The organism is Pseudomonas sp. B14-6 (genome assembly GCF_013260315.1).
In the GTDB taxonomy this organism is placed as follows: Bacteria; Pseudomonadota; Gammaproteobacteria; order Pseudomonadales; family Pseudomonadaceae; genus Aquipseudomonas; species Aquipseudomonas mandelii.
Window position 1 is genome coordinate 1,268,774 of sequence record NZ_CP053929.1, and the last position, 56,943, is coordinate 1,325,716.

The following is a 56,943-nucleotide window of genomic DNA, read 5'->3' on the forward strand; positions in this document are numbered from 1 at the left end:
GAGGCGGGTCAGGAGATTCATTACCACGCTGGCGAGAAGGTGGTGGTTGAGGGTGGGATGGAACTGACGGCCAAGGCTGGCGGGAGTTTCGTCAAGGTGGATGCGGGGGGTGTGACGATTAGTGGGGCTGAGGTGAAGGTGAATACCGGGGGCTCGCCTGGGGTGGGGACAGGGATTCAGATTTTGCCGCCCGTCATCCCGTGGGCCGCCGCTCAGGACAAAGCCGGCGCCCTGCTCGTCCCGGCCGCCGTACAAATGGCCATGGCCAAAGCCGCCCGTGCGGCGGGCGACATACGCTGCCCGATTTGCGAAGCCTGCCGTGAAGGCAAGTGCGATCTGGGGACTGCAGCATGAGCGACGCACTGAACAACTGGCTCGGCGAACAGGCAAAACTCAATCGCGTGCTGATCCTGGCCCTGGACAGCCTCGCTGAGCCGAACCCGGTCACTTCGCTCTACAGCGCCGGATTGATGAAGCGCTCGGTGCAGCTCTATCGACGCACCCAATATGCCGACTTCGCCGCCATCAGCCCGTGGCTGACCGAATTGCACGAACCCAACGCCGATGCCTTCCGCAAACTGCTGGACGACCCGCAGCGCAACTGGGGCTGGATCGGCAGCATGGAAAAAGCCGACCTCGACGGCCTGACCCAACACTGGCAAGCGCGGATGGTCATTGAGGAAGACGGCGAACGATCGTTATTCCGTTTTCAGGACAATCGGGTGATTGCTCGATGCCTCGCTAACTTGAGCGAAACCGAATGGCCGTTGCTGTTAGGCCCGATCAGCAGCGTGCTGTATTGGGACGAGGAGCAATGGAAAAGTGCGGACAACCCCAAGCCCGGAATATACCCGGTGCCCAACCCCGCGCCGTGGTTGCGAATTCCAAACGCGCCGGAGCGTACCCGCAGCATCTTGCGCGAAAACCTGAAACGTTGGCTGCTGGTGTACCACGTCGAGGCCGCCGCCAAACTCTCCGAAACCCGCAATGTCCGCGAATGGCTGGAAGAACAGATGGACCTGCTTGAAACCTGGCAATGGAACACGCCAGAACAACGCGAATTCATGCTCAGCCTGAGACTTGATCCCAAATGCGCAGAAGACGTGGCTTGGCAGCCATTGCCGAGTGAAACCCCAGAGCAGCATTTTGCGCGGTGTCAGCGGGTGTTTGACGCGAGTTTGGGCAAACCAGAGCGTGAGTAAGTTTGTGGCGGCTGGCGAAACAGCGTTTACGGCTGAACACTTTTCTGGTCGTTTGCCTTTGTTCCTCGCTGCGGCCGGCGTGATGGTGGCTTCTGGCTGTTCGGCCATCAAGCCTGCCGATAGTTTTACGTTGCTGACGGAACTGCCACCTGGGTTCAGCATTAAAGGTGAAGCGTCTTATGTGCCGCGTACGGGGGAAAGCTGCACAGTCCCGGCTCGCGAAGGAAGAAACCAACCGGGCAAAAAATTTTTCAAACAAGATCTTAAAATCGAAGCGCAAACAGCACGATTTGAAATCCCCCTTATAAGCAACGAAGGAGGCTGCCCTTTAGTGCTTAAACGTTTTGATTATGAAGTAGACGCAAAATATGGCCGAACCCGGCTAAACATAGGGAGAGACTACGCTGGGATTTCTTTTGTAGATAAAGCGATCAGTACCTCACCAATAACGCACCAAAACACACTTCAAAGAAACTGCCAATGGTTATTTCGCACAGCCGGACCAAAAAACAATATCAGCAAGATACTTAGTTGCAAGGCAGTCGCCGCCCCTACTACTCCCGAAGCCATACAACGTGACGAGCTTTTGGGAAAGTCTTTAACTGCTATATTTTCACTGGCACATGAAGAGCTTCCTTATATGGGAGACACCTGGATCAAATTTCCCGAAGGCTGGAAGCGGTGCCTGGGGAAAAGCATCGAGGACCCCTACGGGTTTTGTAACGGAAATACGACTAACTTCAAACCATTCAAGATGCCGGATGGACGTGACTGCACTGTCTACCCCAACTGCACCGAACAAGGACTATAAAATGCTTTATCGCGACTTTTACACTGGACTTGTTCGAGCAGCGGCTATCGGTTTGGGAGCGTTTGGGGCTACAGGTTGCTCCGTCGCACAACAGGATAGCTTTACGCTGATCACTGAACTGCCACCCGGATTCAGCATTAAAGGCGAAGCGTCTTATGTGCCTAGAACGGGAGAGAATTGTACGATCCCGCCTCGCAATGGGCGTAATTACCCTGGCAAAAAATTTTTTGAGCAAGAACTTAATAACGAAGCGCAGACGGCACATTTCGAAGTCCCACTGGTAAGCAATGAAGGAGGCTGCCCTTTAGTACTTAAAAGTTTCGGATATGAGGTCGACGCAAAATACGGAGCTGCCCGCCTCAATTTAGGCAGGGATTACACAGGGATTTCGTTTCAGGATGGAATTGCGGACAATCTCAGCCCTCCTTCACCTACGACACTACAGAAACAGTGCGAATGGTTGTTTCGTACGGTAGGTCCCAATCGTTACATAGCTAAAATTCTAAAATGTAAATCTGTGGCAACGCCTGAACAGGAAAGTGGCGCAGTTGCAAAAGGTCCGCTGCAACGTGCTCAATTGGTAGGAAAGACGGTTAAAGTAGTTTTTGCTATTTCAAGCGAAGAAAGACCGGCCGTAGGTGATAACTGGGTAAAATTCCCGTCTGGCTGGAAGCGTTGCATGGGTGACAGCCTTGAGGATCCTTATGCGTTCTGCGGAGACAATAAAACTGACTTTAAACCCTTCAAAATGCCCGATGGACGTGACTGCACCGTCTATCCGGCTTGCACCGAATAAGGAAATTCACACATGCCAGCAAAGAAGCCAGTACAACCGCTAATGACTGACACTAAACAAGCTTGCCCACTCAGAGGCACGTGGGTTAGTTTTCAACTAGTGGATGAGTCAGGGAATGGTAAACCTTATGCCGGTTTAGCCTACAAACTTGTTGATAGTACCGAGCAATCCCATGAAGGGATTTTAGATTCTGAAGGTTTCGCCAAGGTTTGCGACTATTACGAAGGCCCTGTCATTCTCACAGTTGATAGCGGCTACAAAGGAGACGATAAGCTCTATAAATCTCTAATGACACGACCGAGTTACCCTCTAAAAATTACCGAATTACAGGTGCGAGCCGAAACAACCCGCTTTATTCGCAAGGATGGCCTACGGGTTGAAAATAATCCTGCAAAAGCGAAAGCTGACCAATTTTTTCACGTCGAAGTTCAACACCTAGTTAAAATACATGCCCATCTTCCTCCTGAGTCAAAAAGCAAATACCCACCGAATCACAATCTTCTAAACTTAATGGGTGACCTAGGATTCGGTCAAGAAAAACCGGGCCTATGGGGAGTTGTGTTGCTTCCAGAAAAGCACACAGCTCTTGAAGTTCGTCCATTACGCTCTTTTCGGCCCATGCTTTCAAAAGACAATAAATTCAGCGCGTTGAATTTGTATCAGCTTTCTTTGTTTGCCAGTCTTAGCTACTGTGATTTTGGTCAAGAACCGGCCGAACAGCCAACAGACACTGTCAAATTCCCTCTTGATCCGAGCGTCGGATACTTGTTTGGGAATGGACTGGCTAGTTTCAAAGAAGCTTGGAAAATCAATTCAGCCCAGACGACCCCTTACTACCCGCTTTATGAAGATGTGCCGTACTCGAAGCGTTTCGAAGTCCTACCATTTGATCCGACACTCTACGAAAAAAACAAACCTGAATTAGGCGAAGAGCAGGAATGTCCTGCAAAATGGCATTTCTTTGATGATGGGAAAGTAAAAGGTGGTAGTGATACTCAGGCTTTCATAACCCACCATGACGAAGTCATTCTGATTTCCGTCCGTGGAACGAAAGAACTCGTGGACTTTGTGCGAGACACCGATGCAGAGCAAGTTCCATTTGAAGAAGGTGTAGGTAAAACGCACCAAGGTTTCTACAAGGCCTATAAGGCGATGAGTAAATTTGTTCAGGTTTACCTCGACCAGTTCCACACGGGGCAAAAGATCATTATTTGCGGACATAGCCTAGGCGGGGCAATCGCGACGTTGCTCGCAGAAGCATTACGACGCAGTCCAAATGCGTACGACATATTGCTTTATACCTACGGCTCGCCACGAGCCGGCGACGCCGACTTCGTCAACGGCGCGGCAGACTTGGCCCATCACCGCATGGTCAACAGCAACGACCCTATTCCAAGTGTTCCCGCGCCCTGGATGAACACTCGCAAAAGTATCTGGATGCCCGGCGTGGTCCTCAGTTTTGTCACCGCCCTTTAGGCGCACTTATTTTCGCTATAGGCCTGTCGCGAACTGGCGGTGCTCCATACGAACACCAGGGTAATCTGCACCATTTCATGCCCGTTCATTTTAAAGGGCGCGAGCAATCCGCGGTTCTCTGGGACCCAGGTTGCGACTCTATCGAAGAGGCGGCTTGCACCAAGGCATTGAAAAAGTTCGGCGATATGCCCGACCGTGATGCTTTTGTGATGCAACTGTTCCAGATGAGCGATCACTACATGGTGCCCTCCTACATTCCGTACGCTTGGGCAACATTGCGCCGCTGGCAGCAAACCCAGGAAAGCGGGACTACCGTGGTTACCAAAACAGAGTACGACCAGGTTTACTACCAATTGCAAGAGATGCAGGAGCGGCTGAAGGCGAAAGAAGCTGAACTGAGGTTCGCTTACCAATCTGACCGTCGGCAGTACCAGCAAGAGGCAAATGTGTTGAGAGCAGAAATTGGACGGCTTGATACATCAAGACAACGGATTCACACCCTTAGCTTCCTCAAACTAGTGCCTGAGGACATCTACGGCTCCGCCACTCAAGCACCGGAACATAAAATTAACGTAGATCGCTGGATGGCAAAAAAAGAAAACAGTGTCGAGGTCCAGCTCGCGATGATTCCTGATGCAAGCAGCAGTGACCTGAGGACAGCGTAGTTTTCAGGAATACTTTAACTCGGTACGCGTGTAAACAAGCCAGTGTCCGCAGGAGACTGGCTTGTTATGTACCGCAGTGGCGTCAGACCGGTGCCTTCCACCCCATCATCCGCTGTTGGGCAACCTGCAATAGGTCGCAGCCGTCCTGAGTCAGAAGGTAAACCGCATGGGTAATGTGCGGGATATCCTGAACATCGCCGTGCTTGAAGCATTGGCAGTGGAGCGTTTCAAGCAGCTGACTGGAGGCCCGGACCCGCTGTAGAGCGGCTTCGAGGATGTCTTGAGGATTGGCTTCGGTGTCGATCACCAAAGGACTTGAGTCGGTAACGCTGCTGTTGATTGAGCGATAGCGATCGGGAAACGGGTTTAACGTTGGCATAGTAATTACTCGATGAGCAGTTAGTAATCGCCAGCACCGTGACCAAACGATGGGAGGCGGCTGTGTACAGGCTTGGTCAACCGACGCCATCAAATCGGCTCGCCCGAAGGCGTCCAGCACACAGCCGCCATTGCAACGCACTACGAGGACTGAGAAGTCCGAAGCGCGAATGATGGCACACAAATGTGATGGAATCAGGTGACCAAACCTGTCCGCTGATTTTGCAGCGAGCCCAAACAGTAGTCGCTTCACCCCATCCGGCGAAAGTCGACAAGGCGTCTGTCTTTGTAGGACCAAGCCGAAGACTTCGTAGACGCTTTCCTAACGAATCATCCGACAGAAAAAACCTCACGACAGGCGGCATTCAACCGGGTTAACCATCGCTTAACTCCGCGGTCCAAGACTTTACTGGACCGCACGCCCTCAGGTTCCTCTGACGCCCAGTGCGGCAGGTTCGACGCTTTATCCGTCGAACTGACTCAACGTCCGCACTGGAGATCGTCCCATGAACATCCGTATGCTGCTGATGACTCCCGCCCTCGCCTGCACCGCGTTTACTGGTCTTGCGCAGGCCAATGACACGTCGCCCTCGCAAGCCACCCCCTATCACTACGGCATGCCGCTGAACATCGGCAAAGTGGTCGCGCTGACTGAGCCGAACACGCTGGAATGCAAAGTGATCACGGCTGACATGAAGTACATCGATACGTCAGGCAAGCCTGAAGAAATCAGCTACCGGAAGCTTTCTGACGCTTGCAGTTATCAGAACTGACTGAAAGGTCTGATTTTGCACTTTGCGGTACTCCTGTGAGGGATCAGGCGCTATGCTTTGGCGCCTCCCTCACTGCCGCAAGGATCCGCCATGCAGTTATCGTTTCGTATCGTGTCGACCTTCACTTCCCTCCTCTGTTTTCTGCTGGCCCTGGTCTGGGGTTTGATGCCGGATGGGTTGCTGGCAATCTGGAGTATTGAGTATTCGTCTGTGGCAGGGTTTGTCGCGCGACGCAGTGCAGTGCTGTTCGCGGCGTTGGGCGTGATGTTTTATCTGGTTCGGAACGAGGCGCCGTCGGTCACCCGCAATGCGCTGAGCACCGGGTTTACCGTGGGTTGTTTCGGCTTGGCGATACTGGGTTTTGGCGAATGGCTCAATGGCCATGCCGGGCCGGGCATATTGCTGGCGGTGATGGTCGAATCGGCGCTGGGACTGGGGTTTATCCAGACCCGGCGCGTATCAGCAGAACTCGAAACAGCGGGTTAAAGCGCTTTCCTGTCGGGATGCAGTGTCTGACTCGCTTCCTGATGCTGCATCTCTGAGCGCAGGCCTACAATCAGGTCGTTGATTTCACGGCAACCATTCAGTTTTTTGGCATTGATTCCGGTCACCATCAGATCTAGGTGATCGGTTTCACGATCGGAATACACCTTGACAGTCATCGATAGGTCCGGCGACAGCGTGCACTGACAGCGTTTCGGCAGAAAACTGCTTTCAACGATATTGCGAAGTTCCAAGGCAGAAAGAAACATGGCGACCCTCTCCTGATTGTGAGACTGCCAGAAAAATTCAACGTCGGTCCGTGGTGAAGTCTCCCGCCGTTTCTTCCGTCGACGGAGTTTCTACGTTTCACACAGCAGACCGTCCTTGTGGTTAGAGCTGACTCAATACTGTCCTGGTCAACTTAAGATCTGCTTGAGCATAAAACATGCCGCAAATTTCGCCGTGCAGCTCATCGGTAAATCAATGATTTAACGGACATGCCTGAAAATGGCCTCATGCAATCTGCAAGAAAGGGCAGTTTGAACCCTGCAATTTGCATACATTCCCGACCGGGTTTGCATTGGTGGCGGTCGGCAGTAAGAATGCGCCTGCCAATCCAGTATCCGCTGACCCTACTCACACGCAAGGAGGCATCATGGGTTCTTTGACCTGTATCAATACCGTCGGGCTGATTGTTGCCAGCCTTTCGAGCGTGGCCTGTGCAGCAAAGCTCGAAACCGTCGCGCCGTTCCCTAAACCGGAAAGCGGTTTTACCCGCCAGGTCATTCATGTAGCGCCGCAGCCACAGGAAGAAAACTTCCAGGTTGAGGTGCTGGCGGGCAAGACGCTGACGGTGGACTGCAATCGCCAACGTCTGGGCGGTATCCTTGAGGAAAAAAACCTTGAAGGCTGGGGCTACCCCTTTTACCGTCTGGAAAAAGTCATCGGCCCGATGAGCACGATGATGGCCTGCCCCGACGGCAAGAGTAAAAAGGCGTTTGTGCCGGTGGTCGGTGACGGCTTCATGCTTCGTTACAACAGCAAGTTGCCGATCGTGCTCTACGTGCCCAAGGACGTCGAAGTCCGCTATCGGATTTGGTCGGCGTCGGACAAGGTCGAGAAAGCCGTTCAAGAGTAACCGCAGCGCCCCTCCTCACGCTGAGGCGTCGCTCAACGCGGCGCGCTCGGCGACATGCCGCAGGCTGTCAAAATTGATATTGGCGCCCGAGTCGATCGCGATCAGGGTTTGACCACACGCACCGGTTTGAGCGACGTACTTCTTGATGCCGGCCACCGCCAAGGCACCGGAGGGCTCGGTGATCGAGCGGGTATCGTCGTAGATATTCTTGATGGCGGCGCACAGTTCGTCGTTGCTGACGGTCAGCACTTCATCGACGCAAAACCGGCAGACTTCAAATCCATAGGCGCCAATCTGCGCGACGGCCACGCCATCGGCGAACGTGCCCACGGTGGGCAGGACGATCCGCTCGCCAGCTTGTAACGCCGCGTACAGACACGCGGAATGTTCTGATTCGACGCCGATGATGCGGACTTCCGGGCGCAGGTATTTGACATACGCCGCGATGCCGGCGATCAGACCTCCGCCACCCACCGGGACGAAGATCGCATCCAGGGGGCCTTGTTGCTGGCGCAGGATCTCCATGGCCACGGTGCCCTGCCCGGCGATTACGTCCGGGTCGTCGAAAGGTGAGACGAAGGTGCAACCGGTTTGCTCGGCGAGGCTCAGGGCGTATTCGAGGGCGAACGGAAAGCTCTCGCCGTGCAGCACGGCCTCTGCCCCCGACTGCGCACCCCGTGCACCTTCAATGCTGGTGTTGTGCAAGGCATGACAATCGTCGCAGCGATCCCCAATTCACGCGCCGCCAACGCTACGCCTTGGGCGTGATTGCCCGCTGAAGCGGTGATCACGCCCCGAGCCTTTTGCTCATCGCTCAGTTGCACCAATTTGTTGTAAGCGCCACGGATCTTGAAGGAAAAGGTCGGTTGCAAGTCCTCACGCTTGAGCAGGATCTGATTACCCAAGGCCTCGGACAGCGCTGGCGCGGGTTGCAACGGTGTGCGCACGGCCAGCTCATACACCGGCGCGGCGAGGATCTTTTTCACATAGTGCTCAAGCAAGGCCTGCTGGGCGGGGGTGCTGCTCATGGTCGTCTCCTGACATTGATCGGGGCCCAGGAGACAGAAAGTAAAAACCCGCCTCTAGGGCGGGTTGGGTGCTGCAGTCGTGAGCTAGCCCGCCAAATAAGGAATGGCGGTAATAATGCTTGGCTGGCAGCGCAATACGGTGGAAGTCATGGCTGGAAATTAGCCGGGCGTTGCGGGCAAGTCAATGGTCAATTTTCCTCGGTCTCTGTAGGCTGGCGGACATCGCTCATTGTCCCAAGGAAGGAAACCATGAAGTCTGTCGCCCTGCCCCTCATTGCCTTGATCGCCTTTGCTGGCTACACCGTTTCCGTGATGCTTCAGGCGGAGCAGTCGTTGATCGACTTCGGCATCGGTTTGATGTCACGCCCGGATACTGCGCAGGTGGTGATTGATCTTTATCTGTTGGCGACACTTGCAGGCGTCTGGATGTACCAGGATACGCGCAAGCGTGGGCAGTCGGGGTTATCGGTGATTCCGTATCTGCTGATTACGGCGGTTTTCGTGTCCGTCGGGCCGCTGTTGTACCTCGTGGTTCGGGGGCTCAAGAATCGCAGGAATTGCGTCGATGCACGCCAGCGAGTTTGATCCACAGTAGTGTTGTGTTGCGGATAGAGCCTTCGCGGGCAAGCCTCGCTCCCACATTGGAGCGTATCCCCCTGTAGGAGCGAGGCTTGCCCGCGAAGACGGCCTGACAGTCGACATCGTCATTTCGCCAGCCGCCTGAGCCCAAGCACCATCGCCCCCGCCCCAATCATCATCGCCGTCAGAAACAACGGATACGACACCCACCACGGCGTGTCCCCGGTCATCATGCTGAACTCGGACATGCCGCCAATACTCGCAATCAGGTTCAGCGGCAAAAACACCACGTTGATTAACGTCAGTTTGCGCAGCAGGTTGTTCATGCTGTTGTTCATCAGGTTGCCCCGGGCGTCGATCAGCCCGGAAAACACCGTGGAGTAAATTTCCGCCTGCTTATAGCACTGGTTGTTTTCGATGATCAGGTCGTCGATCAGCCCGATGGCCTCGGCGCTGAAATGTTCCTTGGCGGCATGATTGCGCAACCGCGTCAGCACTGCGCCGTTGCTGTGAATCGCGTTGATGTAATAGATCAGGCTTTCGCTCAGGTTGAACATCTGGATCAGGTGCTGGTTCTGCATCGAGGCGTTGAATTTCTGCTGCAACTCACGGGCAACCAGCTTGATTACCTTCAGGTGGCCCAGATAGTGATGGATGTTGTTGAACAGCAGATCGAGCAGCACATCCAGCGGCGTGTTCAGCCGCTGTCGGGTGCCGAGCCCGTGCAGCGGCGCATCGTCGGTGGCGATCACCAGCAAGCGCTGCGCAGAAAACAACAGGCCACAGGACGACACTTCAAAGGCCAGGCTGCCGGCACCGGAGTAATTTTCCGGGCGCTTCCAGATCAGGAACAGGTTGTCGGGGTGGAACTCGATGCGCGACACCTCGTCAGGGTCCAGGGCCGAGGCCAACGCGTGCTCATCAAGCTTGAAATGGCTGTGCAACAGGTCCCGTTCGGCGGCATCGGGGTTGCTGAACAGCATTACCTCGGCATCCAGTCGTTCGACGGCATGCAAGGCGCCGCCGTCCAGTTGAAAGCTTTTGATCATCGGCCGATCACCAGGCCTGGCCGCGACGTTTCAGTTCCAGGCGACGAACGAACTCTTCCAGTACCAGCGAATACAAATCGTCCTGCAAGTACGCATCTTCGATGCCGGCGTCCATGTTCGGGTTATCGTTGACTTCGATCACCACCACTTTGTCGCCGGACTGCTTGAGGTCCACGCCGTAGAGGCCGTCGCCGATCAGATTGGCGGTTTTCACGGCCAGGTCCACCACGGCGCGCGGCGCTTCGTGGACCGCCAGGGTGCGGCATTCGCCGTTGATGTCCTGGCCCTTGGCCTTGTGGTTGTAGATTTGCCAATGGCCCTTGGACATGAAGTATTGGCAGGCGAAGATCGGTTTGCGGTTGAGCACGCCGATACGCCAATCGTATTCGGTGTAGAAGAATTCCTGGGCCAGCAACAGCACCGAGTGTTCGAACAGTTCGGCGGTCGCTTCGAGCAAGGCTTGCTGGCTTTCGACCTTGATCACGCCCCGGGAGAAACAGCCGTCGGGGATCTTCAGCACCAAGGGAAAGCCCAGGCGCTCGCCGACCCGTTCGAAATCTTCCGGTCGTTCCTTATAAAGGATTTCGGTGGCGGGCATGCCGAGTTGATGGCTCTTGAGCAGGTCGGTCAGGTAGACCTTATTGGTGCAGCGCAGGATCGACGCCGGATCGTCCATCACCACCAACCCTTCGCTCTCGGCTTTTTTGGCAAAGCGATAGGTGTGGTTGTCAACGCTGGTGGTCTCGCGAATCAGCAGGCCGTCGTATTCGGCAATGCGTGCGTAGTCCTTGCGCTCGATCAGCTCGACATCAATGCCCAAGGTCTTACCGACGCGCACGAAATTATCCAGCGCCTTCGCATTGGAAGGAGGCAAGGCTTCCTGCGGATCATGCAGGATGGCCAGGTCATAACGGGCCAGCCGTCGTGAGCGTGGCACACGCCAGATCTTGCGACTGAAACTGTCCAGAGAGTTGGCAAATTGATCTTCCTGGTCTTCACGTAACTTATGCAACGCCCCGGACTTTATACCTTCGATGTGCCAGCCATTCGTTCGGCGAAAATCAACTAACAATATCGGACAGGGGAACACTTCAAACAATTGCCGTGCCAGATCCTGCAAGGGTTCTATATTGGTTTTGCCGAAGTACAACGTCAGGGTAAAGCCTTCAGTGTCGCTGTAAAGATGGTTGCTGAGGGCTTTTTCCAGGGGTTTATCCAGGTCATCAAGGGCCAGACCGTACAACGACTTCTTGGTCAGCTCACTGATGGTGCGCACCGACGGAATGACCTTGTGTCCCCGCGCTTCGGCCAGCAACGAGCAGTAATAGCCGTGCCCCAGATACTTGTAGCTGCGGCACAGGTTGATCACCTGGACCCGTTTGCCCTGTTCGTTGTCCCGCGTCTGCTCGAGGTATTCCTGGGCGCTGACAATATCCTCGCTAGGGAAATACGAGGCCCAGTCTTCCTTGCGTTCGACGATGATTATCAACTGACTTGAAGTTCTGCCTGCGTCATTTAAATAAGTTGCTGCCGGCAAAGTTTGCTCGGATACTTCGCGCCAATGACCTTGTACCGCTGACATAGTGATTGATCCGTTGGAGAACAAGACCTTTCCTATTAAGCACGAACTTTTTCGAAAGTCCCGTTTCGTTACGTAACTTTTACGGCGGTCATATGAACACTGTCTTTCGCTTGGCGGTAGTTGAAGACTTACCCGCGCTGCTGGAACTCGAACAGCAATGTTTCACCACGGACCGGCTCAACAGTCGCAGCTTTCTGTGGATGATCACTCGAGCGCACGGGCAGTTGTTGGTGGCCCAGCATGGCGAGCAATTGGTCGGCTATGCGGTGGTGCTGTTTCACCGAGGCACCTCGCTGGCGCGGCTTTACTCGATCGCGATCGCGACCGAGGCCCGCGGCAGCGGACTGGGAAAGCAATTGCTCGAACGCATCGAATCCTGCGCCCTTGAACATGATTGCGCCTACTTGCGCCTTGAGGTGCGGATCGACAACCCCGCGGCGATTGCCTTGTATGAGCGCAATGGTTACCGGCGTTTCGCGCTGATCCATGATTATTACCAGGACCATGCCGATGCGCTGCGCCTGGAAAAACGCATTCTTGAGCACTGCGATTCGCGCAACATCCAGGTCCCGTGGTACCGGCAGACCACCGATTTCACTTGCGGCCCGGCCTGCCTGTTAATGGCCATGGCAGCGCTGCAAGGCAATCGATGGCTGGAGCGTCGCGAAGAACTGCAAATCTGGCGTGAGGCGACGACGGTGTTCATGACCGCAGGCCATGGCGGCTGCAGCCCTCAAGGCCTGGCGCTGGCGGCATGGCGCCGTGGATTTCGGGTGCGTCTGCAACTGAGCATGGAAGGGCCGCTGTTTCTCGATGGCGTGCGCGATGAGCATAAAAAAGACGTAATGCGTCTGGTGCACGAGGAGTTCACCACGCAGCTACTCGAGACGGATGTGGAGCGAGTGATCGGCGGCCCGCTGAACCTCCCTCGGCTACTGGACGATGGCGGACAACCGCTGGTGCTGATCAGCAGCTATCGGCTGACCCGCTCCAAGGCGCCGCATTGGGTGATCGTCACCGATTGCGATGACGAATTTGTCTACCTGCACGACCCGGATGTGGACCACAGCCAACATCGCCAACCGATGGACTGCCAGCATTTGCCGGTCAGCCACGGCGAGTTCGACAAGATGTGCAGTTTTGGCCGGGGCAAGCTTCGGGCGGCGGTGATTATCTACTGCCGAAAATAGACCTGTGGCGAGGGAGCTTGCTCCCGCTGGGTGCGAAGAGCCCCATTCAAGCGACTGCTCCGCAGTCCGACGGGAGCAAGCTCCCTCGCCACAAAACCCCCAGAGAATTCGAATCGGGTTACTTCAGGCCTACCTTGTACAGCCCGCCGTCGTCCTCATCGGTCAGCACATACAAGTAACCGTCCGGCCCCTGTCGCACATCGCGGATGCGCTTGTTGAGTTCGCCGAGCAAGCGCTCTTCGTGAACCACTTTGTCGCCATCGACCTGCAAGCGGATCAGCTCCTGGCTCACCAGCGCACCGATGAACACGTTGTGCTGCCACGCCTTGAAGAGATCAGCGTCGTAGAACGCCATGCCACTGAGGCCGGGGGATTTTTCCCAGACATGGTGCGGCGCCACGGCGCCTTCTGCGGTCTTGCCCTCGGCTTCCGGGATTGGTTGTCCGGAATAGTTGATGCCGTGGGTCGCCAGCGGCCAGCCGTAATTCTTGCCGCGTTCGATGATGTTGATTTCATCACCGCCGCGTGGGCCATGCTCGTTTTCCCAGAGCACGCCAGTCCATGGATTGAGCGCTGCGCCTTGCGGATTGCGTTGGCCATAGGACCAGATTTCCGGGCGTACGCCCGACTGCCCGACAAAGGGGTTGTCGTCCGGCACTTTGCCGTCCGGGTAGATTCGCACGACCTTGCCTTGCAGCTTGTCGAGGTCCTGAGCGGTCGGCCGATCGTTGTTTTCGCCCAAGGTGATGAACAGGTAGCCGTCGCGATCAAACACCAATCGTGAGCCGAAGTGGTTGCCGACCGACAGCTTCGGCTCCTGGCGGAAAATCACTTTGAAGTCCTTGAGGGTTTTCAGGTCCTCGGACAACTGGCCTCGCCCGACCGCCGTACCGGCCTTGTCGCCCGCACCACCGCCCTCGGCGTAAGACAGATAAACCGTCCGGTCCTGCTTGAAGTCGGGCGACAGCACCACGTCCAGCAAGCCGCCCTGCCCCTTGGCCCAGACTTTTGGCACCCCATTGATCGGTGCCGAGAGCTTGCCATCGTAATCCACCACTCGCAGGTTGCCGGGCCGTTCGGTAACCAGCATGCCCCTGCGATCGGGCAGGAACGCCAGAGCCCACGGATGTTCCAGGCCCTTCGCAACTTGCCAGACCTCAAGGGTGCCTTGTTCGCTTTTCATCTCCCGGGGCGGTGCCGCAAGAACGGGTGCCGTGGCGGTGATCAGTATGCTGGCGCAGAAGGTGGCCAAGAGGGTTTTACGCAACATGCACGATTCCTTTTGTCGTTCGAATAGCTGGCAAGAACGCTGTCCTGCCGTTCAACGGTTGCTTGTGCCTGCATCTCGAGGGGGCGGATTGGGAATGAATTTGGGTGGGCTGGCGGGAGCGGTATGGTTCTGGGGATAGCGATTGCCGATGCTGCCGTTATCAAGGGTCGGTGGACGGGGCACCGGGACGGTATTTGGCCCGCGAATGACCGGGGCAGCGGGTTGTGTGCCTTGCATGCTATTGGGATTGGCCCGGCGGATCGGGCTGTTGTAGGGGTTGCTGGAATTGCCCGTGGGGCTCTGGGCCAGCAGCATCGACGATGGTGGCGAGGCCTGGGCCAGCTGACTCATCAGGCCACTCAATGCCAGTACGGTGCAGGCGAGCACGAATCTGTTCATGGGAAGCCTCTGGGCGTCAGCGTGGATAGAATCTTCGATAGCACGCTACGCCCGGGGTTCGGATTTGTTAACTAAAACCTCTTTCTTAAGATGTAACACCAGTTGACGGTCCAGCAGGACCGGGCCGCAGCCCGCTGAAACTTTTGCTCCGCGCCGCGGGTCACCTGAACACATCACTCGCGAGTAGACGACCATGGCACGGGCAATCTGGAAAGGCGCAATCAGTTTCGGGCTGGTGCATATCCCTGTGGCGCTGGTGTCGGCGACGTCCTCGCAGGGGGTGGATTTCGACTGGCTCGACAGCCGTAGCATGGAGCCGGTCGGTTACAAACGCGTCAACAAGGTCACTGGCAAGGAGGTCACCAAGGAACACATCGTCAAAGGTGTGCAGTACGAAAAGGGCCGGTACGTGGTCCTCAGTGAGGAAGAAATCAAGTCGGCGCACCCGTTGTCCACGCAGACCATCGACATCTTCTCTTTTGTCGACGCCGAACAGATCCCCCTGCAAAACATCGACACGCCCTACTACCTCGCGCCGGATAAACGCGGCGGTAAGGTCTATGCGCTGTTGCGCGAAACCCTCAGCAAAACCAATAAAGTCGCCCTCGCCCATGTTGTCCTGCATACCCGACAGCACCTTGCGGCGCTGATGCCCCTGGAATCGGCCATGGTGCTGGTCATACTGCGTTGGCCCGCTGAAGTGCGCAGCCTCGATACGCTAGAGCTGGGGCCTGAGGTGACCAAGCCCGAACTGGCCAAGGGCGAACTCGACATGGCCAAGCGTCTGGTGCAGGACATGAGCGCCGACTGGAAGCCCGAGGATTATCGCGACAGTTTTGAAGACAAGATCATGGCGCTGGTCGAGAAGAAGGCGAACGAAGGCAAGATCGAGGATGTGGAAACGGCGACGGGTGAAGAGGAACGCAAGACAGCTGATGTGATTGATTTGACTGAATTGCTTAAACGTAGTCTGGGTGGCAAGACTGCCGGCAAGGCCAAACCGGCGGCTAAACCTGCAGCGAACAAAAAAGCCACGAAGACGTCTCGTGGCTGATTGTTGTTTTCGCGTTGGATGTCAGGCCCCCTTCGCGAGCAGGCTCACTCCTACAAGTGATCGCGGTCAACTGTAGGAGCGAGCCAGCTCGCGAAGGGTTTGTAAGCCGGCATACAACATTCAGATCAGCACAAATACCGCCAGCAACCCACCAAAAATCGCCCACTTTTCAAGGTAGTAAAGTTTGCGATTACGCTTCTTCAGCGCCTTGCCCCGCAGCCGAATCGCGTAGATTTTGGCAAACAGCCGGTTGATGCCCCCGGTCTTGTCCCCGGCATCATTCGGCGCGCCCGCCGCCGACATCACGTTACGGCTGAACCAGCCATTGAACGCCGCCGCCCAGCGATACTTCATCGGCCGCTCGACGTCGCAGAACAGAATGATGCGGTTCTGCTGAGTGGTGTTTTCGGCGTAGTGAATGAAGGTCTCGTCGAACATCACCGCTTCACCGTCGCGCCAATGGTAGTTCTCACCATCGACGTTGATGTAGCAACCGGCATCGTTCGGCGTTTCCAGGCCCAGGTGATAACGGTACGAGCCGGCGTAGGGATCGCGGTGGCGGACCAGTTTGGAACCCGGTGGCAACTCGGCGAACATCGCGGCTTTGATCGACCCGATGCTTTGCACCAACTCAGTGGTGCGCGGGCAGAGTTTCGTCGCCGAAGGATGGCTGTCGCCGTACCACTTCAAGTAGAAACGCTTCCAGCCGGTCTTGAAGAACGAGTTGAAACCGACATCGTCGTATTGGTTCGAGCGCTTGATTTCCCCGGCCCTGAGCAGGTTCTGGCCTTCGGCGCGAATTTCCTCCCAGTGCGCCTGCAACGGACTCAGGTCCGGGAAATCGGCCGGATCGAGATAAGGCTTGTTGGGGATTTTCGAGAATAGATAAAGGAAGCAATTGATCGGCGCGAGAAACGACGAGTGATCGCTCAGTTGGCGGCCCAGCTTGTGGCGCACCCGCCCACGCAGGTGGACGTAGGCAATGGATACAACGTAAATAGCGGCAATGATCAGTTTCACAGAAATCGTCACATGTCAGAAGTGAACAAACTGCGTCCCCGGCCAACCTAGCGGCCCAAGGGTCTTGTGCAGCGTCTGAATACGAAACAGCGGTCCCGGTGGCGCGTCCTTGAGCCTCTGCCGACGGTCGGCGCCTGTTGAAAAGTGGCATTTTAGTCTCATTTTGTAACCAATAGTTAACCTTCAAATGTGAAAATCTGTCCGCTGGTGCCACCAAAGCGCCCGTGCGGCCTCAACGCCCTATCGTTTAAAGAGCCAGACCAGTACAATCGCCGCCAAACATTACGCGCCCCCCTTGGTTGATGACGGGAATGAACCCCGTCTCAGCGCACTTCGACTCGGGCCAAGCGCTCCAACTGCTGCTGTCCACTTATTGCCAGATGGACCTTCCGCTTCTGACCGGGATGCATTTCCCGTGGTTTGAAAAACGGAAACGGGTACTGAATCGGTACTGCCGCAACCCTAGCTACTCTGAATGCTTCGCAGGAAAAACCTTTGATCTCTACAGCTAACATCACGATGCAGTTCGGCGCCAAGCCGCTATTCGAAAACGTTTCGGTCAAGTTCGGCGCGGGCAACCGCTACGGCCTGATCGGCGCCAACGGTTGCGGCAAGTCGACCTTCATGAAAATCCTCGGCGGCGACCTCGAGCCGTCCGGCGGCCAGGTCATGCTCGAGCCGAACGTGCGTCTGGGTAAATTGCGCCAGGACCAGTTCGCCTACGAAGAATTCACCGTCATCGACACCGTGATCATGGGTCACGAAGAGCTGTGGAAGGTTAAAGCCGAGCGCGACCGCATCTACTCGCTGCCGGAAATGACCGAAGAAGACGGCATGGCCGTGGCCGAGCTGGAAACCGAGTTCGCCGAAATGGACGGCTACACCGCCGAATCCCGTGCCGGTGAATTGCTGTTGGGCCTGGGTATCGGCATCGAGCAGCACTTCGGCCCGATGAGCGAAGTGTCCCCGGGCTGGAAACTGCGCGTATTGCTGGCTCAGGCGCTGTTCTCCGATCCTGAAGTACTGTTGCTCGACGAACCGACCAACCACCTGGACATCAACACCATCCGCTGGCTGGAAAACATTCTGACCCAGCGCTCCAGCCTGATGATCATCATCTCTCACGACCGTCACTTCCTGAACAGCGTGTGCACCCACATGGCTGACCTGGATTACGGCGAGCTGCGCCTGTTCCCGGGCAACTACGACGAGTACATGACCGTGGCGACCCAGTCCCGCGAGCAACTGCTGTCGGACAACGCCAAGAAGAAGGCACAGATTTCCGAGCTGCAATCGTTCGTCAGCCGCTTCTCGGCCAACGCCTCGAAAGCCAAGCAGGCCACTTCCCGCGCCAAGGCGATCGACAAGATCCAGTTGGCCGAGGTCAAGCCTTCGAGCCGTGTGAGCCCGTTCATCCGTTTCGAACAAACCAAGAAACTGCACCGTCAGGCTGTCATTGTCGAGCGCATGGCCAAAGGCTTCGACGGCAAGCCGCTGTTCAAGGACTTCAGTTTCCAGGTTGAAGCGGGCGAACGCGTCGCGATCATCGGCCCGAACGGTATCGGTAAAACCACCCTGCTGCGCACCCTGGTCAACGAACTGACCCCGGATGCCGGCACCGTGAAGTGGACCGACGCCGCAGAACTGGGCTACTACGCCCAGGACCACGCGCACGACTTCGAAGACGACTGCAACCTGTTCGACTGGATGGGCCAGTGGACCCAGGGCGGCGAGCAAATCGTTCGCGGCACCCTCGGCCGCATGTTGTTCTCCAACGACGAGATCCTCAAGTCGGTCAAGGTTATCTCCGGTGGTGAGCAAGGTCGCATGCTGTTCGGCAAGCTGATCCTGCAAAAGCCGAACGTGCTGATCATGGACGAACCGACCAACCACTTGGACATGGAATCGATCGAAGCGCTGAACCTGGCGCTGGAAAACTACCCGGGCACGCTGATCTTCGTCAGCCACGATCGTGAGTTCGTATCGTCGTTGGCCACCCGCATCATCGAGCTAAGCCCAAGCGGCGTGATCGACTTCAGCGGTACTTATGATGACTACCTGCGTAGCCAGGGCGTTGTGTTTTAAGAGCAGCTATTAGTTTCAAGCTGCAAGCGGCAAGTAAAAGCCCTGTCCTGGTGACGGGGCTTTTTGCATTCGAGGCTGAATGGATTTGGGTGCCCTCAACCACAACGAATATAGTTAGCCTGCTTCCTTTTATATCCCACCCAAGCCATGATGCAGTTCTCCCACCGCCGACCGCGAACGAGCCGTCATGTCTGTGCAGCAACTGCCACCGCAAAGCTCCATGGCGATCACCCTGCAGATCGTCTCCATCGTTTTCTATACCTTTATTGCCTTCCTCTGCATCGGCCTGCCTATTGCGGTGTTACCGGGCTATGTCCATGAGCAGTTGGGTTTCAGCGCGATCGTCGCGGGACTGACCATTGGCTCTCAATACCTGGCCACCCTGCTCAGCCGCCCGATGGCCGGGCGCATGTCAGACACCATTGGCACCAAACGGGCGATTGTCTACGGCCTGTCTGGGATCGTGTTGAGCGGCGTGTTGACGTTGATTTCAACCTTGCTGCAAAGCTTTCCACTGCTGAGCCTGTTGATCCTGATCGCCGGACGCTTGTTGCTCGGCATCGCCCAGGGCTTGATTGGTGTGGGCACGATCAGCTGGTGCATGGGCCAGGTCGGCGCGGAGCATACCGCGCGCTCGATTTCGTGGAACGGCATTGCGTCTTACGGCGCCATTGCGATCGGGGCGCCGCTGGGCGTGGTGATGGTCGCCGAGTACGGCTTCGCCAGCCTGGGGATCGCGTTGTCATTGCTGGCCCTGGCCGCCTTGTTGCTGATCCGCAATAAACCCTCGGTGCCGGTGATTCGTGGCGAACGCCTGCCCTTCTGGGCGGTGTTCGGGCGTATTGCGCCCTTCGGTGCCAGCCTGAGCCTGGCCTCCATCGGTTACGGCACCCTGACGACCTTTATCACCTTGTATTACGTCAGCCGCGGCTGGACCGGCGCGGCCTGGTGCCTGACGGTCTTCGGGATCTGCTTTATTTTGTCGCGCTTGCTGTTTATCTCCGCGATCAGCCGCTTCGGCGGTTTCACCTCGGCGATTGTGTGCATGAGCATTGAAACGGTGGGCCTGGTGCTGCTGTGGCTAGCGCCTTCGACCGCTTATGCGCTGATCGGCGCGGGCCTGGCCGGGTTCGGTCTTTCGCTGGTGTACCCGGCGCTGGGGGTGGAAGCAATTAAGCAAGTGCCCAACTCCAGTCGCGGCGCGGGTTTGAGTGCTTATGCGGTGTTTTTCGACCTGGCACTGGCGATTGCCGGGCCGTTGATGGGCGCGGTGGCGTTGAATCTTGGGTATTCGTGGATTTTCTTCAGTGCGGCGATGTTGTCTGTCACCGGGCTCGGCTTGACCTTATTGCTGAAGCGTCGCGCAATCAGCTGACACCGCAGGGCTGGCGCGGAAATTACTGATCCGCAGTCTGCATCCCGGCCCGGGTAGGCTTGCCCAACGCGTGCGAGAAGAATCGCCCGGCTTCGGACACCATGTTGCGATGGATGTCCTCGCGGTCAACACCATCGGCATCGGTGCACAGCGCCGGCATGGCGGCGATCTGCTCTTCGTTGCACGGTGCCATGAACACGAAGTGCCCTGCCCCGGCCAGCAATTTGAAGTCTGGTGCAATCGGCAGTTTGCGCGCCAGGGCGGCGGCATTTTTGTCGAACGCCACCAGTTTGTCGCCATCACCGCTGTAGAGCAGCACTGGCACATGCACGTCGGCCAAGGTGTGGCGGCCGAATTTCAGACTCAGCGGCGCCATCAGCAGCAAGGCATGGACACGTGGATCCGCCACAGGCTGCAAATCATCCCGGTCGACAATCAGCTCGCCCTGGGTGTTGCAGGCATCGTGGTCGTCCGGGCGTTCCTGGCAGTAGCGGCGCAGACGATCCAGGTCAGGCGTGGCGCCGGAGAGGATCAGCGCCGTTTCGCCGCCCGCCGAGTAACCGATCACGCCGACCTGATCGGCATTGACGAAAGGCGCGAGCATACGGTCGCCCAGGGTCGCGGTAATGGCTTCGGAAATCTGGATGGGCCGGCCGTAAAGGTTACTCAACGTACCGAGGCGGCTGTGGTCTTTGGAGTTGTCACCGGGATGGATCACCGCCACCACCACAAACCCTTTGCGTGCCAGCGAGGTGGCGAGGTCGTGCAGCGCCAGCGGGGTACCGGTGTTGCCGTGGGACAGCATCAGCATCGGGAAACGGCCCATGGCGACGCGGGTGTCTTCCCCTGCCTCGACCGTATAACCCTCGATTTTGCTGGTGTGTTCCCGGTCGCTCGAGGGATAGAACGCGATGGCGCGCATCGGCTGCAAGTCCAGAGGATCGAGAAAGCTCATCTCATGGAAGCCGACGCTCCAGTGAGGGTGCGGCGCAGGCGCGGCGTGCACTGAATTCAGGCTGCTGAGCAGGCAAATCAGAAACGTTGCACAAAGACGCACCATGGGATGCCCCACCTTGTTACTGGACCGGAGTCGGTAACCCTCGACTGCATAACCCGGGCCACAACCTGTAATGACCAGAAACAAAAAACCCTGCATCTGGCACTTGCGTGATCAGAATACAGAGTTTTTTGGGTGGTGCCTGAGCTGTTTGAGCGCTTTACGCAAGCCTTACGCGGCGGCGAACAATTGCTCGCTGATTTGCGTGTGGGCATCGCTCATGGCTTTGGTGCGCACTTCGTCACCGTAGGCCAGGCCATGGGCACGAACAAACTCAATGTCGGTGATGCCGATGAAGCCGAACAGCACCTTCAAGTACTCTTCGTGCGCAACGCCAGTCGCCTGACCGGCATGCAGACCGCCGGACGTCGAGACGATCACGACTTTCTTGCCACCGCACAGGCCTTCAGGGCCCGCTTCGGTGTAGCGGAAGGTCTGGCCGGCAACGGCAATGCGGTCGATCCAGGCCTTGAGTTGGGTCGGGATGGTGAAGTTGTACATCGGCGCTGCGATGACAACGGCGTCGGCCGCGAGGAATTCGGCCAGGGTGGTGGCGCTGAGTTCGGCTTCGTGCTGTTGCGCGGCGTTGCGCAGTTCAGCGGTGGTGCCGGCGGCAACCAGGGTGGTGGCGGAGAAATGGCTGATGGCATCGGCGGCCAGGTCGCGGTAGGTCACCACCGCGGTTGGCTCGGCGGCTTGCCAGGCTTTGACGACTTCGCTGCTCAGCAGGCGGGAAGCCGAGTTGTCACCAAGAATGCTCGAATCGATATGCAGCAGTTTCATAAGGGATCTCCAGGTGAGGATCGCCACCGGGCGATCTGATGGGGAGGATCCTACAGATGAAACCAATAGCTGATTAGTCCGCAACAATGCGATAGTTCGTCCCACTGATAGAACAATCGGATTTCCAATCATGCAAGACCTCAACGACCTTTACTATTTCGCCAAAGTGGTCGAAGCCGGTGGCTTCGCCGCAGCCGGGCGTTTGCTGGGGATTCCCAAATCCCGATTGTCGCGACGCATTGCCGAGCTGGAAGAACGCCTCGGCGCGCGCCTGCTGCAACGCACCACCCGGCAACTCAAGCTGACGGCGGTGGGCGAACGTTACCTGCGGCACTGTCAGGCGATGCTGCTGGAAGCCGAGATGGCCGATGAAGCCGTGGCGAGTATGTCCAGCGAACCTCGCGGACGCTTGCGGGTGTCCTGCCCCGTCGGGCTGGCCCACGAAATGCTGCCGACGGTGATCAGCCGCTTCCTCGAAAAACACCCTCAGGTGCAACTGGAAGTCATGTTGCTCAATCGCCGGGTCGACTTGGTCACCGAAGGCGTTGATGTCGCGCTGCGGGTCCGTGAGTTGGGCGATGAAGATCCGTTGCTGGTGACCCGTCGCTTGCGCCAGGCACAGATGGCGATGGTCGCCAGCCCGGCCTTCCTGCACGGACGTGAGATCAACCACCCCGAAGACCTGAAATCCTTGCCGGTGCTTGGTGCGCTGGAAGCCGACCGCCTGGTGCACATTCGCATGCTCGATCAGCAGGGCAAAAGCTACGATTTGAGCCTGGAAGCGCGATTGGGCATTGACGATTTCATCGTGCGCAAGGCCTGCACGCTTGCCGGCCAGGGGTTCACCATGCTGCCGATGATGTATTGCGAACAGGAGCTGGAAAATGGTTCGCTGGTGCAGTTGCTGCCCGATTGGTCATTGCCTGGCGGCTGGCTGCAAGCGGTCTACCCTCATCGGCGCGGGGTGATGCCGGCCGTGCGGGCCTGGATCGACCATTTGATCGAATCATTCAATGCCTGTGGGGACCGATTGATATGAAGGCTGGACGCATGAGCGAAGAGGACGTCGCGCAATTCTGTCTCGCGCTGCCCGGTGCGCGGGAAGACTACAAGTGGGGAGGCGTTCGGGTGTTTTCGATTGCCGGGAACAAGATGTTCGCCTTGCAGAACCTGCGCGGCGATTCCCTGGCGTTCAAGGTCGACAAGGATCTGTTCCTCGGGCATTGCGACCGCCCGGGGATTCACCCGGCGCCGTACCTGGCGCGGGCCCAGTGGATCATCATGCAAACGCCCTACCCGCTGGGATCCGAGGAGCTTCAGGCGTTGTTGAAACGTTCCCATCAACTGGTGGTGAGCAAGCTGCCCAAGCGCACCCAGGTCAGCCTGTTGCTTTAAAGCAGCGCAAACAGGTGAGCGCCGAGGAACAGCTGGTCGATCCAGAACACCTGATGCATCAGCACAATGAGCCAGAACACCAGCTGGAACGAGACCTTGCGAGTCTTGTGCCGAAACACTTGCTGGGCCAGCAAGGCACCCGGCCAACCGCCCGCCAGCTCCACCGCGTGCAACACATTTTCCGGTGTCCGCCAGCCGTCGGCGCGAGCCTTGCGCTTGTCGCTCCAGTACAGAAAGAACGCCAGCACGCTGACGATGCCGTAAGCCGCCAGCGGAATCAGCGACACCCCATGCAGCCACAACGACATTGAACCCGTCAGTGGCAGCGCGCACAGGATCGCCAACACCAGCAATTTCAGCCGAGGGTGCTGGACCCGCTCGCCCCCGGACCTGCGTCCGGGATTGTTGCGCGCGCTGGAGTCATTCATGGGCGTGCGGCGGCCCAATCGACCCAGCCGAATTGCCAGGTGGCCAGGATGAACAGGCCGAACGCAATGCGATACCAGGCGAATGCCGCGTAGCTGTGGCTGCCGATGAACACCAGCAAGCCTCTGACGGCAATCATCGCGAAGATGAACGCCGTGACGAAGCCGATCGCAAACACCGGAAGATCAGCCGGTACGAACAGGTCGCGGTATTTGTAGCCCGAATACACCGCCGCACCGACCATGGTTGGCATCGCCAGAAAGAACGAGAACTCGGTGGCCGTCTTGCGCGACAACCCGAACAGCAAGCCGCCGATGATGGTCGAGCCGGAACGCGAGGTCCCGGGAATCATGGCCAGGCACTGGGCGAAACCGACTTTCAAGGCATCTTTCCAGGTGATTTCGTCGACAGTGTGGGCATGCACTTCATGCTGACGCTGCTCCGCCCACAACATCACGATCCCGCCCACAACCAAGGCCGTGGCCACGGTGATCGGGTTGAACAGGTATTCGTGGATCAGATCGGCAAAAATCACCCCCAATATCACCGCAGGCAGGAAAGCGATCAACAGGTTGGCGGTAAAACGCCGGGCGTTTGGTTGTGTCGGCAAACCGACGACCACGTCGAAGATCTTTCGGCGAAATTCCCACACCACCGCCAGGATCGCCCCGAGCTGGATAATGATGTTGAAAGCCATCGCGCGTTCGCCACCGAAGTTGAGCAAGTCCGCGACTATGATTTGGTGACCGGTACTGGAAATGGGCAAAAATTCCGTCAGCCCTTCTACAACCCCTAAAATCAATGCCTGCAAGGCGGTCCAAAGTTCCATCAATCCCCAAAGGCGATGCGCCAAGGCATGCCCCATTAGTTTTTTAAGCGTTCACCGCGCCAAGCGTAGCTGAAGTCCCGCGCGCAAAGGATCCAGACGGAGCCGTAAAAACTCCGTGAAAAATCAACTTGGATTCAGGTTTTTCCGCGCGGGGCCGAAATCCTATCAGACAAGCCCCGATAACGCTGCCGCGTAATGAGACTTGGGTCGTATAGGCCCGACCGGCAAAGCGTGGTTGGATGCTGGCAATCGTTTATTACAAGAAAAAGAAATCGGAGTGACAGCGTTATGAACAGCTTGCGCAGTGTGTCGATCAGCCGACGCTTGTGGCTCATCTTGATCGTGTCGGTATTGATGTTGTTGACGTTGGGCGTATTGATGCTCAAGCAGATCCATACCGATCTATACCAGGCAAAAGCCCAGAAAACCCAGCACGTGGTGCAGACCGCCAGCGGCATTCTGACTTACTACCACGGCCTGGAAACCGCCGGCACACTCACCCGCGATGCCGCGCAGAAGCAGGCACTGACCGCCGTGCGCGGGCTGCGTTATGACCAGAACGACTATTTCTGGATCAACGACCTGACGCCGGTGATGGTGATGCACCCGGCCAACCCCAAACTCGATGGGCAAAACCTCTCGGCGATCCGCGACCCGGACGGTTTTGCGCTGTTCAACGAAATGGTGGCCGTCGCCAAGGCCAAAGGCGCCGGTACGGTCAACTACCGCTGGCCTAAGCCGGGCGCCAGCGACCCGGTCGGGAAAACCTCCTACGTCAAATTGTTCGAACCTTGGGGCTGGGTGATCGGTTCGGGCGTGTACATCGATGACATGCAGGCCGAGTTCTACGGCCAGGTCTGGAAGGCTTCGTTCGTCGGCCTGGTGATTGCGCTGATCATGGCGTTGCTGGTGATCATGATCGCTCGCAGTATCGTGCGACCGCTTCAGGACACGGTGAACGCCATGGCCAACATCGCCAGCGGTGAAAGCGACCTGACCCGCAGCCTCGACACCCATGGCCAGGATGAAGTCACGCAGCTGGCCCGGCACTTCAATGCCTTCACTGCCAAACTGCGAGGGGTGATCAGCGAGCTGCAAGTGTCCGCCAGCGCCCTGGGCCTGTCGTCCAGCGAACTGGGCAATGACGCCGCCCAGGCCCAGCAACGCAGTCAGCAACAGTCCCAGCAGATGGAGCTGGTGGCGACCGCGATCAACGAAGTGACTTACGGTGTGCAGGACGTGGCGAAGAATGCCGAGCATGCGGCCAGCGAAATGCGCGATGCCGAATCCCAGGCGCAGCAGGGGCAGATCAACATTGATGGCAGCTTGCAGCAGATCGACAAACTGTCCGGCACCATCGATCAAGCCGTGGAAGTGATTCGCACCCTGGCCGCTGAAAGCACCCAGATTGGCAGTGTCCTGGAGGTGATCCGCTCCATCGCCGAGCAAACCAACCTGCTGGCACTCAACGCCGCCATCGAGGCTGCCCGCGCCGGTGAACAAGGCCGTGGCTTTGCGGTGGTGGCCGATGAAGTGCGCCTGTTGGCCCAGCGTACCCAGAAGTCCACGGCGGAGATCCAGTCGATGATCGAGCGCCTGCAGACTCACTCCGAAGCGGCGGTGAAAGTGATCGGCGACAGCAGTCGAGCCTCGCAACTGACCATCGAACAGGCCGGTCTGGCCGGCGCCAGCCTCAATGCCATCGGTCAGGCGCTGCGCAACCTCAACGGGCTGAACGCATCAATCGCCAGTGCAACCCTGCAGCAAGCCCATGTGGTGGAAGACATCAATCAGAACGTCACCCAGGCGGCAGGCTTGTCCCACAGCACTGCGCTGGCGGCCGAGCAATCGAGTGTGGCCAGCGTTCGGCTCAAGGACTTGAGCGAGCAGGTGAACAGCCTGCTCAAACAGTTCCGCGTGTAAAAGCAGACACAGAACCCTGTGGCGAGGGGGCTTGCTCCCGCTGGGCCGCGAAGCGGCCCTGAATAGGCAATCCCGTTTTTTCAGGTAAACCGCGATAGCGCCTTTGCGACTGCTTCGCAGCCGAGCGGGAGCAAGCTCCCTCGCCACAAGTGTGCGTCAGACGCCAGTTTCGGGTTGCTAACGCATTTGCCTTCTCTCTGGGTACAATCCGCCCCCCTCTTTCGTTTTCACCAAGGAACCTCCATGTCCGGCCTTGAACTGTTTGCCGCCACCCTCGGCGTGATCGCCGTCTGGTTGACGGTCAAACAGAACCCCTGGTGCTGGCCGATCGGCCTGGTCATGGTGCTGCTTTATAGCTGGATCTTTTTTGAAGTGAAGCTGTATTCGGACATGCTCCTGCAAGTGATCTACGCCGCGCTGCAGCTCTACGGCTGGTGGCAATGGACCCGCGCGGGCGAAGCCAATAGCGGCCGGCAGGTCAGTCGGCTTGAGAGCAAATCGATCGCTGCGGGCCTTGCGGCCGGTGCCATCGGCAGTCTGCTGCTAGGCGCCGCCATGGCGCACTGGACAGATGCCGCGCAGCCCTGGCTTGATGCTGCGCTGACCGGTTTCAGCCTTGTGGCGCAGTTATGGATGGCGCAAAAACGCGTGCAATGCTGGCCGTTGTGGATCGCCGTCGATGTGATTTTCGTCGGACTGTTCCTTTATAAAGGCATGTACCTGACTGCTGCCCTCTATGCGTTGTTCCTGTTGCTTGCCGTACAAGGCTGGCGTGAATGGCGCACCGACCCGGCTCTGCGCGCATGAAAGTGCTGGTGCTCGCGGGCCCTGAATCCAGCGGTAAAAGCTGGCTTTCGGGCGAGATTCACGCCAATTTTGGCGGCATATTAGTCAATGAGTACGTTCGACACTTTATCGACAGCGAAGCCCGTGAAACCCGCTACGATGACATTACATCGATAGCTCATGGCCAGCTTTCGTGGGAGGACGAAGCACGCGCCAGGCAACCGTCACTGCTGATCCTCGATACGCACCTCTTAAGCAATATCCTTTGGAGTCGCACGTTGTTTAGCGATTGCCCGGCATGGATCGAGCAAGCCTTGCTGGCCCGGCACTATGACCTGCATTTGCTGCTGAGCCCTGAAACCGTGGCCTGGCATGACGACGGGCAGCGGTGCCAGCCGCAACTGGCAGAACGCCAAGCGTTTTTTCAGGCCAGCCGTGCATGGCTTGACCTGCACCGCCAACCTTGTCGGGTGCTGCAAGGTGACTGGCAACAGCGCAAGGACGCCGCATTCGAGGCGGTGACACGTTTGCTCAAGGCCTGACCGGAGTGCCCCGCCCCGCTGCAACTGTCCATTCCTGAAACACCCAATCCCACGCAAACCCGCGAACTAAAGCGGCCCGAGCGTTCCTGCAAGAAAATGTTAAGCCACTGATACAACCTGCGTTCAACGCCCCCGGCGTGCACCGCCGCCCGCATGGATGTCGTTTTTGCGTAGCTCTGTCTCAGTGGCGTTACACAATTTTTTTGACCACCCCGACAATTTAATTCAACCACTTGTTTTTAAACGAATAACCGAAAGCGGCACACCTTCTGCTCTCTACCTCGCAACGCTGATAAGGGCCAGCGTTCCATTTACAGAAGGAATTGCCGCCGTGGGGAAATTTGATAGAAGCATCTTTAGCTTGCTGTTGATCGGATGCGCGCTGGGCTCAACAGTCATCCTGCCCGTGCAGGCTGACAATGGCATCATTACTATCAAACGTGATGTGCAGACCCGCAACGCAACCATCCCGCCGCTCATCCCCGACCCTAACCCCACGACCGTCAATGCCAACCCGTCCAGACAAATTCTCCAGCAAACGAACGAGTTGAGCGACGGCGATTTTGCCAACGTCGCCAGTGGTGCAGGCATCAACCGCCTGGTCACTCAAAACACTAACAACCTGGGCGGCAACATCAGCAACCAAACCCAACTGTCCAACCTCCCTGCCGGACGTTCGGGAAATTCGGGCAACGGCATTGCCAACATGGTCAATTCCAACATCCAGCAAGGCCTGGGTGCTCTGAAAATCATAACGGGAGACCGTTAAGATGAATCGTTCGCTGCTGATGATCGCCATGTTTTGCAGTGCATCGACCTTTGCCCAACCTCCCGTCATCAATAACGCCGACATCGACGGCTCGGGTATGCAGTACCAAGGCAACCTCACAGTCAACCAGGCGGCGGGCGATCTTCAGCAACAGGTCAACGCCCGGGCCATCGCTATTGGTACCAATGCCAGTGCGACCACGCAGATTCGCCAGCGTTTGCGCACCGTTGTCGACCCCAGAATTGATGCCCAGTCCAACATCCAGGGTGACTCCTTCAGTCACGGCAACGGCGTACTGGGTGTCAACCAGAGCGCGGGCGCCAGTAACCAGCAAGCCAACGCACTGCGGATAAGCATTAGTAAACAGCCGCAAAGCATCGACGACAGCGTCCTCATGCAACAGAACGTGGCGCTGCTCAACAACTCCGATCCAACTGACTCTGCACCAGGCCATCGCCAGGTCACTACCAGTGACCAGGCATTCACCGGTAGCCGTGGGGTGATCCAGTTGAATCAGAGCGCCGGGGTGGGAAACCGAATGGCCAATACCCTGAGCGTAAGGGTCGTGGATTGACCCGAAAAGGTAAGAAACAACACTTAACCTAAAATAAAGTACGGAGAATCACCATGAAACCTTCGATGGCACTAAAGCCTCTGGTTTTCGCAATTGCTGCGGTCATGGCTGTTGCTGTACAAGCTGGGCAAAATGATCGGCGTGGCAACCATCATGGTCATCACAACGGTGGCCAACAACAAACCCCTCCTGCAAGAATGGTCCCAATCAATGCGACTGCCAATGCGACGGACCGGCAGAACAGTACCGGCAATAGCATCTGGAATGAAGGGACAGAAAACTCGGCCGAGATGAGCAGTTCGGCCGCAGGCGCGAGCGGCAACGTCGGCGTCAACGTGGCGGCAGGTAACGGCAACCAGCAAGACAACGCCGCCGCCATCGCCAACGCAGCCTCCGACAACGCCGCGATCGATAACAGCTTTGTGTTCGGCACGGCCACTGCCACCGCTGACGTGAGGCAAGTCAGCAACAATAACCGCGTCGACAACTTTGGCTCCACCAACTCTGCCGTGATGAGCGGATCCGGCGGCGGTAGCAGCGGCAACATGGGTATCAACATTGCTGGCGGCGATCTGAACCAGCAGAAAAATACCATGGCAATTGCCAACGCCAATGCTCCACTGGGTAATGCAACCGCCACCGCGTCCGCCGTTCAAAACGGTCCCGGCCTGATCGTGAACAACAACGCTGATCGGACCTACCGCGTTGATACGATCACCGTTACCAATACGGCGAGCGGCAGTTTCTCCAAAGATAAGTCGTTTGAGGCAAGCGGCAGTCAAAGCGCTTCTTCCAGCTGGAACAAAGCCGGTTCCAAAAGCTATGACGCCAGCGGGTCAAAAAGCGTTGATATAAGCGGTTCTCACAGCAGTAATGCCAGCGGTTCCAACAGCAGCAATGCCAGCGGTTCCAACAGCAGTAGTGCAAGCGGTTCTTCGAGCGCTTCTTTGAGTGCTTCCTTGAACGCTACGCTGGACGCTACTTCGGCGGCTTCCAACTCCACTACCGTCAATTTTGGCTTCGGCGACCGCACCCGCAGCTCGTCTTCCGACGCATCGCTTAACGCATCGCTCGACGCGACGCTTGATGCATCGATAGACAAATCGTATGACAGATCGCACGACTCTTCGTACGACAGATCGCGCGACTCCTCGTACGACAGATCGCGCGATTCGTCGTTCGAAAAATCGTATGACAAGTCGTACTCGAAGTCGTCTGACTCCTCGTACGAAAAATCGGGCAGTCAATCGTCCGAGTCTGAGTATGCAAAAGCGAAAAGCTACAGTGAAAGCAGCTCTTATGATTTGAGCAACACCTACTCTTATCAAGTGCTGACTCCAACTGGCTGGGCCAACCCTGTGACCAACACTGCAACCCTGAGCGGTTCGGTGAATGGCGGCAGTGGCAACCTGGGCGTCAACGTGGCGGCTGGTGTGGGCAACCAACAAAGCAACTCGTTGGCCATTTCCAACCAATCGTTCTAAATGCTGTCTCTGGAGGCCCCCTTACGGGGGCCTTTTTCAACATCACCAGAGGGCGTCCAATCATGCGTATTCTCGCCTTGGCATTTTTGCTTTGCGTGGCCACTGTGATCGAGGCCGCACAAATGCCGCTCTCCATCCTGCCGGGCGGCGCGTTGGTGTACAAGCCGATCCAGAGCGTTCGCGAGCGCAAATTTGCCGACCTGGTACAACAGAAAACCGACTTCAGTTGCGGCGCTGCGGCGCTGGCGACCATCTTGCGCCAAGCCTATTGGCTGGACGTGAATGAAGAACAGATCATCGAAGGCATGCTGGCACACTCCGATCAAGATCTTGTCCGTGTCCAGGGCTTCTCCATGCTCGACATGAAGCGTTACGTGGAAAGCATCGGCATGCGAGCCCGTGGCTATCGGGTAGCACCGGAAACGTTGAGTGATATCAGAATCCCGGTAGTGGTCCTCATGGATATCCGTGGCTACAAACACTTTGTGGTCATGCAAAGAGTCCATCAGGGCTGGGTCTACATCGGAGATCCGGTACTCGGTCATAAACGCTACAAAGTCGACGACTTTATCAAAGGCTGGAACGGCATCATCTTTGCCATCATCGGCCAGGGTTACGACAAAACCAATGCGTTGCTCGACCCGCCCATGCCGCTGACCGCCAGGAACCGCGTCAACGCCTTTAGCCCGGTGCAAGACGCAGAGTTGATGGATTTTGGATTTATCCAAAGCGACTTCTTCTAATAACAAGGGAGCACGACGCTCCGGGAGCATCCCATGAAGACTCCAATCTGGCTGGCCGTGGTCTGCCTGGCCGCCAGCCTGCCGACCCAGGCACAGACGTTCAAACCCATTGAACTGAAGGATCAGGAGTTGGCAACCCTGCGTGGCCGTTATGTCATGCCAGGACGGATTATCAGTTTCGGCATTTCGATGACCAGCACTTGGCAAAATGCCAATGGTGAAGTGATCGGGGCAACGTCCACGATGCAAATTCAACAATCGACCATCAAGCCACAGTTTTATGTGTCGATGATCGACGAAAAAGGGAATGGATCAACCCGTTCGCAAGGCGCCAGCACGGGCACCGGCACCGTCACTGGCGGCAACGGCCTCAATACCACCGAAGGCGTCACTCAAGTCGTACGGGCTGCCGGCGACAACAATACGGCCTACAACAACGTTGATATCAACGTCACCAAGGCAAACCAAGCGCCAGCAACGCAACAGCAGGGCCAGGCACTGGCCGCAGGCACGACATTGGTCGGCGCCAATGGCGCGGGCTCAATGAGCGTTTCCTCGAACGGTACGGGTGTGCAATTCAACATCGTGGCCAACAACAACCAGGGCAATACCGTACAACGCCTGGCCCAGGGTGGCCTGATGCAGAACACGACATTGCTCGGCAGTAGCAACCAGGTCCGCAACCTCACATCCTTCAATGTCGTGCTGCGTGACAACGTGCCGTCAGCCGGATCGGTGAGCGGCAATCTGGACCAGCTCAAAGGTCTTCGCACTCTCGGATTCTGATCTACGCTCAGTCTCATCAGATGTAGTCAGAAGGGACGGCTAACCCATGCAACGATCTTCAACGTTCAGAGCTTTGGTATGTTTGAGTAGCCTGGCCCCGGCCACAATGCTATACGCAGCACCGGACCCCCAGGTCGAAATCCTAAAACAAGAACTCATGGAGTTGAAACAGCGTTACGAAGCACAACAGAACGCGTTGATGGTACTTGAGCAACGCGTTCGCCAAGTCGAAGAAACACCGCAGCCACCAGTTCCCAAGCGCCTGACCAAATCCCCCGCCGAACCCTCCCGGGGTAACCAGGCGGTCGCCGCTGGTGCGCCGGGCACCAGCGGCAGCTCCTATGGCCAATCGCTCAAGGACGATTCGGAACCTGCGCAAAGCGTTTCCAACCTGTATGACGAAGCCAGCGGCTTCTTCGGTGGCGGCAAGTTCAGCGTCGAAACCGGCCTGACCTACACGCACTACGATACCCGCGCCTTGACGCTTAACGGCTTCCTGGCACTGGACTCGATTTTCCTCGGCAACATCAACCTCGACCGCATCAAGGCCGACAACTGGACCCTGGACCTGACTGCCCGCTACAACGTGGCACAACGTTGGCAGTTCGACATTAACGTCCCCGTGGTTTACCGCGAATCAACGTACTCCTCCGGCGGCGCTGGTGGCGCTGGTCCGGTGACGTCTGACGCCACCGTGACTCGCGACCCGACCATCGGCGATGTGAACGTTGGCGTTGCCTACAAGTTTCTGGATGAGTCGGTCAGCCTGCCCGATGCGGTCGCTACACTGCGCGTCAAGGCGCCGACCGGCAAGGACCCCTACGGCATCAAGCTGGTCAGCGACCCTACCAACGATAACCTCTCGGTCCCCGAGGATTTGCCGACCGGCAATGGTGTCTGGGCGATCACCCCGGGTATCTCGCTGGTCAAGACCTTCGACCCTGCCGTGCTGTTCGGCAGCCTGTCCTACACCTACAACGTTCAGGACTCTTTCAGCGACATCAGCCCTCAGGTCGGCTCCAAGGTAAAAGGGGACGTGAAACTGGGCGATTCCTGGCAGATCGGCGCCGGCATTGCCTTCGCCTTAAACGAGAAGATGAGTATGTCGTTCTCGTTCACCGATCAGTTCGCCCGCAAGAGCAAGATCAGGCCAGACGGCGGCGACTGGCAGTCGATTTCCAACAGCGACTACAACTCGGCCAACTTCAACATCGGCATGACCCTGGCCGCCTCCGATAACCTGACGATCGTACCTAACCTGGCCATCGGCCTGACCGACGACTCGCCAGACTTTTCCTTCAGCCTGAAATTCCCGTACTACTTCTGATCCACCACAACAAAGCCCCGCTGCGACTTCAATCCCAGCGGGGCTTTTATGTGTGGAACATTAAATCTGCGTCTAACGGATCTGATGTTTGTGCAACAAACGGTAGAACGTAGGCCTGGAGATCCCCAGCACCTTGGCGGCAATGCTCAAGTTATCGCTGTGGCGGTTGAGTACATCGCACAAGGCCTGGCGTTCAGCGCGGGTCTTGTAGTCTTCCAGCGTGCCCATCGGCGCAGGAATGACGTGCTGGCTGATCAGCCCAAGGTCTCGCGCTTCGATCTGCCGGCCTTCGGCAAGTACCAACCCGCGACGTACCCGGTTGGCCAGCTCGCGAACATTGCCCGGCCAGTCGTGCTTGCCCATGGCAATCAAGGCGTCGTCGCTGAAGCTGCGGGGGCGGCGGCCGGTTTCATGGCTGTAGAAGTGGGAAAAGTGGTTGGCCAGCATTGATAAGTCGCCATGGCGCTCACGCAGCGGCGCGGTGACGACCTGCAATACGTTAAGGCGGTAGTACAAATCCTCACGGAAGGTTTTTTTCTCGACGGCCGCCTCAAGGTCGACATGAGTCGCCGCCAACACCCGCACATCCACCGGAATCGGCTGGCTGCCGCCGACATGCTCGATATGTTTTTCCTGCAGAAAGCGCAGCAGATTGGCTTGCAACTCCAGTGGCAGGTCACCGATCTCGTCGAGAAACAATGTGCCGCCATTCGCCGCTTCGATCCGACCGACCTTGCGTTGATGGGCGCCGGTAAACGCGCCCTTCTCATGACCAAACAGCTCCGACTGAATCAAGTGTTCGGGAATGGCCCCGCAATTGATCGCCACAAACGGCTTGTTGTGACGCTGGGATTGTCGATGGAGCGTGCGGGCGACCAATTCTTTACCGGTTCCGCTTTCACCACGAATCAATACCGGCGACTCGGTAGGCGCCAGCTTGCTCAGTAACTTGCGTAGCTCGCGAATCGGTTTGCTGTCGCCAAGCAGCTCGTGCTCAGGCTGATCAATATGAATCGTGCCCTGCCCGCGCAGGCGCGCCATGCCGAACGCGCGGCCCAGCGTGACTTGCACCCGGGACACGTCAAACGGCAGGGTATGGAAGTCAAAAAACCATTCGCAAACGAAATCTCCGACATTTTGCAGGCGCAGGACTTCCTGGTTGAGCACGGCGATCCACTCGGTACCGCTGCGGCTGATCAGTTCTTTGACCGCTTCCGGGCGTTCCAGATGAAAAGGTTGTAATCGCAGGAGGCCAACGTCGCACGTTCGGTCGGCGGCGTTCTCCAGGGAACAGCTGTCAACATCCCAGCCCACAGAGCGCAGACCCGGCAGCAGACGATAGCAGTCGTCGCAGGGATCCACTACTAACAGACGTCGTAACGCAGGCGTTTCGATCATGACTGTTCCTTGACGCCAAACTTTAGGAAATATTATTAAAAACAGTCGTTTGGCGGATCTGGCTGTAACATTAGCAAGAATTTGACGCACCCTTGTACCGTTTGACTATAGGAACACCGCATTATTAGTTATAAGAATGAGTTTGTTAGTTACCTAACGAGTTCAACCTTTCATTCAGCTTTCAAAAACCGCTCTGCCATTGAGTATATGAAAGAAAGTTGAAATTTCTTTTGATTGAGTGTGACCTGACCCCCGGTTGAGGGCATCAGTACAAGTAACCAGCCGAACGGTAAGCCCAACCGACGGCCTGTCACTTGATTGGGCATATAGAGAGAAGACCCCATGACTGCCCCGCTCCGTATCAACGAAGCTCTTTTGATTGCCAACCGCGCATTCCAACCTTTTCAATGCGTGGCCTGGGCCCCACAAGACGGCAATGGCGAACTCAGCCTGACCATTATCGACCGCACCAATACCCACATTGGCCGCACACAAATTCCGAGCAGTACTTATTCCGACCCCGCGCAACTTGAACACATTCTTGAAGAAGCTCGCGCCGAATTGAGCGAGGAAGGTTACACGCTGCAATCGTGGTCGATGCCACACTAAGGACGTTGGCGGATGACTTAAGTTGTCCGCCTCTTCTCCTTTCTTTTAGCGAACTACGTCGCTCGTCACGCCCCCCCATTCCAACTTGCCCGCCACGAATTACTTGGCAGGCTTGTCAGTGGTTCGAAAAGTCACTGTTCTGGCACAAAGCGACCCTCCACCTGTGAGTTGTGACAGTTGTGCAATCGAGCGTTCAGGGATTGAATGTTCTGCACACGCAGTTGCCCTCCCGGTTCCCGGGTTTCGGTCAGCTCGCAAGGAGATGCGCGCATGCCCACCCTGACTGCTTTTGCCCGACCTGCCGCGCAGCGCACGGCCGGCCTCCTCGATAAAAGCTTCGCCTCCAACGGCAAAACCCAGGTGTATTTCGCCGGCAGTACGTCGAGCATCGCCAACGGCGTGGCGATCGACTCGAGCGGTCGCGTACTGGTAGCGGCGAAAGTCGGCACTCGAAGCGGCCATTGCTTTGGCCTGGCTCGCTTGCTTGAAGACGGTTCGGCAGACCTGGCATTCGGCGCTCATGGCAGCGTCATCGGGCAATTTCAGCGCGGTCATGAGGCCATGGCGGGAAAAGTCCTCGTATTGGGCGACGGGAACATCCTGGTCGCCGGCCTGCACTATGAGGACGCTCATCGGACGCTGCCGGCCTTGGCGATGTTCGACGCGCAAGGTCACCCGGTCAGGGACTTTGGCGACAATGGATGCTGTGTCATACGCCTGACGGGGAATCTGTCCCAGGGCGTGCGCGACGCCTGGCTCCCTCCCGGCGTACCGGGGGCCGAAGCCTGCGACGTCCAGGTACAGGCTGACGGCCGAATCCTGCTGCTGGCCAATCACCCTTTCGAACTGGCCGATCACGTCGGCCTGCTGATTCGCCTGACCGACGCTGGCGAACTCGATACCTCCTTCAACGGCCGCGGCTTTGTCATGGTCAGGCATTTGCTGATGAACACCTGGCTCAGCAGCCTGCTGTTGCAGCGGGACGGCCGGATCATGGTGGGTGGATCGATCAATTTCCCTGAAGAAGGTTTGCTGGCGCGCTACCTGCCCGACGGCAGTCTGGATGATCACTTCGCCGTGGATGGTTTCATGACTTTCAGTGTTGAGGGGCACAGCGCTCAGGTCAGCCAGATCGTCCAGCAGGAAAATGGTGATTTGCATTGTTTTGGCAGCAGCCGCGACCCGATGCATTGCCTGGCGCTGACACTGCACAGCAACGGTCGCCCGAACGTTCATTGCAACGGTGGCCAGCCCCACCTGCTGAAAATCGGACCCAGTGGCTGCCAGTGGAACGCCGCCCAACTCCAGCCGGACGGCCGTGTGCTGGCGGTTGGCGCCACGATTGGCGGAGTCGAAGCCGACTTTCTTCTGGCTCGGTACTTGCCGGGCGGGCAACTCGACCCTGGTTTTGCCGAGGGCACTTGTTGGGTTCGCACCCGTCTGGGGCGCAGCCTGGACACCGCCACATCAGTGGCCGTTCAGCCGAATGGAGGCATCGTCGTAGGCGGTTATTCGCTGGACGGCAACTACCGGGCGGTTGTGGTGCGCTATCTCGGCTAAGCCAACGACTTTCCCCCCACTTGATCTTCCCGTCGGCTTACGGCAAGTTGCGCGCTTCTTAATACAAGGAGTAGCCGATGTCCGGTTCAATGGCCCAGGCCTTCGCGCACAACTTTCTAGGCCACTCGCCTCGCTGGTACAAGGCGAGCATTGTCGGTTTCCTGATTCTCAACGCCCTGGTGTTGTGGACCGTCGGTCCGGTAGCAGCCGGTTGGCTCCTGGTGCTGGAGTTCATCTTCACCCTGGCCATGGCGCTCAAATGTTATCCGCTGATGCCCGGCGGGTTGCTGCTGATTGAAGCGCTGCTGCTGAAAATGACCACGCCACAGGCGCTCTATGACGAACTGATACACAACTTTCCGGTGATCCTGCTGCTGATGTTCATGGTGGCGGGCATCTACTTCATGAAAGACCTGCTGCTGTTTCTGTTCTCGCGCCTGCTGCTGGGGGTTCGTTCCAAGGCCCTGCTGGCCTTGATGTTCTGCTTTCTCTCGGCGTTTCTGTCGGCGTTCCTCGACGCCCTGACGGTGACGGCGGTGATCATCAGTGCCGCCGTGGGGTTTTACTCGGTGTATCACCGCGTCGCCTCGGGCAATGATCCGCGTCAGGACAGTGAGTTCAGTGATGACCAGCACCTGCCCAAATTGCACCACGACGACCTCGATCAGTTCCGTGCTTTCCTGCGTAGCCTGCTGATGCACGGCGCTGTGGGCACGGCATTGGGTGGCGTCTGTACGCTGGTCGGCGAGCCGCAAAACCTGTTGATCGGCCATGAAATGGGCTGGCACTTCGCCGAGTTTTTCCTGAAGGTCGCCCCGGTGTCGCTGCCCGTGCTGGCAGCGGGCCTGGTGACGTGCGTACTGTTGGAGAAACTGCGCTGGTTCGGTTATGGCACGCTGCTGCCGGACAACGTGCGCATCGTGCTGGCCAACTATGCGGCCGAAGACAATGCCGAACGCACTTCACGCCAGCGCGCAGCGTTGCTGGTGCAAGGCGCGGCGGCGCTGATCCTGATTGCCGGGCTGGCATTTCATATCGCCGAGGTCGGCCTGATCGGCTTGATGGTGATCGTGTTGATCACCGCCTTCACCGGCATCACCGACGAGCACCGCATCGGCAACGCGTTCAAGGACGCCATGCCGTTCACCGCATTGCTGGTGGTGTTCTTCGCGGTGGTTGCGGTCATCCACGATCAGCAGTTGTTCACGCCGCTGATCCAGTGGGTGCTGGCGCTGCCGGCCGATCAGCAGCCGGGCATGTTGTTCATTGCCAACGGTTTGCTGTCGGCCATCAGCGACAACGTGTTTGTGGCGACCATTTACATCACCGAAGTGAAACAGGCGTTCATCTCCGGCCACATGAGCCGCGAGCATTTTGAAACGCTGGCGATTGCGATCAATACCGGCACCAACCTGCCGAGCGTGGCGACACCCAATGGCCAGGCGGCGTTTCTGTTTTTGCTGACATCGGCGATTGCGCCGCTGATTCGCCTGTCGTATGGGCGGATGGTGTGGATGGCGGTGCCGTACACGGTGGTGATGGGTGTGCTGGGTTGGTACGCCGTGAGTTTCTGGCTTTGAGTTAGCAGGTTTGACGCCTTCGCGGGCAAGCCTCGCTCCCACAGGTCAGTGTAGGAGCGAGGCTTGCCCGCGAAGAACGATAACGCGGTTTAACCCGCGTTGAGGATGTATTGCTCGATCGCCTGGGCCGCGCCGTCTTCGGTATTGGCACCTGTCACCACGTCGGCCTGGCGCTTCACCGCTTCTTCCGCCTGCCCCATGGCAATCGACAACCCGGCACGATGAAACATCGCCGGGTCATTGCCGCCATCGCCCATCGCGGCAGTCTGCTCCAGCGGCACACCGAGAAACTCCGCCAGTGTCGCCAGTGCGGCACCCTTGTTGGCGAGCATCGCTGTCACGTCCAGGTACACCGGTTGCGACCGCGAGACTTGTGCCTGGCCTTCCACTTTCGGCAGCAGCTGGGCTTCCAGCTCAATCAACAACTGCGTGTTGTGGCTGGTGGCAACAATCTTGTCGATGCGCGTCAGATACGGCTCGAAACTCTCGACCACCACCGGCGGATAGCCGAGGCCGTGCTGCTCGCGTGGGACCATCGGCCCGCTCGGGTCTTTCAGCAACCAGTCACCGCCACTGAACACCCAGATTTCCACATCCGCCTGATCGGCAAACAGCGCCAACGCCGTCAGCGCAGCCGTGGCCGGCAAATAATGCGCGACCAGCACGCTGCCGTCCGGATGGACGATCGTGCCGCCATTGAATGCCGCCGTCGGCAGGTCGACACCGAGGGCTTCGATCTGCTGCAGCATGGCTTTCGGTGGACGCCCGGTGGCCAGGCTGAACAGCACGCCGGCCTCACGTAACGAACGGACGGCCTCGATGGTGCGCTGACTGAGGCTGTGATCGGGCAGCAGTAAAGTGCCGTCCATGTCACTCAGCAGAAAACGGATGGATTGTGGCGTGACGTCACTCATCCGAGGCTGTGCCAGACGCGACCGTCGCGGGCCAGCAGTTCATCAGCCGCCTCCGGGCCGTTCTCTCCCGCCGGATAGCGCTGCACGCTCGCGTCCTGCTGCCAGGCATCGAGGAATGGCTGCACGGCGCGCCAGCCGTTCTCGATGTTGTCGGCGCGCTGGAACAGCGTCTGATCACCCGTCAGGCAATCGTAGATCAGCGTTTCGTAGCCGGTGGACGGCTGCATTTCAAAGAAATCCTTGTAGGCAAAACCCAACTCGATGTTGGCCATTTTCAAGGCCGGCCCGGGCCGCTTGGCCAACAGGTCGAACCACATGCCTTCGTTGGGTTGAATCTGAATCCGCAGGTAAGTCGGTTGCAGCTCATCGACCTCGGTATCGCGGAACTGCGCGTAGGGCGCAGGTTTGAAGCAGATGACGATCTCGGTGTCACGCACACTCATGCGTTTGCCGGTGCGCAGGTAAAACGGCACGCCGACCCAACGCCAGTTGTCGATCATGACCTTGAGCGCGACGTAGGTTTCGGTGTTGCTGTCGGACGCTACGTTGGCTTCCTCACGATAACCCGCCAAGGACTTGCCATCGAGTTCGCCGGCCGCGTATTGGCCACGCACCGAGTTGGCCCGCGCCTCTTCCGTGGACCACGGACGTATCGCGCCGACCACTTTGGCCTTCTCGCCACGGACCGCATCGGCGCCAAAGGCTGCCGGCGGTTCCATCGCGACCATTGCCAGCAACTGGAACAAGTGATTGGGCACCATGTCCCGCAAGGCGCCCGTGTGTTCATAAAAACTGCCACGGGTTTCCACGCCGACGGTTTCGGCGGCGGTGATCTGCACGTGGTCGATGTAATGGTTGTTCCAGAACGCTTCGAACAGGCTGTTGGAGAACCGGCTGATCAAAATGTTCTGCACGGTTTCCTTGCCCAGGTAGTGATCGATCCGGTAAATCTGGTTTTCCGACATCACCTTGAGCAGACATGCATTCAACGCTTCGGCGGTGTGCAGATCGGAGCCGAACGGTTTTTCGATCACCACCCTTCTGAACGCTTCGGGTGTCTCTTGCAGCAAGCCGGCGGTGCCGAGGCGGCGCACCACTTCACTGAAGAAACGTGGCGCGGTGGCCAGGTAGAACACCGCATTGCCCGTGCCGCTGGCGGCGATTTTCGCCGCCAGCGCTTGATACGTGCTGTCGTCCAGGAAGTCGCCCTGGACGTAGCTGATGCCTTTGGCCAGTTTGGCCCACAGTGCCGGGTCAAGGGCTTCATCGCCCTTGCCGACTTTGGTGGCCGCTTCGGTGCGGATGAAATCTTCAAGCTTCTGCGCAAAGGCTTCGTCACTGATGGCGTTGTGGTCAACGCCGATGATCCGCAGTCCATCGCCTAGCAGACCGTCGCGACTCAGGTTGTACAGCGCCGGCATCAGCAAGCGCTTGACCAGGTCACCATGGGCACCGAACAGAAACAACGTGGTCGGTGGTGCGGGTTCTGCTTTCGATTTATTGCGGATCAGACGGGTCATTTTTTCGAAGTCTCCACGTGGCCGCCGAAGCCGAAGCGCTGGGCCGAGAGGATCTTGTCGCCAAAGGTGCCTTGGCCGCGCGAACGGTAGCGCGAGAACAGCGAGTTCGACAGCACCGGTACAGGCACCGATTGCTCCATGGCGGCTTCGATGGTCCAGCGGCCTTCACCGCTGTCAGCCACGGAGCCGGAGTACCCGTCGAGTTTCGGATCGCTGGCCAGTGCGTCGGCGGTCAGGTCGAGCAACCACGACGACACCACGCTGCCACGGCGCCAGACTTCGGCGATGTCGGCCACGTTCAGGTCGAAACGCTGGTCTTCCGGCAGGTTTTCGCTGGCTTTGGTCTTGAGGATGTCGAAGCCTTCGGCGAAGGCCTGCATCATTCCGTACTCGATGCCGTTGTGGATCATCTTCACGAAATGGCCAGAACCTGCAGGGCCGGCGTGGATGTAACCGCGCTCGGCGCGATCGTCTTCCGACTTGCGGTCCTTGGTACGCGGGATGTCACCTATGCCGGGGGCCAGGCTGTCGAACAGCGGATCTAGGCGTTTCACCACCTCGGCTTCGCCGCCGATCATCATGCAGTAACCGCGCTCCAGGCCCCAGACGCCGCCGGATGTGCCGACATCGACGTAGTGCAGGCCTTTTTCCGACAGGGTTTTCGCCCGGCGGATGTCGTCCTTATAGAAGGTGTTGCCGCCGTCGATGATGGTGTCGCCGGCTTCGAGCAAGGTGCTCAGGGAGTCGATGGTGTCTTCGGTCGGCGCGCCGGCCGGCAGCATGACCCACACCGCACGTGGCTTGGCCAGGCCTGCGACCAGCGCCGGCAAGTCGATGACGCCCTTGGCGCCTTCTGCTGCCAGGGTGTCGACGAAGGCGGTATTGCGGTCGTAAACAACGGTGGTATGCCCGTTGAGCATCAGGCGACGCGCAATATTTCCGCCCATGCGGCCCAGTCCAATAATCCCGAGTTGCATGTGCTGATGCTCCCTACTACAAATAAAGTGTGTCAAAGGTTATAGCCCAACGCGACCAATGAGGGTTAGTCCAGAGCGTTGGCGTGAAGTTTCCGGGCATTGTGCCCGATCCTGACTGATAACGTCGGAAATCGAACTCAAGACACAACGACCATGAAAAATAAAAAAGTTCCCTTCAGGGGCAAAAGAAATCAAAATCGGTGCCGATAGTAATACAGCACCCGATGTCGGGGCGGTTTTACAGTTGATGCACGCCATTTGCGAGGTGAGCAATGGGCACAGTACAAGCAGCACGGCCAGCACAAACCCTTTACGTCACGATCCGTCGTGATGAATTGCGCCAGTTGAAAGAAGAGCGCGACCTGTTGAAGCAGGAGCTCGCGCAGCTGCGCTTACTCACACAAAGCTCTTCGGCTCAGCCCTTGCCCGTCACCGCGCGCGCACCACACGCCTGATCCCCCGCCTGACTCGGAAACAGCCTTCTGCTGTTTCCGACACCGCTTCCCAGCCTTGCCGTTTGCGGCAACTCACAAAGTTTTCACATCGAAGTGTTGATACTCCGGCTCATTATGGCCGCTCGGTATCCGTGCGGTTTCCGTTCGTCGGCAACATGGAAGGCTCCCGACGGGTCGACGCGATTTGATTTTTTTGGCTGGAGCGCTGAATGACTGTGTTTAAACGCAGCAATACGACTGCGAAAGGTTTTGATTGGGCAGGATTTCTCTGGTTGTTCCTGTTCTTCTGGTATTTTTCCGGCATCACCCAATTACTCATTCAATTGACGGGCACCTCGGGCTTCACCGGGTTCCGCCAAGCCTTTGTGATGAGCGCCATCTGGCTTGCACCGATGCTGCTGTTCCCTAGACAGACACGTGTCATGGCCGCGGTGATCGGCGTGGTGCTGTGGGCCTGCTCGATGGCCAGCCTGGGTTACTTCTTCATCTATCAGCAGGAATTCTCCCAGAGCGTCATCTTCATCATGTTCGAATCGAACATCAGTGAAGCGGGCGAGTACATGACCCAGTATTTCGCCTGGTGGATGGTGGCGGCGTTCCTCGCCCACACGCTGTTTGCTTATTTCCTGTGGACCCGCTTGCGCCCGGTGTACATGCCCCGTGGACGTGCGCTGGTGGCTGCAACCGCCATTCTGGTGGCCGTGGTCGGTTACCCGCTGATCAAGCAAACCGCGCGTACCGGCAGCCTGGCTGGTGGCTTCGAGAAATTCGAAACCCGTATCGAGCCGGCGGTGCCTTGGCAGATGGCAGTGGCGTATCACCGTTACCTCGACACCCTGGCCGGCATGCAAGACATGCTCGATAGCGCGAGCAAGATCCCACCGCTCAAGAACCTCAAGGACACGATGGCCAACCAGCCAGCGACCCTGGTGCTGGTGATCGGCGAGTCCACCAACCGTCAGCGCATGAGCCTCTATGGCTACCCGCGTGAAACCACGCCGGAACTGGACAAGCTCAAGGATCAGATGGCGGTCTTCGACAACGTCATCACCCCGCGCCCGTACACCATCGAGGCGTTGCAGCAGGTGCTGACGTTCGCCGACGAAGAAAACCCGGACCTTTACCTGTCCACGCCGTCCCTGGTCAGCATGATGAAACAGGCCGGTTACAAGACCTTCTGGATCACCAACCAGCAAACCATGACCAAGCGCAACACCATGCTCACCACGTTCTCCGAACAGGCCGACGAGCAGGTGTACCTGAACAACAATCGAAACCAGAACGCCGCGCAGTACGATGGCGACGTCATCGCGCCATTCAACAAGGCCCTGGCAGACGCCGCACCGCGCAAGCTGATCGTGGTGCATTTGCTCGGCACGCACATGAGCTATCAGTACCGGTACCCACCGACCTTCAACAAGTTCACCGATCGCAAAGGCGTGCCGGAAGGCGTGCGTGACGATCAGGTACCAACGTACAACAGCTATGACAACGCCGTGCTGTACAACGACTTCGTGGTGTCGAGCCTGATCAAGGACTACGCCAAGTCAGATCCGAACGGCTTCCTGATGTATCTCTCGGACCACGGCGAAGATGTCTTCGACTCCGTGGGCCACAGCACGCTGGGACGCAACGAGGCCAAGCCGACGGCGCCGATGTACACCATTCCGTTCATGGCCTGGGCTTCGCCGAAATGGCGTGAAACCCACGACTGGAGTTTTGCCGGTGACCTGGCACGGCCTTACAGCAGCTCGCAGCTGATCCACACCTGGGCGGACTTGGCGGGTCTGAGTTTTGATGAGCTGGACCGCAGCAAGAGCCTGGTCAGCGACAGCTTCACGCCGCGTCCATTGATGATCGGCAATCCGTATGAGCGTCAGTCGCGCCCGCTGATCGACTTCAGCCTGATGAAACCGAAAAGCACGCCGACCGATCCGGCAGTCGCGCAGAAATGATGCCCTGAGGGATCGGCGCCGATCTTTCACTCTGTCGAGAACCCTGCGGGAGCTTGCTCCCCCAGGGTTACACCAGCCCCCGTCTTAACCTCTCCGAAACATCTTAAAATAACAATAATTCTCGTTTAGACCTAAATCCCCTCTCCCCCTTCGTCTTTGAACAAACGGAATTTTTCCCTCGAAGACAAGGAGTCGGCTGCGATGTTCGCGCCTATCACCCGTTCCATGACCTTTACCCTGGGCATTTGCAGTGCTGCCCTGAGCCCCGACCTGCTGGCTGAAACCGCCCCGGATCAAGAGCCGAGCCGTACCCTTGAACTGGGTGCAACCAATGTGACAGCCCAGGGATTGGGCAGCACCACCGAAAACACCGAGTCATACACCACCGGTGCCATGAGCACCGCTACGCGGCTCAACCTGTCGATCAAGGAAACGCCGCAATCGGTGTCCGTGGTCACGCGCCAGCAAATGGACGACTTCAAACTCGGCACGCTTTCCGAAGCCATGAGCCAGACCACCGGCGTGGTGGTTCAGCACAACGATTCGGATCGCGTCAGCTATTCGTCCCGTGGTTACTCGATCAACAACTTCCAGATCGATGGAATGCTCAACACCTTCAGCTACATGAAGTCCGATTCCGACACCATTATTTACGACCGCATCGAAGTGGTTCGCGGCGCGACCGGCCTGACCACGGGCGCCGGCGATCCTTCCGCGACGATCAACATGGTGCGCAAACGGCCGACCGCACAATGGGAGGCCCAGACCGGTGTCAGCGGCGGCAGCTATGACGATTACTACAGTTACGTCGATGTCGGCGGACCGCTGGCCTTCGACGGCCGTCTGCGCGGTCGCGGTGTGCTGGCTTATCGCGACAGCGGTTCCTACCGAGACAAGTACGCGTTGCAACGGGAGGTCGGCTACGGGATTCTCGAAGCCGACCTGACCGATGACACCGTGCTGGCCGTGGGATACGACTACCAAAACAAACAGGTGCAAGGCACCTCTTGGGGCACTGTGCCCTACTGGAATGCTGACGGCAGCAAAGCCAACCTCGGACGCTCCACCAACATGGCCACGCCTTGGAGTTCCTGGCCACTGAAAGACAAGACCGCGTTTGCCACGCTGGACCAGCAACTGGGCGCCGGCTGGCACCTCAAGGCCGCTTACACCCACCGTGAGAGTGACACCGACGGCAAGATCTACTACGGCGGTGGCGGCTTCCCCGAGGCAGATCGCAGCGGCATGATCGCCAACGTCAGCCACATGGTCGGCACGCAAAAAATGAAAGCCTATGACTTCAACGTGTCCGGCCCTTATTCGCTGCTCGGGCGTGAGCACGAAATGATGATCGGCTATGGCGAAGCCGAACGCAGCGAAGACAACCCTTACACGGTAGACGGCCCGCGGTCGCCGGATTACGAGAAAGTCCCCGACTGGAAGTACATGGGTGGCATTCCCAAATTCCCGGACACCGTCACCGGCCTGAAAGGCTCCGATGAAAGCACCCGGCAAAAGGCCGGTTACCTGGCCACGCGCCTGACCCTGACCGACGACCTGCACGCGGTACTCGGCAGTCGCTATGGCACGTGGGAAATTTCAAGAAAGGCCAACCAATACGACGGCAATCTGCAACTGACCGGTGTCGAATCCACCAGCCAGAAGCACAACGACATGTGGACACCGTACGCCGGGCTGCTCTACGACATCACGCCTGAATACACCGCTTATGTCAGCTACACCGATATTTTCAAGCCGCAGGACGAGCGTGACAGCAATCACAACTACCTCGAGCCAGTGGTCGGCAGCAACTATGAACTGGGGCTCAAGGGCAGCCTGCTCGAAGAGCGACTGAACCTCGCCACCGCGGTGTTCTGGAGCAAGCAGGATAACGTGGCCGAACTCGACGACTCGGTGCCACCGGACCCGGTCACCGGAGAGGAGTTCTTTAAATCGGGCGGCAAAGGCAACAAAGTCCAGGGTTTCGAAGCCGAGGTCTCAGGTGAAGTGATGGCAGGCTGGAACATGACGGCCGGCTACACCTACACCCACTCGGCCAATGGCGAGAAGCAGCGCAACAACACCAACCAGCCGTTGAACATGTTCCGCTTCTCCACGGCTTACCGCTTGCCCGGCGACTGGCAGGCACTGACCGTGGGCGGCGCGGTGAACTGGCAAAGCGACGTCTACCGCGCCGCCAGGCGCCCGATCGGCCGTGGCGCCGATGGCGAGATCATCACCGCCAGCACCCACATCCGTCAGGAGGCCTACACCGTGGTCAAACTGATGTCGCGCTACGCATTTGATCAGCACCTGTCGGCTTCGCTGAACGTCGATAACCTGTTCGACAAGAAGTATTACGACAACGTCGGCTTCTACAACGGCGTCTACTGGGGTGACCCGCGCACGGTCACCCTGAGCCTGGACTGGAAGCTCTGACGCAGATCATATCCAGCTGACGGAATCGGCGGATAATGGCTTGGCAACATTGGTTCATGGACGAAAGAGCACCCTATCCGCAGTAGGAGGCACACCATGAAACGTACCGCGTTGATCCTTGCCAGTCTGATGATGTTCGGTTCGACCGCAGCCTTTGCCGAAGGCGGTGCCGAGCGCATGAGGTATTACTTCGAAACCCTGCACTTCAAACAACAGCAGGCCAACGGCATCGAGACCAGGACGATCGAGCTGAGGGTTCCGAACGATCAGACCGCGCAAGTGACCGAAACCTATCGGCCGACATAAACGATGGCAAACGGGCGTTCTGAGGGACGCCCTTTTTTATGCCCGCTCGACAGTTTTCACGCGCCCAGCAGCACCCCGCAAAACCCGCCCAGCAGCACCAGTAACCACGGCGGGCACCGCCAGAACAGCAGCGCCATCAATGCCAGGACTGCCATCAGAACATCCAGCGGCCCGAGGATCGAGGTGGTCCACAATGGCTGATACAACGCAGCCAGCAACAACCCGACCACCCCGGCGTTCACCCCGGCCAGCGCCGCTTGCACTCGGCCGATGCCACGCAAGCGCTGCCAGAACGGCAGGACGCCGATCACCAGCAGCAGCGACGGCAGGAAAATCGCCAGGACGCACACCAGCGCGCCGCTCCAGCCGCTGATGGACGCGCCAAGGAATGCCGCAAACGTGAACAATGGTCCTGGCATCGCTTGCGCGGCGGCGTAACCGGCGAGAAACACGTCATTGTCGAGCAATCCCGTGCTCACGACCTGGCTTTGCAACAGCGGCAACACCACATGGCCGCCGCCAAACACCAGCGCCCCCGTGCGGTAGAAACGGTCGAACAGGCTGGTCAGCGAGTCCGGCCAGTAATGCGCAATCAACGGCAACCCCAACAGCAACGTCACGAACACAGCCATTGCCAGCCAGCCGGCCACGCGACTGACCCGAATCGACAAACCCTCCCGTGGCGCTGCATTGGCGTTGTGCAGCAAGACCAGGCCGATCAGCGCCGCCACGGCCATCACCGTCAGTTGCCCGCCCATCGTTGGCCAGAGCAACACCCCGGCAGTTGCCAGCAGCGTGATGCCCACTTGCACCGGACCTCGGCATAACGTGCGGGCCATTCCCCACACGGCCTGGGCAACCACGGCGACGGCGACAATTTTCAGCCCGTGAATCAAACCGGCCGGCAACGCCCAGCCACCGTGGGTGATGCCCAATGCCAGCAGCGTCAGGATCAGCGCCGAGGGCAAGGTAAACCCTGCCCACGCCGCCAATGCCCCCCAATAGCCGGCGCGGGACAAACCCAGCGCCATGCCCACCTGGCTGCTCGCCGGGCCCGGCAGAAACTGGCACAGGGCAATCAGTTCGGCGTAGGCGGCTTCGCCGAGCCAGCGCCGACGCGCCACGAACTCGTCACGAAAATAGCCCAGATGGGCGACAGGACCGCCAAACGAGGTCAGCCCCAGGCGCAGAAAGATCAGGAAAATCGCCCACGGCTTGTCCGTTTTCACGGGTGCCCTGCCTTGCGCGTCATCGAGGCGGCTCATGTGGCGTTAAAGGTCCTTGGTCCAAAACAGCATTCGGCCATGGGCCGGGTCGAACATGCCGGGGGCAAATCCGAACTTGCCATAAGACGCCTGCGCGACGGCATTACCCTCGAGGACTTCCAGGGTGATCTTGCAGCAGCCGCGCTGACGGGCGATGTCTTCAACTTTTTGCAGCATCTTCTGGCTCAACCCCAGGCCGCGAAACCTGGGCATCACCGCCACATCGTGCACGTTGACCAGCGGCCGGCAGGCAAACGTCGAGAAACCTTCGAAGCAATTGACCAGCCCGGCCGGTTCGCCACCGACAAACGCCAGCACGCTGAATGCATGGGGACGCTTGGCCAGTTCCCCCGGCAGTTGCCGCAGGATGTCCTCGGGCAGTGGGTGCCCGCCGCCCATCGGGTCTTCGGCGTAGGCATTGAGCACCACACCGATTGCCTCGGCATGCAGCCCATTGGTGTAGCTGGCCTGAAGCACTAGAATTTCTGCGGATTCCATTTCCATCGTCAACGTCCCGTCAAATTGGCCCAGCGCGTCGCTCGCGCCGGGAGGTCGATGGACATTATCGCGAGGTGTATTCGGCGGCAACCCGAACCTGTTTCAAACGCCCCAGATCAGCGTTTCGGTCCAGCCCAACTCGGCAAAATCCTCAGCCCTCAGGTGCGATTCCCCGGCGCAGAAAAACTCGTCCAGCTGCGGCGGCTTGACCGAGGTGCCGCTGAGCATCGCGTGGACCTGGCCGCGATGATGCAGCTGGTGTTCGAACAAATGCGACAGCAGGCGCAGACGGCTGTCATGTTGCGGCGTGTCCCGGGCGATGGTCACGATTCGCCCCAGATCGGCGTCGCGCAATTGTTCGCAATAGGCAATAAGGCGACGGTCCACATGCGCTTGTTCACGCTGCAGGTCGGCGGCCAACGCGAACGGCTCTTGTTTGGCAAAGAACACATAGCAATCAGGATGCGGATCGTCCCCGCGCAGTTCCCGCTCCAGCGCATCCACGTAAAACCAGTCGCACGTCAGGATGTGGTTGAGGGTGGCGATCAGGCTGGGGAAGAAGCTCACTCGCGGTGCCGCCAGTTCGGTCGGGCCCAGCTGAGTCCAGGCCTTGGCGAGTCGGTAATTGGCCCAGGCATTCTGATAGGCCATGGTCAGCAAATGGTGAGACAGAGGCTGATTCATATTCGCGGCTCCCGGCCATCAGGCTTCGGCGAAACGTTGCAACTGCATTTCCTGTAAACGGCTTAACGTGCGGCGGAACGGGAATTCCAGATAACCCTCGGTGTACAACGCCGCCATCGGCACTTGCGCTTCGAGGTACAGCGGCACCTTGCGGTCGTAGCACTCGTCCACCAGGGCAATGAAACGCCGGACACCGTCGTCATGCACCGACAATTGCGGCAGCTCGCGATCACCGGCCACGACCCGTTCGGCACCGTCTTCCGTGCCTCGGGCGATGCGCCCTTCACGTTTCTGTGCGCTCAGATTTGGCACTTCACTCAACAGAATAGCGCTGAAGGTGTCGCACAGCGCCATGAAGTCCATGGCGGCGAACGGTTGTTCGCACAGGTCGGCGTAGCGGCACCAGAGTACTGTCGAACTGGCCTGCACCACAGTGACCGAGCGGTAACCAACCGTGATCGGATCGCTGGACGTGGGCTGGCCTGCGGTCAACCCGTTGAACACCTCACCGAGCGCGCTCGGCTGCCCGGGCGCCGCCACCCAATACCGTTGCAGACCCGCGCCGGGATGCAGGCGATGGTCTTCGCCGCCATCCACCGCGATCACCTGCATGTGTTTTTTGATCGCTTCGATGGCGGGCACGAAGCGGTCACGGTTGAAGCCATCGGCGTATAGCTGGTCCGGCGGTTGATTGGAGGTGCAGACCACCACCACGCCCTGCTCGAACATCACCTGAAACAAACGCCCGAGAATGATCGCGTCGCCGATGTCGTTGACGAACAGTTCATCGAAACACAGCACCCGCACTTCCTGGCTCAACTCACGGGCCAGCGCCTTCAACGGGTCGGCGGTGCCGGTCAGCTGGAACGAGCGCTGATGCACCCAGCCCATGAAATGGTGAAAGTGTTGGCGTCGGGCCGGGACCTTGAGGTTTTGGTAGAACTGATCCATCAACCAGGTCTTGCCCCGTCCGACCGGCCCCAGAGGTAAACGCCGGTGATCGGCGTGCGGCCTTCATGCAGGGCTTCGTGGCATTTTTGCAGCGCCCACACGGCATGTTCCTGGGCTTCGTCCTGGACGAAGCCCTTCTGTTCAATGGCGTGTTGCCAGGCGCTTAGGGGAGAGTCGACATTCATGCGCGGCAGTATGCCATGCGCTCGGGTTTACAGAGAGATGTCCAGCCGGGCGATCTTGCCCTGCTCGTTGAGGCGGAACATGTAGCGCAGTTCCAGCGGACTGCCGGGAAAGGTCCCGGAAATCAGGTTGTGCACCAGGACTTTGCCGGTACGTTGCTGAACGTCGAGCACTTCGACCCGTGGTTCATAACGCTGCGCGGTGTCTTGCATCCATTGGGCGATGGCTTGCGTGCCGATCCGGTGTTGGCCCTCATCGAACACGTTGGCGTCCTCAGCAAAAAAACTGCCGACCCGCGAGGTGTCGCGGGCATTGGCGGCAGCAATGTAGGCGGCGATGGCGGGTGCCAGTGAAGAGGCTGGATTGGACATGGGTGCGGCTCCTTGTTGTTTGATTCTGGAGCCATGCTAGAACAGGTCTGTGTCAATTCTTGTCAGGAGTGAAACGCCCGGCGTCATCCAGTTGCATCTGCTTGTGCCAGGTGCGCAACAGGTCGCTGCGTCGCCCCGGATAGCGCTCGCCCTGCTCGTGAGCGGCCGAGATCCGGTCGGTACGAAACGTGCGGTAGGCACTGCGCAATTCGCACCAGGCGACAATGATCCGCACCTCATTGAGAAAACCCAGCGCCAATGGCCAGATCAGCCGCTGACTGGGCACCTGTTGAGCGTCTGCATAATCGATGTTCAGCTTGGATTGATCGCGAATCGCCTGGCGAAACACGTTCAACGGCACGGCGTTTTGCGGATACCCATAGCCGCGCGGGCCCGGCAACACCGTCGGGTTGCGCAATGCATCCTGAGCTTCAGGCGCCAACACGGCGGCAATCTTCGCCAGGGCATCGGCCGCGGCTTTGCTCAACACCTCGTCGCCACGCTGATCGACGTAACGCAATCCGAGCACGATGGCTTCGGTTTCGTCGGCATTGAGCATCAGAGGCGGCAGGAACAACCCGCTGCGCAACACGTAACCGACCCCTGCTTCGCCGAAGATGGGTGCGCCCAGCGCGGTCAACTCGGCGATGTCGCGGTACAACGTGCGTTCGGAAAGCTGCAATTCCCCGGCGAGCGTCGCGGCCGTGGCCGGACGACTTTTACCCCGCAGTACTTGCAACAACGTGAGTAAACGAGTGGTACGCGACACGATCGGCAGGCTCTTTCCTGGAAAGTCGTCGGAGCTTAGCAGAGGCCGCTGTCAGAAGTTGGCAGGAGCGCCGCCCTGGTGGTCAGCTGTTTTGCCCTGCCTGGAAAAGCGCCTTGATGAGCCATATTACTCGCATCATATTAAATACATGTTGCTAGTAATTTAAATCACCCCCGGCGTCGTTCCTCAGGAGTTACCTCATGCATTACAAAGTCTTCGGCCGCAAAACCGGCTTGCGGGTTTCGGAACTGGCGCTGGGCGCCGGTAACTTCGGCACCGGCTGGGGGCATGGCGCCGAGCGTGACGAAGCCAAGCGCATTTTCGACGGTTATCTGGAAGCCGGCGGCAACTTCATCGACACCGCCAACGGTTATCAGGCCGGCCAGTCGGAAGCCATGCTCAGCGAGTTCATCGCACCGGAACGCGATCGCCTGGTTATCGCCACCAAATACACCATGGGTACCACGCCAGCCGCGGGCATTTCCCACACCGGCAACAGCCGCAAGAACATGGTTCGTGCCGTGGAAGAAAGCCTGAAACGGCTCAACACCGATCACATCGACCTGTTCTGGGCGCACATCAGTGACGGCGTGACGCCGATGGAAGAGATCCTGCGCGGCTTCGACGACCTGGTGCGCGCCGGCAAGATTCACTACGCCGGGCTGTCGAATTTCCCGGCCTGGCGCATTGCTCGCGCCGATGTCCTGGCCGAAGTACGCGGTTTCGCGCCGATTGCAGCGATTCAGGCCGAATACAGCCTGGCCGAACGCACCGCCGAACGTGAGTTGCTGCCGATGGCCGAAGCGCTCGGGCTGGCGGCTACGATCTGGTCGCCGCTGGGTGGCGGGTTTCTCACGGGCAAGTACCGCAGCAATGATGACAACAACCGCGCCGCCAAACTCGGCATGCTGGTCCACACCGAGAAAAGCGCCCACGAAACCGCCCTGCTCGACACCTTGCTCGCAGTGGCAGCGGAGCTTGAAGCCACGCCTACTCATGTGGCCATTGCCTGGCTGCGGGAAAAGGCCAAGCGTTCGACGACGGCGCTGATTCCGATTCTGGGTTCGCGCACTCGTGAGCAACTGGATGCGACATTGGGCGCGTTGACGGTGCAATTGAGCCCGGAGCAGTTGTCGCGGCTTGATGGGGTCAGCAACGTGCCGAAGGGCGTGCCACATGAAACGATTGCTGGTTCGGCGGCGCGGTATACCGGGGCTGAAACCCTTGACCTGCCAATCATTCCAGTGGCCTGAAAAAGCTTCGCGGGCAAGCCTCGCTCCTACAGATTGTGGCGTTCACAGACTTTGTGTTCGCCACAAGAAGGCGTCTTACCGGTCTATTTTGTGCCTGGCCGCATACAGGCACAGCATCTCCATCGCCAATGTCGCCGCCGCCAGTGACGTAATGTCCGCATGGTCGTAGGCCGGCGCGACTTCCACCACGTCCATCCCCACCAGATTGATCCCGCGCAACCCGCCGAGAATTTCCAGCGCCTGCACCGTGCTCAAGCCTCCACACACCGGCGTTCCGGTGCCCGGTGCGAACGCCGGGTCGAGGCAATCGATATCGAAAGTCAGGTACACCGGGTTATCCCCACCCGCGCACGAATCGCCTCGACAATCGCCTCACATCCTTGCCGATGCACCTGCCGCGCATCCAGTACCTGGAAGCCCTGGTGATCATCATTGGTGGTGCGCAAGCCGATCTGCACCGAGCGCGACGGATCCACCAAACCTTCCTTGGCCGCGTGCCAGAACATCGTCCCGTGATCGACGCGCTTGCCCTCTTCGTCCGGCCAGGTATCGCTGTGGGCGTCAAAGTGAATCAACGACAGGGGGCCATGTTTGCGCGCATGGGCCTTGAGCAGCGGATAACTGACGAAGTGGTCACCGCCGAAGGTCAGCATTGCGCAACCGCCGTTCAGGATGTGCTCGGCGTGGGCCTCGATGCTTTCCGGCACCGCGTGCGGCGAGCCGTAATCGAAGGCGCAATCGCCATAGTCGATGACCGCCAGATGATCGAACGGGTCAAACGTCCATGGCCAGTGACGTTCCCAGGCAATCCCGGTCGATGCGGCGCGAATGCCGCGCGGGCCGAAGCGCGCACCGGGACGGTTGCTGGTGGCGGTGTCGAACGGCACACCGCTGACCACCACGTCGACGCCGCGCAAATCACGGCTGTAGCGACGACGCATGAAACTGGTGATACCGGCGTAAGTACTTTCGGCGGCAGTACCGAAGAGGCTGTCGCGGGTCAGGGCCTGATCGTTTTGAATCGGGACGTCCATGGGATCTCCTTGTTATTTATTGGCGGCTACGGAAAGTGGTCCACAGGCGAGTGCGCGAGCGCATGTCCTTAAGGCTCATGCTGCGGTCGGCGTACAGCCGTTCGCGGGTGTCGGCCAGGGGTAGATGTCCGGGTCGGTCCGCACGGCTTCGTCCACCAGTGGCGTCGCTGCACGGTTGGCCGTGGCAAAGAACAGCGTGTTGGTCAGCGCCGCGACGGACTCGGGGCGCAACATGAATTCAATGAATGCCCGAGCCGCTTCGGGGTGTGGCGCGTCCTTGGGTATCGCCAGGTTGTCCTGCCAGACCAGCGTGCCTTCCTTCGGAATCCGGTAGGCCACCTCGAACGGTTTGTTGGCCTTGCGCGCTTGGTCGGCGGCCATGCTGGCGTCGCCGTTATAGGTCAAGGCCAGGCACACGCTGCCATTGGCCAGATCGCTGATCTGCCGCCCGGTGGCGACGTACAGCACATTGGGCTGTAACTGATGCAACAACGCCTCGGCGGCGGTCAGATCTGCCTTGTCGGTGCTGTAGGGATCTTTACCGAGATAGTGCAACGCCAGGCCAATCACTTCCTGGGGCGAATCGAGAATCGCAATGCCGCAGTCCTTCAGCTTGCCGGCGTATTGCGGTTTGAACAGCAGATCGAGGCTGTTGAGCGGCACATCGGGCAAGCGTTTTCGCACCGCCTCGACGTTCATCCCCAGCCCCAGCGTGCCCCAGGTATACGGCACGCCATAACGATTGCCAGGGTCGACGGCCGCCAGTTTTTCCAGCAGGTCCGGGTCGAGGTTGGCGTAGCCCTTGAGCCCTTCGTGGGGAATCTCCTTCAGCGCACCGGCCGCCAGACCACGGGCCAGCACGCTGGAGGACGGCACCACCACGTCATAACCGCTGCCGCCGGTGAGCAGTTTGGTTTCCAGCACTTCCGAAGAATCGAACGTGTCGTAACGCACATGAATGCCGGTTTCCTTTTCGAAATGCTGCAGGGTTTCAGGCGGCACGTAATCGGCCCAACTGTAGAGGTTGAGGGTTTTTTCCTCTGCCTGGGCCGACGCGGCCATGGCGAGAAAGAGCGCGGGTAAACCCAGTTTGAATACGGGAGCCATGACGAACACCTGACCAGAGGAAGTGGTTGCAGCGTGCGCCCTCGGATACATTGGCGAAATACCAAGTTTGTTAACCTGACTTTATTGCGGAGTAATGTTTGATGCTCGGTCAACTCCACGACCTCGACCTGCAACTGCTGCGCCTGTTTGTCCGCGTGGTGGAATGCGGCGGGTTCAGCGCAGCGCAAGGTGAACTGGGGTCGAGCCAGTCGAGCATCAGCCAGCAAATGGCCAGACTCGAAACCCGGCTCGGCTATCGTTTGTGCAGTCGCGGCAAGGGTGGATTCCGGGTCACGCCCAAGGGCGAACAGTTGCTGAGCGCGACGCGCGGGCTGTTTGAGTCCATCGAAGCGTTCCGTCATCAATCCAACGGTGTGGCGGGTCGGTTGATCGGCGAAGTGCGCCTGGGTTTGTCCGAAGCGCTTGATCAATCGGTGCTGCAAAAAGTCGCCGATGCCATCCGTCGCTTTCGTGAACGGGACGAATCGGTGCGCATCGAGTTGATGAGCGCCATGCCCGGCGAAATGGAACGCCTGTTGCTGCAACAACGGCTGGACCTGGCGATCGGCTATTTCTCCCAAGTGCAAAGCGCATTTGACTACCGCGAACTGTTCAGCGAAACCCAGCACCTGTACTGCGCCCCGGGTCATCCGTTGTTCACCGACGACGCGCCGGACGATCTGGCGTTGCAGGCGTGCGACCGGGTCGATCATCCCTATCGTTTTCTGCGCAGTGACGAGCCGTTTCAAGGCAAATTATGTTCGGCACGGTCCGAGCAGGTCGAAGGCACCCTCGCCTTCATCCTTTCCGGCAAGCATGTCGGCTATTTGCCTGAACATTTTGCCCGCAGCTGGGAAGACAAAGGTTTGCTGCGCGCCGTGCGCCGGGATGACCTGAGTTTTGATGTGGCGTTTCATCTGGCGCGCCATCGTGCCCAGGTGCCGGGGGATGCGCAGAAAGCCTTTGAAGAAGACTTGCTCGCCGCGTTTGAATGAACACGCACTGACCTGTGGCGAGGGAGCTTGCTCCCGTTCGGCGGCGCAGACGTCGCAAGATCTGCACACAAGGTGTGGTTGAAGGAATGCCGGGGCCGCTACGCAGCCCAACGGGAGCAAGCTCCCTCGCCACAGCTCCGTGTGTATCGTTTGCCCTCGGTGCCCGCTGCTGGCATCCTGCGCCTCCATTTTTTGACCTGGCCCCTGGCGCTTTCCTCGTGACCTCTTCCGAACACGCAAAACCCCAGCCCCGTTCCGACCTGATCTACGGCCTCAACGACCGCCCACACCTCACCGCCACGGTCTTCGCCGCCTTGCAGCATGTGCTGGCAAGTTTTGTCGG

The 56,943-nt window shown here is 58.4% G+C and carries 53 protein-coding genes and 5 pseudogenes (2 of these 58 only partly in view); 34 read left to right on the forward strand and 24 right to left on the reverse strand.

The annotated features are described in order from the left end of the window. From HP062_RS05720 to HP062_RS05740, 5 genes and pseudogenes are all read left to right on the forward strand, one after another. Positions 1–354, forward strand: partial view of a type VI secretion system tip protein VgrG gene (locus HP062_RS05720; RefSeq protein ID WP_172791043.1) — the end only. Its footprint begins 1,719 nt before the window's first position; the window shows 354 of its 2,073 coding nt (coding positions 1,720–2,073); the start codon falls outside the window, past its left edge; its stop codon occupies positions 352–354. Further along, positions 351–1,202 (forward strand): DUF4123 domain-containing protein, encoded by an 852-nt coding sequence (locus HP062_RS05725; RefSeq protein ID WP_172791044.1) that lies wholly within the window; start codon positions 351–353, stop codon positions 1,200–1,202. Before HP062_RS05720 ends, HP062_RS05725 begins: the two co-directional genes overlap by 4 nt. Beyond that, positions 1,195–2,013, forward strand: coding sequence for a hypothetical protein (locus tag HP062_RS05730; protein ID WP_256666103.1), 819 nt, complete (start codon positions 1,195–1,197; stop codon positions 2,011–2,013). The genes HP062_RS05725 and HP062_RS05730 overlap by 8 nt, the downstream gene beginning before the upstream one ends. Before the next feature lies 1 nt (position 2,014). After that, positions 2,015–2,809 (forward strand): hypothetical protein, encoded by a 795-nt coding sequence (locus tag HP062_RS05735; RefSeq protein ID WP_077747822.1) that lies wholly within the window; start codon positions 2,015–2,017, stop codon positions 2,807–2,809. Between the two features lie 12 nt (positions 2,810–2,821). Further along, a pseudogene (locus tag HP062_RS05740) lies at positions 2,822–4,950 on the forward strand (lipase family protein). A gap of 82 nt (positions 4,951–5,032) precedes the next feature. Here the strand turns inward: HP062_RS05740 and HP062_RS05745 are convergent. Continuing rightward, positions 5,033–5,329 carry a hypothetical protein gene (locus tag HP062_RS05745; RefSeq protein WP_172791045.1) on the reverse strand — a complete coding sequence of 99 codons (297 nt, stop codon included), beginning with the start codon at positions 5,327–5,329 and terminating at the stop codon, positions 5,033–5,035. 505 nt (positions 5,330–5,834) lie between these two features. On the opposite strand from HP062_RS05745, the gene HP062_RS05750 reads away from it, so the two are divergent. Continuing rightward, on the forward strand, positions 5,835–6,101 hold the full coding sequence (locus HP062_RS05750) for a DUF2790 domain-containing protein (RefSeq protein ID WP_172791046.1): 267 nt from the start codon (positions 5,835–5,837) through the stop codon (positions 6,099–6,101). A gap of 90 nt (positions 6,102–6,191) precedes the next feature. Beyond that, the gene (locus HP062_RS05755) at positions 6,192–6,587 is read left to right on the forward strand and encodes a hypothetical protein (RefSeq protein WP_102593503.1); all 396 of its coding nucleotides are present in this window, start codon (positions 6,192–6,194) and stop codon (positions 6,585–6,587) included. Here the strand turns inward: HP062_RS05755 and HP062_RS05760 are convergent. Then, on the reverse strand, positions 6,584–6,853 hold the full coding sequence (locus tag HP062_RS05760; RefSeq protein WP_102593504.1) for a DUF1652 domain-containing protein: 270 nt from the start codon (positions 6,851–6,853) through the stop codon (positions 6,584–6,586). The genes HP062_RS05755 and HP062_RS05760 overlap by 4 nt on opposite strands. A gap of 386 nt (positions 6,854–7,239) precedes the next feature. Here HP062_RS05760 and eco point away from each other — a divergent pair, with 386 nt between their 5' ends. Then, the gene (eco, locus tag HP062_RS05765) at positions 7,240–7,722 is read left to right on the forward strand and encodes a serine protease inhibitor ecotin (RefSeq protein WP_083376697.1); all 483 of its coding nucleotides are present in this window, start codon (positions 7,240–7,242) and stop codon (positions 7,720–7,722) included. Positions 7,723–7,749: 27 nt separating this feature from the next. On the opposite strand, the pseudogene ilvA reads toward eco, so the two are convergent. Beyond that, positions 7,750–8,750 (reverse strand): annotated as a pseudogene (gene ilvA, locus HP062_RS05770) (threonine ammonia-lyase, biosynthetic); the annotation flags it as partial. 249 nt (positions 8,751–8,999) lie between these two features. On the opposite strand from ilvA, the gene HP062_RS05775 reads away from it, so the two are divergent. Then, positions 9,000–9,335, forward strand: a complete 336-nt coding sequence (locus HP062_RS05775) for a DUF2834 domain-containing protein (protein ID WP_172791047.1) — start codon at positions 9,000–9,002, stop codon at positions 9,333–9,335. Between the two features lie 119 nt (positions 9,336–9,454). On the opposite strand, the gene HP062_RS05780 is transcribed toward HP062_RS05775, so the two are convergent. Both HP062_RS05780 and HP062_RS05785 read right to left on the reverse strand, forming a co-directional pair. Continuing rightward, entirely contained in the window at positions 9,455–10,378 is a 924-nt protein-coding gene (locus HP062_RS05780) for a magnesium transporter CorA family protein (protein ID WP_010460506.1), read from the reverse strand. Between the two features lie 7 nt (positions 10,379–10,385). Further along, positions 10,386–11,960: a RimK family protein gene (locus tag HP062_RS05785; RefSeq protein WP_256666104.1), complete on the reverse strand. Its 1,575-nt coding sequence runs from the start codon at positions 11,958–11,960 to the stop codon at positions 10,386–10,388. A 92-nt stretch (positions 11,961–12,052) separates the two neighbouring features. Here HP062_RS05785 and rimI point away from each other — a divergent pair, with 92 nt between their 5' ends. After that, positions 12,053–13,150, forward strand: a complete 1,098-nt coding sequence (gene rimI / locus HP062_RS05790; protein WP_010460510.1) for a ribosomal protein S18-alanine N-acetyltransferase — start codon at positions 12,053–12,055, stop codon at positions 13,148–13,150. A gap of 118 nt (positions 13,151–13,268) precedes the next feature. Here the strand turns inward: rimI and HP062_RS05795 are convergent, their stop codons facing one another. Continuing rightward, the gene (locus tag HP062_RS05795; RefSeq protein ID WP_172791048.1) at positions 13,269–14,420 is read right to left on the reverse strand and encodes a PQQ-dependent sugar dehydrogenase; all 1,152 of its coding nucleotides are present in this window, start codon (positions 14,418–14,420) and stop codon (positions 13,269–13,271) included. 51 nt (positions 14,421–14,471) lie between these two features. Next, on the reverse strand, positions 14,472–14,819 hold the full coding sequence (locus HP062_RS05800; RefSeq protein ID WP_172791049.1) for a hypothetical protein: 348 nt from the start codon (positions 14,817–14,819) through the stop codon (positions 14,472–14,474). A 193-nt stretch (positions 14,820–15,012) separates the two neighbouring features. Here HP062_RS05800 and HP062_RS05805 point away from each other — a divergent pair, with 193 nt between their 5' ends. Further along, the gene (locus HP062_RS05805) at positions 15,013–15,873 is read left to right on the forward strand and encodes a Ku protein (RefSeq protein WP_172791050.1); all 861 of its coding nucleotides are present in this window, start codon (positions 15,013–15,015) and stop codon (positions 15,871–15,873) included. Between the two features lie 120 nt (positions 15,874–15,993). On the opposite strand, the gene lpxO is transcribed toward HP062_RS05805, so the two are convergent. Continuing rightward, on the reverse strand, positions 15,994–16,893 hold the full coding sequence (gene lpxO, locus HP062_RS05810; protein WP_077747809.1) for a lipid A hydroxylase LpxO: 900 nt from the start codon (positions 16,891–16,893) through the stop codon (positions 15,994–15,996). 495 nt (positions 16,894–17,388) lie between these two features. On the opposite strand from lpxO, the gene HP062_RS05815 reads away from it, so the two are divergent. Beyond that, positions 17,389–18,978, forward strand: coding sequence for an ABC-F family ATPase (locus tag HP062_RS05815; protein WP_010460520.1), 1,590 nt, complete (start codon positions 17,389–17,391; stop codon positions 18,976–18,978). A 187-nt stretch (positions 18,979–19,165) separates the two neighbouring features. After that, the gene (locus HP062_RS05820) at positions 19,166–20,353 is read left to right on the forward strand and encodes an MFS transporter (RefSeq protein WP_083376690.1); all 1,188 of its coding nucleotides are present in this window, start codon (positions 19,166–19,168) and stop codon (positions 20,351–20,353) included. Between the two features lie 22 nt (positions 20,354–20,375). Here HP062_RS05820 and HP062_RS05825 read toward each other — a convergent pair whose 3' ends face one another. After that, positions 20,376–21,413 (reverse strand): dienelactone hydrolase, encoded by a 1,038-nt coding sequence (locus tag HP062_RS05825; protein ID WP_010460523.1) that lies wholly within the window; start codon positions 21,411–21,413, stop codon positions 20,376–20,378. Positions 21,414–21,581: 168 nt separating this feature from the next. Next, positions 21,582–22,193, reverse strand: coding sequence for an FMN-dependent NADH-azoreductase (locus HP062_RS05830; RefSeq protein WP_077747806.1), 612 nt, complete (start codon positions 22,191–22,193; stop codon positions 21,582–21,584). 130 nt (positions 22,194–22,323) lie between these two features. On the opposite strand from HP062_RS05830, the gene HP062_RS05835 reads away from it, so the two are divergent. Together HP062_RS05835 and HP062_RS05840 are read left to right on the forward strand one after the other, a co-directional pair. Next, the gene (locus HP062_RS05835) at positions 22,324–23,232 is read left to right on the forward strand and encodes a LysR substrate-binding domain-containing protein (protein WP_010460527.1); all 909 of its coding nucleotides are present in this window, start codon (positions 22,324–22,326) and stop codon (positions 23,230–23,232) included. After that, a complete protein-coding gene (locus tag HP062_RS05840) occupies positions 23,229–23,588 on the forward strand; it encodes an MmcQ/YjbR family DNA-binding protein (RefSeq protein ID WP_102593511.1) in 360 nt (119 codons plus the stop codon). Before HP062_RS05835 ends, HP062_RS05840 begins: the two co-directional genes overlap by 4 nt. Here HP062_RS05840 and HP062_RS05845 read toward each other — a convergent pair. Continuing rightward, positions 23,585–24,016 carry a DUF1294 domain-containing protein gene (locus tag HP062_RS05845; RefSeq protein ID WP_172791051.1) on the reverse strand — a complete coding sequence of 144 codons (432 nt, stop codon included), beginning with the start codon at positions 24,014–24,016 and terminating at the stop codon, positions 23,585–23,587. The genes HP062_RS05840 and HP062_RS05845 overlap by 4 nt on opposite strands. After that, the gene (locus HP062_RS05850) at positions 24,013–24,843 is read right to left on the reverse strand and encodes an undecaprenyl-diphosphate phosphatase (protein WP_172791052.1); all 831 of its coding nucleotides are present in this window, start codon (positions 24,841–24,843) and stop codon (positions 24,013–24,015) included. Before HP062_RS05850 ends, HP062_RS05845 begins: the two co-directional genes overlap by 4 nt. Positions 24,844–25,131: 288 nt before the next feature. On the opposite strand from HP062_RS05850, the gene HP062_RS05855 reads away from it, so the two are divergent. From HP062_RS05855 to HP062_RS05895, 9 genes are all read left to right on the forward strand, one after another. Beyond that, positions 25,132–26,766 carry a methyl-accepting chemotaxis protein gene (locus tag HP062_RS05855; protein WP_102593512.1) on the forward strand — a complete coding sequence of 545 codons (1,635 nt, stop codon included), beginning with the start codon at positions 25,132–25,134 and terminating at the stop codon, positions 26,764–26,766. Positions 26,767–27,009: 243 nt separating this feature from the next. Further along, entirely contained in the window at positions 27,010–27,573 is a 564-nt protein-coding gene (pnuC, locus tag HP062_RS05860) for a nicotinamide riboside transporter PnuC (protein WP_172791053.1), read from the forward strand. Further along, positions 27,570–28,094, forward strand: a complete 525-nt coding sequence (locus tag HP062_RS05865; RefSeq protein ID WP_172792547.1) for an AAA family ATPase — start codon at positions 27,570–27,572, stop codon at positions 28,092–28,094. Before pnuC ends, HP062_RS05865 begins: the two co-directional genes overlap by 4 nt. A 331-nt stretch (positions 28,095–28,425) precedes the next feature. Further along, positions 28,426–28,863, forward strand: a complete 438-nt coding sequence (locus tag HP062_RS05870) for a hypothetical protein (protein WP_154912258.1) — start codon at positions 28,426–28,428, stop codon at positions 28,861–28,863. A gap of 1 nt (position 28,864) precedes the next feature. Continuing rightward, positions 28,865–29,437 (forward strand): adhesin, encoded by a 573-nt coding sequence (locus HP062_RS05875; RefSeq protein ID WP_172791054.1) that lies wholly within the window; start codon positions 28,865–28,867, stop codon positions 29,435–29,437. A 53-nt stretch (positions 29,438–29,490) separates the two neighbouring features. After that, positions 29,491–30,921 (forward strand): hypothetical protein, encoded by a 1,431-nt coding sequence (locus HP062_RS05880; RefSeq protein WP_042932036.1) that lies wholly within the window; start codon positions 29,491–29,493, stop codon positions 30,919–30,921. Between the two features lie 62 nt (positions 30,922–30,983). Continuing rightward, entirely contained in the window at positions 30,984–31,664 is a 681-nt protein-coding gene (locus HP062_RS05885; protein ID WP_010460547.1) for a C39 family peptidase, read from the forward strand. Positions 31,665–31,697: 33 nt separating this feature from the next. Continuing rightward, the gene (locus HP062_RS05890) at positions 31,698–32,450 is read left to right on the forward strand and encodes a hypothetical protein (RefSeq protein WP_010460550.1); all 753 of its coding nucleotides are present in this window, start codon (positions 31,698–31,700) and stop codon (positions 32,448–32,450) included. Between the two features lie 46 nt (positions 32,451–32,496). Then, positions 32,497–33,777: a hypothetical protein gene (locus tag HP062_RS05895; RefSeq protein WP_172791055.1), complete on the forward strand. Its 1,281-nt coding sequence runs from the start codon at positions 32,497–32,499 to the stop codon at positions 33,775–33,777. Positions 33,778–33,849: 72 nt separating this feature from the next. Here the strand turns inward: HP062_RS05895 and HP062_RS05900 are convergent, their stop codons facing one another. Next, positions 33,850–35,175 carry a sigma-54 dependent transcriptional regulator gene (locus HP062_RS05900; protein ID WP_010460554.1) on the reverse strand — a complete coding sequence of 442 codons (1,326 nt, stop codon included), beginning with the start codon at positions 35,173–35,175 and terminating at the stop codon, positions 33,850–33,852. A gap of 342 nt (positions 35,176–35,517) precedes the next feature. Between HP062_RS05900 and HP062_RS05905 the strand changes: the two genes are divergently transcribed. From HP062_RS05905 to nhaB, 3 genes are all read left to right on the forward strand, one after another. Beyond that, positions 35,518–35,784, forward strand: coding sequence for a hypothetical protein (locus tag HP062_RS05905; RefSeq protein WP_010460556.1), 267 nt, complete (start codon positions 35,518–35,520; stop codon positions 35,782–35,784). 270 nt (positions 35,785–36,054) lie between these two features. Further along, positions 36,055–37,344, forward strand: a complete 1,290-nt coding sequence (locus HP062_RS05910; RefSeq protein WP_172791056.1) for a hypothetical protein — start codon at positions 36,055–36,057, stop codon at positions 37,342–37,344. Between the two features lie 77 nt (positions 37,345–37,421). After that, on the forward strand, positions 37,422–38,924 hold the full coding sequence (gene nhaB / locus HP062_RS05915) for a sodium/proton antiporter NhaB (protein ID WP_172791057.1): 1,503 nt from the start codon (positions 37,422–37,424) through the stop codon (positions 38,922–38,924). A gap of 89 nt (positions 38,925–39,013) precedes the next feature. Here the strand turns inward: nhaB and HP062_RS05920 are convergent, their stop codons facing one another. From HP062_RS05920 to gnd, 3 genes are read right to left on the reverse strand one after another with little or no spacing between them, the layout of a single operon-like run. Then, positions 39,014–39,838 carry an HAD family hydrolase gene (locus HP062_RS05920; protein ID WP_172791058.1) on the reverse strand — a complete coding sequence of 275 codons (825 nt, stop codon included), beginning with the start codon at positions 39,836–39,838 and terminating at the stop codon, positions 39,014–39,016. Further along, positions 39,835–41,358, reverse strand: coding sequence for a glucose-6-phosphate dehydrogenase (gene zwf / locus HP062_RS05925; RefSeq protein ID WP_010460563.1), 1,524 nt, complete (start codon positions 41,356–41,358; stop codon positions 39,835–39,837). Before zwf ends, HP062_RS05920 begins: the two co-directional genes overlap by 4 nt. Next, entirely contained in the window at positions 41,355–42,335 is a 981-nt protein-coding gene (gene gnd / locus HP062_RS05930) for a phosphogluconate dehydrogenase (NAD(+)-dependent, decarboxylating) (RefSeq protein ID WP_083376680.1), read from the reverse strand. The genes zwf and gnd overlap by 4 nt, the downstream gene beginning before the upstream one ends. A gap of 272 nt (positions 42,336–42,607) precedes the next feature. On the opposite strand from gnd, the gene HP062_RS05935 reads away from it, so the two are divergent. The 4 genes from HP062_RS05935 to HP062_RS05950 all read left to right on the forward strand — a co-directional run bounded on the left by HP062_RS05935 (position 42,608) and on the right by HP062_RS05950 (position 47,490). Continuing rightward, positions 42,608–42,790: a DUF6026 family protein gene (locus HP062_RS05935; protein ID WP_077747795.1), complete on the forward strand. Its 183-nt coding sequence runs from the start codon at positions 42,608–42,610 to the stop codon at positions 42,788–42,790. Between the two features lie 209 nt (positions 42,791–42,999). Next, entirely contained in the window at positions 43,000–44,745 is a 1,746-nt protein-coding gene (locus tag HP062_RS05940; protein WP_083376679.1) for a phosphoethanolamine transferase CptA, read from the forward strand. A 201-nt stretch (positions 44,746–44,946) separates the two neighbouring features. Further along, a complete protein-coding gene (locus tag HP062_RS05945; protein ID WP_172791059.1) occupies positions 44,947–47,184 on the forward strand; it encodes a TonB-dependent siderophore receptor in 2,238 nt (745 codons plus the stop codon). Between the two features lie 96 nt (positions 47,185–47,280). After that, entirely contained in the window at positions 47,281–47,490 is a 210-nt protein-coding gene (locus HP062_RS05950; RefSeq protein WP_010460570.1) for a hypothetical protein, read from the forward strand. A gap of 56 nt (positions 47,491–47,546) precedes the next feature. On the opposite strand, the gene chrA is transcribed toward HP062_RS05950, so the two are convergent. The 6 genes and pseudogenes from chrA to HP062_RS05980 all read right to left on the reverse strand — a co-directional run bounded on the left by chrA (position 47,547) and on the right by HP062_RS05980 (position 52,211). After that, positions 47,547–48,755: a chromate efflux transporter gene (gene chrA / locus HP062_RS05955; protein WP_102595628.1), complete on the reverse strand. Its 1,209-nt coding sequence runs from the start codon at positions 48,753–48,755 to the stop codon at positions 47,547–47,549. Between the two features lie 6 nt (positions 48,756–48,761). Then, positions 48,762–49,253, reverse strand: coding sequence for a GNAT family N-acetyltransferase (locus HP062_RS05960; protein WP_010460575.1), 492 nt, complete (start codon positions 49,251–49,253; stop codon positions 48,762–48,764). 102 nt (positions 49,254–49,355) lie between these two features. Beyond that, positions 49,356–49,937 carry a DinB family protein gene (locus HP062_RS05965; protein ID WP_172791060.1) on the reverse strand — a complete coding sequence of 194 codons (582 nt, stop codon included), beginning with the start codon at positions 49,935–49,937 and terminating at the stop codon, positions 49,356–49,358. An 18-nt stretch (positions 49,938–49,955) separates the two neighbouring features. Then, a pseudogene (zapE, locus tag HP062_RS05970) lies at positions 49,956–51,073 on the reverse strand (cell division protein ZapE). Between the two features lie 27 nt (positions 51,074–51,100). Then, positions 51,101–51,442, reverse strand: a complete 342-nt coding sequence (locus HP062_RS05975; RefSeq protein WP_077747789.1) for a nuclear transport factor 2 family protein — start codon at positions 51,440–51,442, stop codon at positions 51,101–51,103. Positions 51,443–51,494: 52 nt separating this feature from the next. Beyond that, a complete protein-coding gene (locus HP062_RS05980) occupies positions 51,495–52,211 on the reverse strand; it encodes a YafY family protein (protein ID WP_172791061.1) in 717 nt (238 codons plus the stop codon). Between the two features lie 200 nt (positions 52,212–52,411). On the opposite strand from HP062_RS05980, the gene HP062_RS05985 reads away from it, so the two are divergent. After that, positions 52,412–53,464, forward strand: a complete 1,053-nt coding sequence (locus HP062_RS05985) for an aldo/keto reductase (RefSeq protein WP_154912199.1) — start codon at positions 52,412–52,414, stop codon at positions 53,462–53,464. Between the two features lie 75 nt (positions 53,465–53,539). Here the strand turns inward: HP062_RS05985 and speB are convergent. Both speB and HP062_RS05995 read right to left on the reverse strand, forming a co-directional pair. After that, a pseudogene (gene speB / locus HP062_RS05990) lies at positions 53,540–54,498 on the reverse strand (agmatinase). A 16-nt stretch (positions 54,499–54,514) separates the two neighbouring features. Continuing rightward, positions 54,515–55,605 (reverse strand): annotated as a pseudogene (locus HP062_RS05995) (polyamine ABC transporter substrate-binding protein). A gap of 101 nt (positions 55,606–55,706) precedes the next feature. On the opposite strand from HP062_RS05995, the gene HP062_RS06000 reads away from it, so the two are divergent. Further along, the gene (locus HP062_RS06000; RefSeq protein ID WP_172791062.1) at positions 55,707–56,600 is read left to right on the forward strand and encodes a LysR family transcriptional regulator; all 894 of its coding nucleotides are present in this window, start codon (positions 55,707–55,709) and stop codon (positions 56,598–56,600) included. 218 nt (positions 56,601–56,818) lie between these two features. Beyond that, positions 56,819–56,943: the start of a nucleobase:cation symporter-2 family protein gene (locus HP062_RS06005; protein ID WP_083376673.1), read on the forward strand. 1,348 nt of this gene lie beyond the right edge of the window; the window shows 125 of its 1,473 coding nt (coding positions 1–125); the start codon lies at positions 56,819–56,821; the stop codon falls past the right edge of the window.

Bases quoted from the DNA above. Each gene is read 5' to 3' on its own strand.
- HP062_RS05725 (WP_172791044.1), top strand. From the start codon at position 351: ATGAGCGACGCACTGAACAACTGGCTCGGCGAACAGGCAAAACTCAAT.
- HP062_RS05735 (WP_077747822.1), top strand. From the start codon at position 2,015: ATGCTTTATCGCGACTTTTACACTGGACTTGTTCGAGCAGCGGCTATC.
- HP062_RS05745 (WP_172791045.1), bottom strand. From the start codon at position 5,329: ATGCCAACGTTAAACCCGTTTCCCGATCGCTATCGCTCAATCAACAGC.
- HP062_RS05750 (WP_172791046.1), top strand. From the start codon at position 5,835: ATGAACATCCGTATGCTGCTGATGACTCCCGCCCTCGCCTGCACCGCG.
- HP062_RS05755 (WP_102593503.1), top strand. From the start codon at position 6,192: ATGCAGTTATCGTTTCGTATCGTGTCGACCTTCACTTCCCTCCTCTGT.
- HP062_RS05760 (WP_102593504.1), bottom strand. From the start codon at position 6,853: ATGTTTCTTTCTGCCTTGGAACTTCGCAATATCGTTGAAAGCAGTTTT.
- eco (WP_083376697.1), top strand. From the start codon at position 7,240: ATGGGTTCTTTGACCTGTATCAATACCGTCGGGCTGATTGTTGCCAGC.
- HP062_RS05775 (WP_172791047.1), top strand. From the start codon at position 9,000: ATGAAGTCTGTCGCCCTGCCCCTCATTGCCTTGATCGCCTTTGCTGGC.
- HP062_RS05780 (WP_010460506.1), bottom strand. From the start codon at position 10,378: ATGATCAAAAGCTTTCAACTGGACGGCGGCGCCTTGCATGCCGTCGAA.
- HP062_RS05785 (WP_256666104.1), bottom strand. From the start codon at position 11,960: ATGTCAGCGGTACAAGGTCATTGGCGCGAAGTATCCGAGCAAACTTTG.
- rimI (WP_010460510.1), top strand. From the start codon at position 12,053: ATGAACACTGTCTTTCGCTTGGCGGTAGTTGAAGACTTACCCGCGCTG.
- HP062_RS05795 (WP_172791048.1), bottom strand. From the start codon at position 14,420: ATGTTGCGTAAAACCCTCTTGGCCACCTTCTGCGCCAGCATACTGATC.
- HP062_RS05800 (WP_172791049.1), bottom strand. From the start codon at position 14,819: ATGAACAGATTCGTGCTCGCCTGCACCGTACTGGCATTGAGTGGCCTG.
- HP062_RS05805 (WP_172791050.1), top strand. From the start codon at position 15,013: ATGGCACGGGCAATCTGGAAAGGCGCAATCAGTTTCGGGCTGGTGCAT.
- HP062_RS05820 (WP_083376690.1), top strand. From the start codon at position 19,166: ATGTCTGTGCAGCAACTGCCACCGCAAAGCTCCATGGCGATCACCCTG.
- HP062_RS05825 (WP_010460523.1), bottom strand. From the start codon at position 21,413: ATGGTGCGTCTTTGTGCAACGTTTCTGATTTGCCTGCTCAGCAGCCTG.
- HP062_RS05830 (WP_077747806.1), bottom strand. From the start codon at position 22,193: ATGAAACTGCTGCATATCGATTCGAGCATTCTTGGTGACAACTCGGCT.
- HP062_RS05835 (WP_010460527.1), top strand. From the start codon at position 22,324: ATGCAAGACCTCAACGACCTTTACTATTTCGCCAAAGTGGTCGAAGCC.
- HP062_RS05840 (WP_102593511.1), top strand. From the start codon at position 23,229: ATGAAGGCTGGACGCATGAGCGAAGAGGACGTCGCGCAATTCTGTCTC.
- HP062_RS05845 (WP_172791051.1), bottom strand. From the start codon at position 24,016: ATGAATGACTCCAGCGCGCGCAACAATCCCGGACGCAGGTCCGGGGGC.
- HP062_RS05850 (WP_172791052.1), bottom strand. From the start codon at position 24,843: ATGGAACTTTGGACCGCCTTGCAGGCATTGATTTTAGGGGTTGTAGAA.
- HP062_RS05855 (WP_102593512.1), top strand. From the start codon at position 25,132: ATGAACAGCTTGCGCAGTGTGTCGATCAGCCGACGCTTGTGGCTCATC.
- pnuC (WP_172791053.1), top strand. From the start codon at position 27,010: ATGTCCGGCCTTGAACTGTTTGCCGCCACCCTCGGCGTGATCGCCGTC.
- HP062_RS05865 (WP_172792547.1), top strand. From the start codon at position 27,570: ATGAAAGTGCTGGTGCTCGCGGGCCCTGAATCCAGCGGTAAAAGCTGG.
- HP062_RS05875 (WP_172791054.1), top strand. From the start codon at position 28,865: ATGAATCGTTCGCTGCTGATGATCGCCATGTTTTGCAGTGCATCGACC.
- HP062_RS05880 (WP_042932036.1), top strand. From the start codon at position 29,491: ATGAAACCTTCGATGGCACTAAAGCCTCTGGTTTTCGCAATTGCTGCG.
- HP062_RS05885 (WP_010460547.1), top strand. From the start codon at position 30,984: ATGCGTATTCTCGCCTTGGCATTTTTGCTTTGCGTGGCCACTGTGATC.
- HP062_RS05890 (WP_010460550.1), top strand. From the start codon at position 31,698: ATGAAGACTCCAATCTGGCTGGCCGTGGTCTGCCTGGCCGCCAGCCTG.
- HP062_RS05895 (WP_172791055.1), top strand. From the start codon at position 32,497: ATGCAACGATCTTCAACGTTCAGAGCTTTGGTATGTTTGAGTAGCCTG.
- HP062_RS05900 (WP_010460554.1), bottom strand. From the start codon at position 35,175: ATGATCGAAACGCCTGCGTTACGACGTCTGTTAGTAGTGGATCCCTGC.
- HP062_RS05905 (WP_010460556.1), top strand. From the start codon at position 35,518: ATGACTGCCCCGCTCCGTATCAACGAAGCTCTTTTGATTGCCAACCGC.
- HP062_RS05910 (WP_172791056.1), top strand. From the start codon at position 36,055: ATGCCCACCCTGACTGCTTTTGCCCGACCTGCCGCGCAGCGCACGGCC.
- nhaB (WP_172791057.1), top strand. From the start codon at position 37,422: ATGTCCGGTTCAATGGCCCAGGCCTTCGCGCACAACTTTCTAGGCCAC.
- HP062_RS05920 (WP_172791058.1), bottom strand. From the start codon at position 39,838: ATGAGTGACGTCACGCCACAATCCATCCGTTTTCTGCTGAGTGACATG.
- zwf (WP_010460563.1), bottom strand. From the start codon at position 41,358: ATGACCCGTCTGATCCGCAATAAATCGAAAGCAGAACCCGCACCACCG.
- gnd (WP_083376680.1), bottom strand. From the start codon at position 42,335: ATGCAACTCGGGATTATTGGACTGGGCCGCATGGGCGGAAATATTGCG.
- HP062_RS05935 (WP_077747795.1), top strand. From the start codon at position 42,608: ATGGGCACAGTACAAGCAGCACGGCCAGCACAAACCCTTTACGTCACG.
- HP062_RS05940 (WP_083376679.1), top strand. From the start codon at position 43,000: ATGACTGTGTTTAAACGCAGCAATACGACTGCGAAAGGTTTTGATTGG.
- HP062_RS05945 (WP_172791059.1), top strand. From the start codon at position 44,947: ATGTTCGCGCCTATCACCCGTTCCATGACCTTTACCCTGGGCATTTGC.
- HP062_RS05950 (WP_010460570.1), top strand. From the start codon at position 47,281: ATGAAACGTACCGCGTTGATCCTTGCCAGTCTGATGATGTTCGGTTCG.
- chrA (WP_102595628.1), bottom strand. From the start codon at position 48,755: ATGAGCCGCCTCGATGACGCGCAAGGCAGGGCACCCGTGAAAACGGAC.
- HP062_RS05960 (WP_010460575.1), bottom strand. From the start codon at position 49,253: ATGGAATCCGCAGAAATTCTAGTGCTTCAGGCCAGCTACACCAATGGG.
- HP062_RS05965 (WP_172791060.1), bottom strand. From the start codon at position 49,937: ATGAATCAGCCTCTGTCTCACCATTTGCTGACCATGGCCTATCAGAAT.
- HP062_RS05975 (WP_077747789.1), bottom strand. From the start codon at position 51,442: ATGTCCAATCCAGCCTCTTCACTGGCACCCGCCATCGCCGCCTACATT.
- HP062_RS05985 (WP_154912199.1), top strand. From the start codon at position 52,412: ATGCATTACAAAGTCTTCGGCCGCAAAACCGGCTTGCGGGTTTCGGAA.
- HP062_RS06000 (WP_172791062.1), top strand. From the start codon at position 55,707: ATGCTCGGTCAACTCCACGACCTCGACCTGCAACTGCTGCGCCTGTTT.